General features: G+C 70.0%; 57 protein-coding genes and 1 riboswitch (1 of these 58 cut by a window edge). Of the genes, 29 read left to right on the top strand and 28 right to left on the bottom strand.

The features are described 5' to 3' along the window. Positions 1-661 carry the 5' portion of a S1C family serine protease gene (locus TFC3_RS17510; RefSeq protein ID WP_067500970.1) on the bottom strand. It extends 194 nt beyond the left edge of the window, so only the first 661 of its 855 coding nucleotides appear in the window; it begins with the start codon at positions 659-661; its stop codon lies beyond the left edge, outside the window. Between the two features lie 218 nt (positions 662-879). Between TFC3_RS17510 and TFC3_RS17505 the strand changes: the two genes are divergently transcribed. The 3 genes from TFC3_RS17505 to TFC3_RS17495 all read left to right on the top strand — a co-directional run bounded on the left by TFC3_RS17505 (position 880) and on the right by TFC3_RS17495 (position 2,925). Then, entirely contained in the window at positions 880-1,164 is a 285-nt protein-coding gene (locus TFC3_RS17505) for a peptidoglycan-binding protein (protein WP_067500968.1), read from the top strand. A 293-nt stretch (positions 1,165-1,457) separates the two neighbouring features. Continuing rightward, entirely contained in the window at positions 1,458-1,703 is a 246-nt protein-coding gene (locus TFC3_RS17500; RefSeq protein ID WP_067500966.1) for a hypothetical protein, read from the top strand. 25 nt (positions 1,704-1,728) lie between these two features. Further along, complete coding sequence (locus TFC3_RS17495) at positions 1,729-2,925, top strand: cytochrome P450 (protein ID WP_067500964.1); 1,197 nt, start codon at positions 1,729-1,731, stop codon at positions 2,923-2,925. 159 nt (positions 2,926-3,084) lie between these two features. Here TFC3_RS17495 and TFC3_RS17490 read toward each other — a convergent pair whose 3' ends face one another. Beyond that, entirely contained in the window at positions 3,085-4,278 is a 1,194-nt protein-coding gene (locus TFC3_RS17490) for a hypothetical protein (RefSeq protein ID WP_067500962.1), read from the bottom strand. Further along, complete coding sequence (locus tag TFC3_RS17485; RefSeq protein WP_067500959.1) at positions 4,275-4,805, bottom strand: SigE family RNA polymerase sigma factor; 531 nt, start codon at positions 4,803-4,805, stop codon at positions 4,275-4,277. The genes TFC3_RS17490 and TFC3_RS17485 overlap by 4 nt, the downstream gene beginning before the upstream one ends. 135 nt (positions 4,806-4,940) lie before the next feature. Between TFC3_RS17485 and TFC3_RS17480 the strand changes: the two genes are divergently transcribed. From TFC3_RS17480 to TFC3_RS17465, 4 genes are all read left to right on the top strand, one after another. Then, positions 4,941-5,507 (top strand): RNA polymerase sigma factor, encoded by a 567-nt coding sequence (locus tag TFC3_RS17480; protein WP_067500957.1) that lies wholly within the window; start codon positions 4,941-4,943, stop codon positions 5,505-5,507. Beyond that, positions 5,504-6,532: a hypothetical protein gene (locus TFC3_RS17475; protein ID WP_067500955.1), complete on the top strand. Its 1,029-nt coding sequence runs from the start codon at positions 5,504-5,506 to the stop codon at positions 6,530-6,532. The genes TFC3_RS17480 and TFC3_RS17475 overlap by 4 nt, the downstream gene beginning before the upstream one ends. A 166-nt stretch (positions 6,533-6,698) precedes the next feature. Then, complete coding sequence (locus TFC3_RS17470) at positions 6,699-7,202, top strand: sigma-70 family RNA polymerase sigma factor (RefSeq protein ID WP_067500953.1); 504 nt, start codon at positions 6,699-6,701, stop codon at positions 7,200-7,202. Next, a complete protein-coding gene (locus TFC3_RS17465; protein WP_067500952.1) occupies positions 7,189-7,860 on the top strand; it encodes a hypothetical protein in 672 nt (223 codons plus the stop codon). The genes TFC3_RS17470 and TFC3_RS17465 overlap by 14 nt, the downstream gene beginning before the upstream one ends. On the opposite strand, the gene TFC3_RS17460 is transcribed toward TFC3_RS17465, so the two are convergent. Next, on the bottom strand, positions 7,857-8,933 hold the full coding sequence (locus tag TFC3_RS17460) for an alkene reductase (protein ID WP_067500950.1): 1,077 nt from the start codon (positions 8,931-8,933) through the stop codon (positions 7,857-7,859). The two genes, TFC3_RS17465 and TFC3_RS17460, sit on opposite strands and share 4 nt — an antisense overlap. Positions 8,934-9,056: 123 nt before the next feature. On the opposite strand from TFC3_RS17460, the gene TFC3_RS17455 reads away from it, so the two are divergent. Further along, positions 9,057-9,509: a MarR family winged helix-turn-helix transcriptional regulator gene (locus TFC3_RS17455; protein WP_067500948.1), complete on the top strand. Its 453-nt coding sequence runs from the start codon at positions 9,057-9,059 to the stop codon at positions 9,507-9,509. A 48-nt stretch (positions 9,510-9,557) separates the two neighbouring features. On the opposite strand, the gene TFC3_RS17450 is transcribed toward TFC3_RS17455, so the two are convergent. Then, positions 9,558-10,982 (bottom strand): pentapeptide repeat-containing protein, encoded by a 1,425-nt coding sequence (locus tag TFC3_RS17450; RefSeq protein WP_161952616.1) that lies wholly within the window; start codon positions 10,980-10,982, stop codon positions 9,558-9,560. Between the two features lie 9 nt (positions 10,983-10,991). On the opposite strand from TFC3_RS17450, the gene TFC3_RS38055 reads away from it, so the two are divergent. Continuing rightward, positions 10,992-11,174, top strand: a complete 183-nt coding sequence (locus TFC3_RS38055) for a hypothetical protein (RefSeq protein WP_161952615.1) — start codon at positions 10,992-10,994, stop codon at positions 11,172-11,174. 86 nt (positions 11,175-11,260) lie between these two features. Here the strand turns inward: TFC3_RS38055 and TFC3_RS17445 are convergent, their stop codons facing one another. After that, positions 11,261-11,833, bottom strand: coding sequence for a TetR/AcrR family transcriptional regulator (locus TFC3_RS17445; protein WP_067500943.1), 573 nt, complete (start codon positions 11,831-11,833; stop codon positions 11,261-11,263). A gap of 88 nt (positions 11,834-11,921) precedes the next feature. Between TFC3_RS17445 and TFC3_RS17440 the strand changes: the two genes are divergently transcribed. Then, positions 11,922-12,293: a DUF4267 domain-containing protein gene (locus tag TFC3_RS17440; protein ID WP_067500941.1), complete on the top strand. Its 372-nt coding sequence runs from the start codon at positions 11,922-11,924 to the stop codon at positions 12,291-12,293. 14 nt (positions 12,294-12,307) lie between these two features. Here TFC3_RS17440 and TFC3_RS17435 read toward each other — a convergent pair whose 3' ends face one another. The 5 genes from TFC3_RS17435 to TFC3_RS17420 form a co-directional block, all read right to left on the bottom strand. Beyond that, on the bottom strand, positions 12,308-13,489 hold the full coding sequence (locus TFC3_RS17435; protein ID WP_067500939.1) for a metallophosphoesterase: 1,182 nt from the start codon (positions 13,487-13,489) through the stop codon (positions 12,308-12,310). Between the two features lie 43 nt (positions 13,490-13,532). Continuing rightward, on the bottom strand, positions 13,533-14,201 hold the full coding sequence (locus TFC3_RS17430; RefSeq protein ID WP_067500936.1) for a nucleoside/nucleotide kinase family protein: 669 nt from the start codon (positions 14,199-14,201) through the stop codon (positions 13,533-13,535). Beyond that, complete coding sequence (locus tag TFC3_RS38050; RefSeq protein WP_161952614.1) at positions 14,202-14,348, bottom strand: hypothetical protein; 147 nt, start codon at positions 14,346-14,348, stop codon at positions 14,202-14,204. 116 nt (positions 14,349-14,464) lie between these two features. Next, positions 14,465-15,106 carry a hypothetical protein gene (locus TFC3_RS17425; RefSeq protein WP_067500934.1) on the bottom strand — a complete coding sequence of 214 codons (642 nt, stop codon included), beginning with the start codon at positions 15,104-15,106 and terminating at the stop codon, positions 14,465-14,467. 67 nt (positions 15,107-15,173) lie between these two features. Continuing rightward, entirely contained in the window at positions 15,174-15,416 is a 243-nt protein-coding gene (locus TFC3_RS17420; protein ID WP_067500932.1) for a hypothetical protein, read from the bottom strand. Between the two features lie 285 nt (positions 15,417-15,701). Here TFC3_RS17420 and TFC3_RS17415 point away from each other — a divergent pair, with 285 nt between their 5' ends. Next, entirely contained in the window at positions 15,702-16,514 is an 813-nt protein-coding gene (locus tag TFC3_RS17415) for a polysaccharide deacetylase family protein (protein WP_082772121.1), read from the top strand. Positions 16,515-16,559: 45 nt separating this feature from the next. Then, positions 16,560-17,624, top strand: coding sequence for a glycoside hydrolase family 26 protein (locus TFC3_RS17410; RefSeq protein ID WP_153040269.1), 1,065 nt, complete (start codon positions 16,560-16,562; stop codon positions 17,622-17,624). A gap of 108 nt (positions 17,625-17,732) precedes the next feature. Here TFC3_RS17410 and TFC3_RS17405 read toward each other — a convergent pair whose 3' ends face one another. The 6 genes from TFC3_RS17405 to TFC3_RS17380 all read right to left on the bottom strand — a co-directional run bounded on the left by TFC3_RS17405 (position 17,733) and on the right by TFC3_RS17380 (position 25,782). Next, positions 17,733-18,602: a bifunctional 5,10-methylenetetrahydrofolate dehydrogenase/5,10-methenyltetrahydrofolate cyclohydrolase gene (locus TFC3_RS17405; protein ID WP_067500928.1), complete on the bottom strand. Its 870-nt coding sequence runs from the start codon at positions 18,600-18,602 to the stop codon at positions 17,733-17,735. Between the two features lie 17 nt (positions 18,603-18,619). Then, a riboswitch (ZMP/ZTP riboswitch) is annotated at positions 18,620-18,702 on the bottom strand. A 38-nt stretch (positions 18,703-18,740) separates the two neighbouring features. Then, on the bottom strand, positions 18,741-19,607 hold the full coding sequence (locus TFC3_RS17400; protein ID WP_067500926.1) for a hypothetical protein: 867 nt from the start codon (positions 19,605-19,607) through the stop codon (positions 18,741-18,743). Next, positions 19,604-22,348, bottom strand: a complete 2,745-nt coding sequence (locus TFC3_RS17395; protein ID WP_161952613.1) for a hypothetical protein — start codon at positions 22,346-22,348, stop codon at positions 19,604-19,606. The genes TFC3_RS17400 and TFC3_RS17395 overlap by 4 nt, the downstream gene beginning before the upstream one ends. Before the next feature lie 170 nt (positions 22,349-22,518). Further along, complete coding sequence (locus tag TFC3_RS17390) at positions 22,519-23,820, bottom strand: glycosyltransferase family 2 protein (RefSeq protein ID WP_067500923.1); 1,302 nt, start codon at positions 23,818-23,820, stop codon at positions 22,519-22,521. Next, complete coding sequence (locus TFC3_RS17385; RefSeq protein ID WP_067500921.1) at positions 23,817-24,779, bottom strand: glycosyltransferase family 2 protein; 963 nt, start codon at positions 24,777-24,779, stop codon at positions 23,817-23,819. Before TFC3_RS17385 ends, TFC3_RS17390 begins: the two co-directional genes overlap by 4 nt. 28 nt (positions 24,780-24,807) lie before the next feature. Beyond that, complete coding sequence (locus tag TFC3_RS17380; protein ID WP_067500920.1) at positions 24,808-25,782, bottom strand: glycosyltransferase family 2 protein; 975 nt, start codon at positions 25,780-25,782, stop codon at positions 24,808-24,810. A gap of 816 nt (positions 25,783-26,598) precedes the next feature. Between TFC3_RS17380 and TFC3_RS17375 the strand changes: the two genes are divergently transcribed. From TFC3_RS17375 to TFC3_RS17355, 5 genes are all read left to right on the top strand, one after another. Then, positions 26,599-27,534 (top strand): sulfotransferase, encoded by a 936-nt coding sequence (locus TFC3_RS17375; RefSeq protein WP_067500918.1) that lies wholly within the window; start codon positions 26,599-26,601, stop codon positions 27,532-27,534. 79 nt (positions 27,535-27,613) lie between these two features. Further along, on the top strand, positions 27,614-28,528 hold the full coding sequence (locus TFC3_RS17370; protein WP_201787177.1) for a hypothetical protein: 915 nt from the start codon (positions 27,614-27,616) through the stop codon (positions 28,526-28,528). A gap of 287 nt (positions 28,529-28,815) precedes the next feature. Beyond that, a complete protein-coding gene (locus TFC3_RS17365) occupies positions 28,816-29,187 on the top strand; it encodes an S-adenosylmethionine decarboxylase (RefSeq protein WP_236718174.1) in 372 nt (123 codons plus the stop codon). Positions 29,188-29,189: 2 nt separating this feature from the next. After that, entirely contained in the window at positions 29,190-29,942 is a 753-nt protein-coding gene (locus TFC3_RS17360; protein ID WP_067500914.1) for a hypothetical protein, read from the top strand. A gap of 89 nt (positions 29,943-30,031) precedes the next feature. After that, positions 30,032-31,015, top strand: a complete 984-nt coding sequence (locus tag TFC3_RS17355; RefSeq protein ID WP_067500912.1) for a serine/threonine-protein kinase — start codon at positions 30,032-30,034, stop codon at positions 31,013-31,015. An 8-nt stretch (positions 31,016-31,023) separates the two neighbouring features. On the opposite strand, the gene TFC3_RS17350 is transcribed toward TFC3_RS17355, so the two are convergent. Together TFC3_RS17350 and TFC3_RS17345 are read right to left on the bottom strand one after the other, a co-directional pair. Beyond that, positions 31,024-31,893: a universal stress protein gene (locus TFC3_RS17350; protein ID WP_067500910.1), complete on the bottom strand. Its 870-nt coding sequence runs from the start codon at positions 31,891-31,893 to the stop codon at positions 31,024-31,026. Further along, entirely contained in the window at positions 31,890-33,353 is a 1,464-nt protein-coding gene (locus tag TFC3_RS17345; protein ID WP_067500908.1) for an amino acid permease, read from the bottom strand. Before TFC3_RS17345 ends, TFC3_RS17350 begins: the two co-directional genes overlap by 4 nt. Positions 33,354-33,615: 262 nt before the next feature. On the opposite strand from TFC3_RS17345, the gene TFC3_RS17340 reads away from it, so the two are divergent. Genes TFC3_RS17340 through TFC3_RS17315 form a run of 7 tightly spaced genes read left to right on the top strand, consistent with a single transcriptional unit; the run spans position 33,616 to position 40,186 of the window. Beyond that, complete coding sequence (locus TFC3_RS17340; protein WP_082772120.1) at positions 33,616-33,966, top strand: STAS domain-containing protein; 351 nt, start codon at positions 33,616-33,618, stop codon at positions 33,964-33,966. Positions 33,967-33,970: 4 nt separating this feature from the next. Continuing rightward, a complete protein-coding gene (locus TFC3_RS17335; RefSeq protein WP_067500906.1) occupies positions 33,971-34,627 on the top strand; it encodes an esterase family protein in 657 nt (218 codons plus the stop codon). A 22-nt stretch (positions 34,628-34,649) separates the two neighbouring features. Beyond that, the gene (locus TFC3_RS17330) at positions 34,650-35,885 is read left to right on the top strand and encodes a RimK family alpha-L-glutamate ligase (protein WP_067500904.1); all 1,236 of its coding nucleotides are present in this window, start codon (positions 34,650-34,652) and stop codon (positions 35,883-35,885) included. 9 nt (positions 35,886-35,894) lie between these two features. Next, complete coding sequence (locus TFC3_RS38045; protein WP_161952612.1) at positions 35,895-36,068, top strand: hypothetical protein; 174 nt, start codon at positions 35,895-35,897, stop codon at positions 36,066-36,068. Between the two features lie 38 nt (positions 36,069-36,106). Then, entirely contained in the window at positions 36,107-36,553 is a 447-nt protein-coding gene (locus TFC3_RS17325; RefSeq protein ID WP_067500902.1) for a DUF5990 family protein, read from the top strand. After that, positions 36,550-39,453: a DEAD/DEAH box helicase gene (locus TFC3_RS17320; RefSeq protein WP_067500900.1), complete on the top strand. Its 2,904-nt coding sequence runs from the start codon at positions 36,550-36,552 to the stop codon at positions 39,451-39,453. The genes TFC3_RS17325 and TFC3_RS17320 overlap by 4 nt, the downstream gene beginning before the upstream one ends. After that, complete coding sequence (locus TFC3_RS17315) at positions 39,446-40,186, top strand: hypothetical protein (RefSeq protein WP_067500898.1); 741 nt, start codon at positions 39,446-39,448, stop codon at positions 40,184-40,186. Before TFC3_RS17320 ends, TFC3_RS17315 begins: the two co-directional genes overlap by 8 nt. A 159-nt stretch (positions 40,187-40,345) precedes the next feature. On the opposite strand, the gene TFC3_RS17310 is transcribed toward TFC3_RS17315, so the two are convergent. Then, on the bottom strand, positions 40,346-40,720 hold the full coding sequence (locus TFC3_RS17310; protein WP_067500896.1) for a YccF domain-containing protein: 375 nt from the start codon (positions 40,718-40,720) through the stop codon (positions 40,346-40,348). Positions 40,721-40,751: 31 nt separating this feature from the next. Next, positions 40,752-41,453, bottom strand: a complete 702-nt coding sequence (locus TFC3_RS17305) for an RICIN domain-containing protein (RefSeq protein WP_067500894.1) — start codon at positions 41,451-41,453, stop codon at positions 40,752-40,754. Between the two features lie 527 nt (positions 41,454-41,980). Between TFC3_RS17305 and TFC3_RS17300 the strand changes: the two genes are divergently transcribed. Continuing rightward, positions 41,981-42,973: a hypothetical protein gene (locus TFC3_RS17300; protein ID WP_067506940.1), complete on the top strand. Its 993-nt coding sequence runs from the start codon at positions 41,981-41,983 to the stop codon at positions 42,971-42,973. A 386-nt stretch (positions 42,974-43,359) separates the two neighbouring features. Here TFC3_RS17300 and TFC3_RS17295 read toward each other — a convergent pair whose 3' ends face one another. Beyond that, positions 43,360-45,780, bottom strand: a complete 2,421-nt coding sequence (locus tag TFC3_RS17295) for a VIT domain-containing protein (protein WP_067500892.1) — start codon at positions 45,778-45,780, stop codon at positions 43,360-43,362. Beyond that, entirely contained in the window at positions 45,777-46,508 is a 732-nt protein-coding gene (locus TFC3_RS17290) for a MerR family transcriptional regulator (protein ID WP_236718173.1), read from the bottom strand. The genes TFC3_RS17295 and TFC3_RS17290 overlap by 4 nt, the downstream gene beginning before the upstream one ends. An 87-nt stretch (positions 46,509-46,595) precedes the next feature. Here TFC3_RS17290 and TFC3_RS17285 point away from each other — a divergent pair, with 87 nt between their 5' ends. Further along, positions 46,596-47,354, top strand: coding sequence for a dienelactone hydrolase family protein (locus tag TFC3_RS17285; protein WP_067500890.1), 759 nt, complete (start codon positions 46,596-46,598; stop codon positions 47,352-47,354). Continuing rightward, positions 47,355-48,062, top strand: coding sequence for a cyclase family protein (locus TFC3_RS17280; RefSeq protein ID WP_067500888.1), 708 nt, complete (start codon positions 47,355-47,357; stop codon positions 48,060-48,062). Here the strand turns inward: TFC3_RS17280 and TFC3_RS17275 are convergent. The 4 genes from TFC3_RS17275 to TFC3_RS17260 form a co-directional block, all read right to left on the bottom strand. Further along, positions 48,038-49,942 (bottom strand): immune inhibitor A domain-containing protein, encoded by a 1,905-nt coding sequence (locus TFC3_RS17275; protein WP_236718172.1) that lies wholly within the window; start codon positions 49,940-49,942, stop codon positions 48,038-48,040. The two genes, TFC3_RS17280 and TFC3_RS17275, sit on opposite strands and share 25 nt — an antisense overlap. A 466-nt stretch (positions 49,943-50,408) precedes the next feature. After that, a complete protein-coding gene (locus TFC3_RS17270; protein ID WP_067500884.1) occupies positions 50,409-50,675 on the bottom strand; it encodes a hypothetical protein in 267 nt (88 codons plus the stop codon). 157 nt (positions 50,676-50,832) lie between these two features. After that, positions 50,833-51,636, bottom strand: a complete 804-nt coding sequence (locus TFC3_RS17265; RefSeq protein ID WP_067500883.1) for an ABC transporter permease — start codon at positions 51,634-51,636, stop codon at positions 50,833-50,835. Next, complete coding sequence (locus TFC3_RS17260) at positions 51,633-52,532, bottom strand: ABC transporter ATP-binding protein (RefSeq protein WP_067500881.1); 900 nt, start codon at positions 52,530-52,532, stop codon at positions 51,633-51,635. Before TFC3_RS17260 ends, TFC3_RS17265 begins: the two co-directional genes overlap by 4 nt. Before the next feature lie 132 nt (positions 52,533-52,664). Here TFC3_RS17260 and TFC3_RS17255 point away from each other — a divergent pair, with 132 nt between their 5' ends. Continuing rightward, the gene (locus TFC3_RS17255) at positions 52,665-53,924 is read left to right on the top strand and encodes a sensor histidine kinase (protein ID WP_067506933.1); all 1,260 of its coding nucleotides are present in this window, start codon (positions 52,665-52,667) and stop codon (positions 53,922-53,924) included. Positions 53,925-54,184: 260 nt separating this feature from the next. After that, a complete protein-coding gene (locus TFC3_RS17250; protein WP_082772469.1) occupies positions 54,185-54,898 on the top strand; it encodes a response regulator transcription factor in 714 nt (237 codons plus the stop codon). 169 nt (positions 54,899-55,067) lie between these two features. Here the strand turns inward: TFC3_RS17250 and TFC3_RS39380 are convergent. Beyond that, positions 55,068-55,384 (bottom strand): membrane dipeptidase (locus TFC3_RS39380; RefSeq protein ID WP_236718171.1); only part of this gene is annotated, 317 nt, incomplete at its 5' end.

Here is a 55,384-nt window from a genome sequence, read left to right as displayed (position 1 = left end):
GCAGGCCGGTCAGCTTCTCCGAGCCGGTGTTCACCTCGCGGTCCAGCGCCGACACGATGCCCGAGGTCACCGTGCCCTCCAGGCCCAGCGGGGCACCGAAGGCCAGCACCGTGTCGCCGACCGCCACCGAGTCATCGGTGCCGAACGTCGCAGGGGTCAGCCCGCTCAGCCCGGTGGCCTGCACCAGCGCCAAGTCGTGGGTGGTGTCGGTGGCAACCACCTCGGCCGGAACGGTACGACCATCCGAGAGCCGCACGCTCGCCGTGCCACCGGAGGAGATGACGTGGTTGTTGGTCAGCACCAGCCCGTCGGCGCTGAGCACCACACCCGAGCCCAGGGCCGACTCGTTGCGCCCGTCGATCAGCACGGTGACGATGCTGGGGGAGACCTTGGCGGCCACCGCGGCCAGGTTCGCGGTCTCTGTGCTGGCCGGCGTGGCGGTGGCCGTGGTCACCGTGCTCGTCGCGGCGGCGGGGGTGGCCGTGGCGTAGTGCTCGGCGATGATCGCCCCGCTGGCCCCGCCCCCGCCTATCAGGGCGAGCAGCGCGGCACCTCCGGCCACCCGGCGCGGCCAGCGGCTGCGCCGGTGGCTGACCACGTTCGGCGGCAGCGACGGCGGTACGTCGTAGGTGTACGTGGGCCGGTCCAGTAGCTCAGTCATGACGCGCCTGCCTTCGTTCAGCGGTGATGTCATGACTGTGGCCCGCGTGCTTGTGGCGTACCGGTGAGCAGTCTGTGGAATCGCTGTAAGCCCGGCCCAGCCGGCTATTGGCCGAAAGTCGTATCGGATTCACAGCGAAAGCGGCTCGCAGGCAGAGGCCGGGCACAGGGCTTTTGCGGATCCTTGAGGCAACGGTCCAGATCTGAAGGAGGTTCACGATGTCGGCACGTGGAATGCTCAGCGTGGTGGGTACGGCCGTCGGTGGCCTCATCGGCTGGAGCGACGCGGCCCCGGCCGCCGACCCGGCAGCCCTGCGCCGGCTGTTCGCCGAGCTGGGCTCGCCGCTCGGTCCCGGCGAAGCCGAGCTGACCGCCGCGGTGCGCGAGTTCCAGGCCTACGTCGGGCTCGACGCCGACGGGGTGGCCGGCCCGCGCACGGTGCACCTGCTGGCCCGTTACGCCCGCGAGGTGCAGGAACTGGAGCGCTTCGAGCAGGCAGCGTGACGGGTGGCCGGGAAACCCCGGCCACCCGTGAGGAACTCGATCAGGACAATGCCTTCGGCTCGGCGTGGAGCAGGTCGTCCGGCACGACTACGTCGCGCGTCGCCGTATCGGTGTTGGTGCTGCCGGGCCAGGCGTCACCCGTGGTGATGCGAACCTCGTGAACGCCACAGAGATTGCGCCGCCGCTGCGGGGGAGGCGCGGGGTGAGGCAGGTCGGCGGGTAGCCGACAGTCATCTTGACCCTGCGGTGCCCGCGGACCGAGGCTGGATCCGGCCGCGAAGGAGCCGCCCGAGATGACTGTCGTACCAACCCTGGCACCCCTGTCCACCGCCACCGTCGAAGGCCGGGCGCTCTCGCTCGACCGGGCTGTCGACCTGGCGGTCACCGGCACGCCGGCCGGACCGCCGCTGTCCGCGCGTGGGCCGAAGCTCACCGCACGCACCGGCGAGCCGGGTACGAGCAGCGCCTCGGCACCCGGGGTGCCGACCTGGCCCGAAACCGCCGCTTCGCCGAGCCTGCCGCCGTGTTCACCCGCCTGAGTTCCTGATCCCCCGGAGGTGCACCATGTCGCTGCCCGCGCTGCCGCTGCCCCAGGAAGCCCAGTTCCCCTTCGACCCACCGCCCGAACTCGCCGGCTGGCGCCAGGACCGGGCCGTCGTGCGGGTGGCCTGCCCGACCGGTTTCGACGCGTGGGTGGTCAGCGACTACGCCGGGGTGCGCGAGGTGCTGGGCGACGGCCACCGCTTCAGCGCCCGCCCCGGGCAGGCCGCGCACGTGCTCGCCGCGTTCGACCCCGACCAGCCCGTGAACGGCCAGTTCTCCCGCATGGACGGCCCCGGCCACGTCCGCATCCGCCGCAACTTCGCTCCTCAGGTCAGCCACCTGCGGCGCCTGGCCGAGCTGCGCCCGATGGTCGAGCAGATCACCGGCGAGGCCATCGACCACCTGCTCACCCTGCCGCAGCCCGTCGAGCTGCACGCCGAGTTCTCCCGCCGGATCACCACCGCGGTGATCGCCGAACTCATCGGCGTACCGATGGAGAATCGTCACCTGCTGCACCAGGCAGCCGCAGCCCTGTTCGATGCGAGCACGACCGTCGACGAACTGCCGAAGGCCCTGCAACCGCTGTTCGCCTACCTGTACGGCCTGGTCGCCACCCGCCGGGCCGCCCCCGGCGACGACGTCCTGAGCCGCATGATCCGCCACAGCGCCGACGACGAACGCCCGCTCACCGACGACGAGCTGGTGATGATGAACGGCGCGCTGCTGGTGGCCGGCTTCGACACCACCGCCTCGCTGCTCTCGCACGGACTGGTCGCCCTGCTCGCCTCACCCGGGCAGTGGGAGCACCTGTGCGCCGATCCGTCGCTGGCGCCCGCCGCCGCCGAGGAACTGGTGCGCTACCTGGGCGTCGGCGTCGGCCTGATGCGCGAGGCCACCCAGGACACCACCGTCAACGGTCAGCCCATCAAGGCCGGCGACTACATCATCGTGGAGATCCAGTCGGCGAACCGCGACCCCGGTGTCTGCCCGCACGCCGATCAGCTCGACGTGACCCGCAAAACCCCGCCGCACCTGGGTTTCGGGCACGGCGCGCACGCCTGCGTGGGTCAGCAGATCGCCCGGATGGAGTTGTCGACGGTGCTGCGCGAGCTGGCCACCCGGGTGCCCACGCTGCGTCTTGCGGTCCCGCTCAGCGAGATCCCGTTCAAGGACAACACAGTGGTACGAGGCCCGGCCGCCCTGCCGGTGTGCTGGTGAGCGTGAGACCGCTCACCGGACGGCGCCTTGAGGGATGTCGATTTTTACCCGGCACCCCGAGGTCCAGCGCCACCGTCACGGCCGGCGCCGGAACCGGCAGGATCTGACGCCAGGGGTGCCCGGCCCCACCCGGGACCGGGCACCTTCTTGAGCATCGGCTCAGCAGCGCCAGGTGATCGCGCCGGAGCTGCCGTCGAACGGCAAGCCCACCACGAGGCCGTTGTCGGCGACGTACATCGGGTCGCCCCGCTTGCCGTCGGCCAGGCCGAGTTCGACGTTGGCGTCGTCGCGCAGCACCGTGCCGTTCGCGGCGATCCAGCCCGAGGCGTTGATGCCGTTGGCGGGCGCGCCGATCTTCAACTCCCGCAGGTCGCCGGTCTTGAGGTTCCAGCGCGCCACCCCGGAGGGTGACACGTTACCGGCGGCCCAGTCGCCGCGGGCGCTGAACACCGAGCCGTCCTGCCCGGCCGGGGTCTGCAGGGCCTGCCCGGTGCCCTGCTGATCCCACACGTACGAGGTGACCTTGCCACCCTTGTTGGAGATGATCCGGCCCACGATCGACCCGTCGTCGAGCAGGCTCATCCCCTCGGCCTTGGCCGGCAGCGGCAGCTTCTGCGCCGCCGAGCCGGCCTTCCACAGCAGCACCGCGTCGGCGCCCAGCCCGCCGCCGGGGCGGTAGGCGTTGACCAGCACGTCTCCGGCCGCGTTGATCGAGGCCAGCCGGAATTCCCACTTGCCGGCCGGGGACGGGAACATCTCGGGCATTCCGTTGGTGTAGCGGACCACGGTGTCGGCCCCCTTGTCCTTGGGCCCGGCCACCGCCGCGACCACGCCGTCGGCGTTCACCGCGCTGGAAAGCACCCAGTCGCGGACCATGGGCAGCACCTGCGGCTGACCATCGGTCCAGAGGATCACCTGGGACGCCGCGACGCCCGAGACCTTTCCCTCCGGGGTCGACTTCATGCTGTTGCTCGCGTTGTTGCCGAGCACGTACCTGCCGCTCGGGTCCACGCCCGCGGGCTGCACCGCGCCCATCCCGTCCGGGATCGGCAGGCTCGTGCCGGGGCACCGCACCAACGGCGATGCGGGGTTCGTCGCGCCCTGCTGCGGCCCGCCCGAGGCGCTCGGCGCCGCCGCGGCCTGATCGGCCAGCGAGCTGCCGCCGCCGTCGAGCACCAGCGAGGGCACCCCGGCCAGCAGGCCGGCGGCCAGCGCCACCCCGCAGCCGGCCCGCACCATCCGGCGCCGCAGCACCCGCTTGCGCCCGCCGGCCACCAGCGCCTCCACCCGCAGGCTGCTCGCCGGGACCTGAACTGACTGCATCTGTTCGCGTACGTCCTGCTCGCCGATCATGATGCGTCCCTCATTCCTAGCGCGGTGCTGACCTGGCGGTCCGGGCCGAGTACGGCTCGCAGGGTCGCCAGTCCCCGCGCACATTGGCTCTTCACGTTGCCGACCGAGCACTTGAGCGCCTCGGCGGTGGCTTCGACGCTCAGATCGTCGAAGTAGCGCAGCACCACCACGGCCCGCTGGCCCTTGGGCAGGGCGCGCAGCGCGGTCATCAGCGCGTCGCGTTCGACGATGTCGTGATCGGCGGCGCCGGCCACCGCCGCGTGCACCGGCACCTCACCCAGGCGCACCCGGGACCACCGCAGCCGGCGTTCGTCGAGGTAGCGGCGTACGAGAATGCTGTGCACGTACCCGTCGATGTTGTCGGCCGTGGCCACCCGCTTCCAATGGGTGTACAGCGCGGTCAGCGTGGTCTGCACGATGTCGTCAGCCCGGTGTGCGTCGCCGCAGAGCATGTACGCCGTGCGGTGCAGCCGGGCCAGCCGTCCCGTCACGTACTCGATGTAATCCCGTTCTTGATCGGGCCGCATCCCGCTCCTCTCCCCGGCCGTCCTCACCCACCTGTCGGGTGGGGGGCGGCAAAAGGTTGCACCGCAAACCTGACCCGGTCGAAGGAAAGCTTTCCACGGCGTAACGTTGCGGCCCGGAGCGGACATGGGGTAGTCGTGAGCCCGGGAAACGAGCGTGAGAACCACTTCCGTAGCGCGTACGCCAGTTGCTTCGAGCCGCTGCTGGCCTACGCCCTGCGCCGGGTCGGCGACCCCGAGGACGCGGCGGACGTGGTCGCCGAGACGTTCCTGGTGGCGTGGCGGCGGGCCCGGGAGATGCCGGCCGGCGACGAGACGCGGCTCTGGCTGTACGGGGTCGCCCGGCGGGTGCTGGCCAACCAGCAGCGCGGTGATCGGCGGCGCGAGCGGCTGGGGGACCGGCTGCGTCAGCGGCTGACCTCGGCGGTGCCGGCGGACCCGGGGACCGAGGTGCCGGAGCGCCTGGCGGTGCATGCCGCCCTTAACCGGTTGGGGGAGCTGGACCGGGAGGTGCTGACGCTGACCGTGTGGGAGGAACTGCAACCGCGGGAGGTGGCGCAGGTTCTCGCGTTGAGCCCGGCGGCTGTGCGTACCCGGTTGTCCCGCGCCCGCGCCCGGTTGCGCGAGCTGGTCGGTGACGATTGCGGGCCGCCCGGACATGTGCTTGACATGCTGACCAGCGCCCGGCCCGAGGAGAAGCGATGACCGACGACGAACTTGACCGGCTCGTGCGCGCCGCCGACCCCTACCGGCCCGGGGTGCTCACGCGTCTGGAGGGTGCGGAGCAGGACCTGCTGGAGGAGATCGTGCGGGTGCGGCGGGTGCGCTTCGGTCGTACCGCGGCGATTCTTTCGGCAGCCGCCGCCATCACCGCCGTGCTCGCCGTGCCCGCGGTTCTGACGACCCACCGCAGTGACACCCCCGTCCAAGCCGTCGCTTCCCCCGCTTTCGACCTGAAGTCCAAGACCAAACTTCTCGACACGGGTACGACCACAGTCCTGCTCCTGCTGCGCGCCTCGGGCTGGAAGGTCACCAGCGTCTACGGTTTCACCGGGCTCGACGGCACCATCGAGTTCGCCAAGGGCGACCTGTCGCTCGACATCAGCTGGAACGCCGCCGAGTACTACCCCAGCTTCTACGACGACCGCCTCGAGGTCAGTCCCCCCGCGCCGGGCAAGGTCGACGGCTGGGCCGGGGACGTGTTCACCTACAGCGACAGCGACTGGGAACTCATGCTGCGCCCCCGCGGCGACGTCTTCGCCATGCTGCGCACCTCCGGTCCCTGGCAGCGCGCCGAGTTCGACGCCGTGCTCGCCGGCCTGAGCCGGGTGACGCCCAGCAAGTTCGTGGCCGCGATGCCGCCCGAGGTGGTCACCCCGGACACCGTGGCCGAGGCCGCGTCCGGCGTGCTCACCGGCGTGCCGCTGCCACCCGGCGTCTCCGCGTCCACGCTCGACATTGGCGGCATCAACGACTCTTACCACTTCGCCGCGAATGTGATCGGCCGGGTGGGCTGCGGCTGGCTCGACGAGTGGACCCAGGCCAAGAAGCTGGGCGACGCACCGGCCGCGGCCCGGGTCGTGAGTGTGCTGGGCGGGAGCCGCCAGTGGCCCGCGCTGACCAGGATGGCCAGCGCGGGCGACTTCCCGCAGGTGTTCTGGGAAAAAGCTGACCGGCTGGCGGACGGCGAGCCCCCCGGCGACTACCGCCGGGAGTTCAGCTGCTCCTGACGCGGGCGCTGGGCATCGACAGAAACGGTGTGGACGACGGGTCCCGGACCGCGCTGGCAGGCTGACCTGCGCCAATCCTCCTCATGTGACCTGCGTCACTGGGCGTAACCGGGTTGGGAGGTCAGGCGTCTTTCCCTGAAGCCAGCGGGAAGAAGGACGCAGGACATTGCGGGATTTCGAGGAGTTCTACAGCGCCACCTCCGCGCGGGTGCTCGGTCAGTTGTTCGTGATGACCGGCAACCGCGCGGAGGCGGAGGACGCCGCCGCCGAGGCCTACGCCCGGGCCTGGCAGCGGTGGTCCACGGTGTCGCTGGCCGACAGCCCCGAGGCCTGGGTGCGCAGCGTCGCCGCCCGGATCGCGGTGAGCGGCTGGCGCAAGACGGTGAACCGGCTCAAGGCCCACCATCGCGCCACCGCCGACCAGGCCCTGGACGGGCTCAGCCCCGACCATGTCGCCCTGATGACCGCGCTGCGCGGCATCCCGGCCGCTCAGCGCCGCGACATCGTGCTGCACCACCTCGTCGGTCTGTCCGTTGCCGAGATCGCCGCCGAGACGGGCGCGCCCACCGGCACGGTCAAGGCCCGCCTCGCCCGCGGCCGCAAGGCCCTCGCCGCCCTGCTGACCGACGCCGGCACCGACGAAGGAAGTATGTCCCATGCCCGAGCTTGAGCTGCACGACGACCTGCAGGCCCTCGCCGCCCACGGCACCCGGGTCCTCAAGCCCCGCCCGGTCACCGCCGTCATCGACCGCGGCCGCCGGCGCCGCCGCAATCAGCGCCTCGCCGGAACCGCCGGGTTGGCGGCCGCCGTCCTCGGGATCGCCGGCGGCGCCTTCCTGGTAGCGGGCGACCACCCGCGCACCGTTGCCCCCGGCATCCCCCCGGCGGCGCAGCCCAGCGCCAGCCCCGGACCACTGCCGTCCGCCGTGCTGGCCGGACGGGAGAAGGTGACGCTGCGTTTGCTGTCCACCGGAGCGGCGATCGTGGCCGGCTATGACGACGACGACCGGGTCATCGCCGAGGCCACCGAGGGCAAGGATGCCGCGCTGCGTAACCGCTGGCTGCTGCGCCCGGCCGCCGGGGACAGCCACCAGCTCGTCCAGGTGACCAAGCGTCCCGCAGGAGAGGTGTGCGCGGCCGTCGAGGACGACCAGGTGCTGCACATCCGCATCTGCAACGCCAAGGACGAGGCCCAGCAGTTCACCCTGACCGCCACCCAGGCCGGGAACGGGCTCACGCAGGGCGCCGACCCGGTGCGCGTCGGCGCCGGCGACGGCCTCACCATCGCCGGCACCGGCGCACCCGCGGTTTTCAGCGTGGAACCCTAGTTCCCGGCCAGCGCGGGGTAGTCGGTGTAGCCGCGGTGGTCGCCGCCGAAGAACGAGCTGGGGTCCGCGGCGTTGAACGGGCCACCGGCGGCGAGCCGGGCCGGCAGATCCGGGTTGGCCAGGAACAGCGCGCCGAAGGCGATCAGGTCGGCCGTCCCGTCCTCGAGCAGCGTCAGCGATTGCGGGCCGGTCGGTTCGGGGTGGGTGAACGGGTTGAGGACAAACGTTCCCGGCCACTGTGCGCGCAGCCGCCGGGTCAGCTCCCGGTCGGGGCTTTCCAGCACGTGCAGGTACGCCAGGCCGAGCGGGGCGAGACCGGCGAGCAGGGCGTCGTACAGCTGCTCGGTGTGCTCCTCGGCCAGGTCGTTGAGCGGGGTGCCCCCGGGGGAGATCCGGTAGCCGACGCGGTTGCCGCCGATGGCCTGGGCGAGCGCCGTGGCCACCGCGACGCCGAAGCGGACCCGGCCCTCGATCGAGGCGCCCCAGCCGTCGGTGCGCAGGTTCGCATTCGACGACAGGAACTGGTGCACGAGGTAGCCGTTCGCGCCGTGGATCTCCACGCCGTCGAACCCGGCTTCGATCGCGTTGCGGCCGGCCTGCGCGAAGTCGGCGATGGTCTGCTCGATCTCGGCCTCGGTGAGTTCTTTCGGCGTTTCCATGTCCTGCAGGCCGGTGTCGGTGAACACCTGCCCGGCCGCTCGCACCGCCGAGGGCGCCACCGGGGTCAGGTCGCCGGGCAGCAGGCTCGGGTGCCCGATGCGCCCGGCGTGCATGAGCTGCGCGAAGATCACGCCGCCCTTGGCGTGCACGGCGCCGGTCACCGTTCGCCACGCGGCGATCTGCTCCGGCGAGTGCAGCCCCGGAGTGCTGGTGTAGCCCTGCCCGATCACCGACGGCTGGGTGCCCTCGGTGATGATCAGCCCGGCGCTGGCCCGCTGGGCGTAGTACTGGGCCGTCAGCTCGGTGGGACTCAAGCCCGGCCCGTGCGCCCGGCTGCGGGTCATCGGCGCCATCGCGATGCGGTTGGCCAGCTTGGTGCCGGCCAGGTCGTACGACTCGAATGCTCTGCTCATGTCCGTCGTCTCCTCGGATCTTTTCGCGCCGCGAAACTTCGTGCCGCGAAACAAACTATTTCGCGCCGCGAAGTTTCGCAAGGGTACGATCGTGGTGAACCGGGAGATGTGAGGAGTGCGACGATGGCCGGCTTGGGCACCACGATGCTCGGCCTCTCGGTGCTGATCCAGCGCCGTCATGCCCAGATCTGCGCCGAGCACGACCTCACGCCCGCGCAGGCCCTGCTGCTGTGCATGCTCAAGGAACGCCCGCGCGGCATGAAGGAACTGGCCCAGGGCATGGGTCTGGAGCGCCCCGGGCTCACCGGCCTGGTCATTCGCGCCGAGAAGCTGGGCTTGGTCCAGCGCGACACCCACGGCCTCGACCGCCGGGCCGTCACCGTCAGCACGACCCCGCTGGGGCAGAAGAGCGTCGAGTCGCTCTACGCCGCCATCGACGACTGCGTGCCGGAGGTTCTGGCGGGTCTGCCCGCTGCCGACCGCGCCACCTTCGAGCGCCTGCTGAACACCCTGGCCGGCGCCCTGGAGATGCCTTTGCTGTTCACCAAGCCGGGCGCCATGCCGGACTCCTGCTGACCCTCCCGGCGCGGGAGAGTCGGCCGGCTCCTGCCCCGTCCGGCGAGCTTACGGACCCGAGCGGAGCAGCGTCCCCACGTCATCGGTCTCCGGGGCGACCAGCCACCCCTGCGGCCACACGTCGGCCCGGTCGGCGCGCGGTACGATCCGGCACTGCCCGAACCCCGGGAACTGCGTGAACGACGCCGCGTCGAAGGTCGCGTCACCCAGGTACGTCGTCTCCTCGAACTGCGCGCGCCCACCGAACTCGGCGTTGTCGAACTGCGCGTTGCCGTAGAACAGGGCGCGCCGGAACCGGGCCGAGTGGGTGAACGCGGCGCCGCGGAACCAGGCGGCGTCGGCGAAGTGCGCGTCCTCGAAGCTGGTCTCGCCGGTGAAGGCGGCGTTGCCGAACCAGGCGGCCCCGCGAAACGTCACGCCGTACCACCAGGAATCCTTGCCGAACCGGGCGTTGTCGAAGCTGGCGTCCCGGGTGAACGTGGTGCCGCCGAACCAGGCCGCCTCGCCGAAGCTCGCCGCGCGGAAAATGGCGGCGTTGGCGAAGTGGGCGTTGTCGAGGCGGGTCACGCCGGTGAAGGTGGCGCCGTCGAAGCGGGCCGTGCCGGTGAACGAGGTGCGATCGAAGCGGGTGTCGCCGGTGAAGGTGGCGGCGCTGAACCGGACCGTGGCGACCTGGGCGCTGTGCAGATCGAAATCGGTCAGGGTGGCGCCGGTGAGGTCGAGGCTCAGGCCCGGCCAGAACGCCGGTCCGCCGCCGGGGGCCAGGTGCGTGGTGAGGATGCGCTGGGCGGTCAGCCGGACCTGGGATTCCGGGCCGGGCTCACGGCTCAAGGGCATCCGCAGGTACGCACACAGCACGTTGACGATCGTCTGGCGCTGTTGCTCCGAGCTCTGCGCCACCCGCTCCAGCGCGTACAGGCCCCCGAGCCGGACCGCGGCGTCGGCGTGCCCGAGCTGCTCGACCGCCTTGGTGTACAGGTCGGTGACGCGCCGCTCGGCCGCGTCCAACTCGGTGTACGCCTGCGCCTGCTCGGTGTGCTGCTGGCGTCGTACCCCCAAGAGGAGCGCCGCCGCCGCACCGGCCGCCGCCACGATGCCCAGCCCGTACTTGATCGCATCGATCTGCAGCGCGGGACGCTCGGCGGCTGGTGACCGGGCGGCCAGGTGCAGCATGACGATCAGCGCTGCGACGCCGTGCACCGTCACCGCGCCCGCCACGCTCAGCACCCCCGGGTACGACAGCAGCCACGGCCATGTCCCGTCCCGCGGCCGCCGCCGTCGCAGCCCGGCCCCCGTGATCAGCACGGCCAGCGCGGGAATCCCCAGCACCAGCAGCACGACATGCCCGGCCAGCACCGACCCGAGGACCGGCCAGGGCACATAGCGCCACGGCCGCAGATCCAGCACCGCGGCCACCACAAGCAGCCCGGCCCCCGCGCCGAGCAGCAACCCTGGTCTCCCCAGTCGACCCATAGTCACATGGTGACCGACAAGGACCACCGCGTGACGGGGCATTTCAGCGCAGCAGCCGCTTCAGCAGGGCCGGCGGTGACACGGTTGCCTTACCGATCAACGAATTCGGGGCTCCCGCGCTGGTCGGCACGAAGGGGGCTGGCGTCGGTGGGCTCGCTGACCCTGGTGGACTTCCCGCTCACCTTCGGCTGAAGCCTGCCGCCTGCCGCGCGGCTCAAGCCGCGAGCTGACCGAGGAGACGGCAGCTCACGCCGCGATCCGGCCAGAGAAGCGAAACCTCACGCCGCGAACCGGCCGAACAGGATGGCCAGGCGTTTGTCGTGGTCCTCGCGGCGCAGGCGGCCGTTTCTCATCAGCGTCACCAGCCCGTGCAGCCCACTCCAGAACGTCTCCGCCAGCGCCGCCACGTCATCGTCCCCCGCGAGCGGGCGCACCGTTTCCAGTAGCTCGGTGAACCCCGCCTGCAGAATCGCCGGGGTCTCGGGGGAGGCGAAGGTCAGGTCGACCGCGTGGGTGAACATCGCGTCGTACACCGCGGGACGGCGGTCGGCGAAGGCTGCGTAGGCCGCACCGACAGCGGTCAGGGCCAAGCGGGCCTCGGGCGCTGACGTGCGAGCGGTGTGCAGCTCGGCCGCCAGGTCGGTGAAGCCTTCGGTGGCGACGGCGGCCATGATGGCGTCCTTGCCCTTGAAGTGGCTGTAGAGCACCGGCTGGCTGTACTCGATCTCGGCCGCCAGGCGGCGGGTGGTGACCGCGTCCCAGCCTTCGGCCTCGGCCAGGTCGCGGGCCGCCTTGATGATCAGCTTTTCCCGGTCGGCCTGTTCGCGCCGGCGTCGTGCCTGGGTGGTCATGGCAATCATCCTAGCATCGCTAGCGATTCTTTCGATGATCTGCTAGCGTCGTTCGTATTCCTAGCGGTGCTAGAAAAGGAGATGTCTCATGCTCACTCCCGTGGCCTACGGGCTTGCCATCGTCGTTGTCGGCTTTGTCGTCTGGCTGGGCTTCCGGTTCCTGCTGGCGCCTCAGACCGCAGCAGCCGGCTATGGCGTGCCGGCCAAAGTCGACGGCGACCGGGCGTACCTGCTCGTCAAGGGCGAACGCGATCTGGCCCTCGGCCTGGTCGGCGCGGCCCTGCTCGCCTTCTCCACCGCCCACGCAGTGGGCTGGTACATGCTCGCCTGCGCGATCATCCCGCTGGGCGACACCCTCATCGTCCTGCGCCACGGGGGCTCCAAGGCCACCGCGTTCGGCATCCACTTCGCAACCGCGATCGTGGTGCTGATCAGCGCCGCCCTGCTGTTCGCCCGCTAGGGCCCGCTCCAGCCCTAGCGGGCGTGCAAGGTCAGCAGCGTGATCTCGCTGGGGGCGAACACCCGGAACGGCGGCCCCCAGAACCCGGTGCCCCGCGAGGTGTACAGCTGCGTGCGGTCGCTGTGGCGGCTCAGGCCCTGCAGCACCGGCTGATCGAGCCGGACCAGGTAGTGGAAGGGCCAGATCTGCCCGCCGTGGGTGTGCCCGGACAGCTGCAGGTCCACCCCGTGCTCCACCGCCCCGGTGATCTGCTGTGGCTGGTGGGCCAGCAGCAGCACCGGCAGGCCGGGGTCGGTGCCCGCGAGGGCGGTCTCGTGGTCCATGTGGTGCCCGGGTACCCCGGAACCGGCGGCCGTGCGGTCGTCCACGCCGGCAATGATCAGGCTGCTGTCGCCGCGGGTCACCACGACGTGGCGGTTGTGCAGCGCCTCCCAGCCCAGTGAGGCCATGTGTTCCACCCAGCGCTGGGCGCCGGAGAAGTATTCGTGGTTGCCGGTGACGTACACGCGGGCGAGTTTGGCGCGGACGTCTCCCAGCGGGGCAGCCTGCTCGCGGCGCTGGCTCACCTCGCCGTCCGCGATGTCGCCGGTGTGCGCCACCACGTCGGCCTCCAGGGAGTTGACCACGTCGATGACGCCGCGCGACCAGCGGGTCCGGTTGATGGGGCCGTAGTGGGTGTCGGTGAGCAGCACAACCTTCAACCCGTCGAGCGAGGCGCCCAACCGAGGAAGATCAACGTCGATTGTTCGTACGCGGGAAACTCGCATTGCCTCCCAGTGCCCCCACGCCAGCAGGATCAGGGCGACCACCGCGACCACAGCGGTCACGATCCGCGAGCGGGCCGGGTCGGCGACTCCGGCCAGGGCCAGCACGGCGCGCAGCACGTTGCCGATGATGGCCTGCACGAACAGCACCCAGACGATGCCCAGCAGGGTGTCGGCGATGCGGGCCGGGCCGTCGCGGTGCTGACCGCCGTGCCCGGTGGCCATCAGCGCCGGGAAGCAGGCGGCGGCCAGCGCGAACACGGCCGTGCCGATGATGAACACCGCGGTGGGCCACCGGTTACCGGACCAGATCAGCGTCCACCACGGCACCCCGAACAGCAGAACCAGCACCGCGACAACGATGACCGCGAACCGCGCAGCCCGCCCCCTGCGCCGCTGCGGCTGCGTCTCGACACCCTGACCCACTGACACGCCGCAAGTCTGCCACGCGCTTGCGTCTGCCTGTGGCGCCCGGTCAGGGGGCCGGCGCCGGGGGCGTGCCGATGCCGTGGATCAGCGCGGGTGGCACGATCAGGTCGGCGCGTCCGCGGGTGGCTGCGATCACGGCTGCGTTGCGTTCGTCGGTGCCGGTTGCCCAGGCGATCGCCGACTGCTCGTCCTTGCCGAAGCGGATGTGCCGGGCGATCAGGCGGTCCAGGCGCGACTGCTGGTCCAGCTCGGCGTACCAGATCTCGCTGAGCAGCGGTCGTACCTGCGTCCAGCGCTCGTCCTCGACCAGCAGGTAATTGCCCTCGGAGATGATCAGGCGAGCCGCGCGGGGAACCGGGATGGCCCCCGCGATCGGCTGCTCGATGACCCGCTCGAAGCCCGGCGCGTAGATCATCTCGTCGGTGTCCTCGTGCAGCCGGCGCAGCAGGGCGGCGTAGCCGAGGGCGTCGAAGGTGTCCGGGGCGCCCTTGCGGTCGCGGTTGCCGAGGCGTTCCAGCTCGGCGTCGGCGAGGTGGAAGCCGTCCATCGGCACGTGTGCCACCCAGAGCGGCGGGCTCTCCTTGGCGATGGCGGCCGCGAGTTCCTCGGCCAGGGTGGTCTTGCCCGCCGCGGGTGGTCCGGCGATGCCCAGGACCGCCCGCTGACCGTTCACGACAAGCGCGCGGGCTCGCCGTACCAAGTCTTCGAAGTGCATTCAGGACCGGGCCGTGAGCTGGTTGGCCAGGAACTCGCGGGCGTGGCGGGCCTGGGCTTCGCCGCCGGTCCACAGGGTGCGCCAGATGGCGGGGTCACGGGTGAGCCCGGCGGCCACCACCGCTGACGACAATGATTCGAAGGTCACCGGTCCTGTGTACCCGATGTCGGGCAGGGCGTGGAAGAACGAGCCGAACCTGGTCAGGATCCGCCTCTGGCTTTGCTCGGGCGGGGCCTCGGTCTCCGGGCCCCGCCGCTTCGGGCCTACAAACCCAGCCGCAGCGCCGCGACCCCCGCCGGGGACAGCGGCCGCGCGGTGGCCCGGACCAGGTCGGCGTGGATGGTCCCCGGCAGTTGGGTGCCGAGCGCGCACAACGCCGGGTACAGGTCCAGCACGTCGCGGTGGCTCAGCGCGCCGACCCCGATCAGCAGCCCGTTCACCGCGCCCGGCGTGCGGGCCAGTTCGCTGCACAACTCCATGCGCCACACCGGGTCCTCGATGTGCTGCATCAGCTCCCGGGCGATCCGGTTGGTCACCGCGCAACTTTCGTCGGGGGCCGCATGACGCCCGGAAGGAGCCAGCACCGGTGCGAGCCGCACCGCAACGCCCAGCCGCACCGACAGATCAGGAACGGTCAGCACCTCCAGGCCGAACGAGCAGGTGTCACACAACGGCTGAAAAGTCTCCGCGTGTACGACCACAGCCGGCCCGGCGCAGTCGCCGCACTCGCTGTCCATGATGATCTCGGCCAGCCGCCCGGATTCGTCGAAGCGGCCGATGCCGAAGTAGGTGGCGGGGGTTTCGCGGTAGCGGGCCAGGGCCGCGTGTTCGCTGCCGTAGCCGTCGGGATCGACGCCGATGCGGGGGACGCCGTGCTGAGCGTGGAGCTGGATGAGCCGGAACATCCTGGTCACTCCCGGGGGTGATGAAGAACAGGTGCATCCCGGGGTACGGTCCGGAGAACCGCTCGGTTCACTCCTTACGCTGGGTAAACGAAAATTTGCCCCGCCCCCGGTCACCGGTCAGCCGCAAGCAGTCGAAGGTGACGGCGTGTAACGCGTAGGTAGCGGCGGTGAGCCCGGCGAACATCACGGCGAGCACCACCACCAGGTGGGCATCCAGGGCGCGCCAGGCGACGGGGAACGCCGCGGCGCCCAGCGCTGTCCCGGCCTCAGCGCCGGCCTCGGCCAGCCGGCGCGCTCGGTCTGCAGTCATGGTCCTCACCCTGCCGTCACGCAGGGTGGGTTGGCTTCCCTCCCCGGCCGGAGGCCGCCCTATGACTTTCGGCCGATGTCCGGTTTGTCGCTGGCAACTCGCCATTGACCGCCAACGATACCGGCCTGATGGGCGCTGGACGCTGCCCGAACCGCGTCGTACCGTGGCTTTGAGCGGCGCAAACGTGCCGCGCGACGAACCCGGTAACCAGTGCGCCGAACCACGAAGCTCACCGGGATTCTGGCCGATAGTGGTCATGTCCGTGAGCAGTGGGGGAGGAGTGCGGTGACCGTCGCGGGACCGTCGGCGTGGGAAACCCTGCCGGCCCTGATGTATCACTCCGTGTCTGCCGTGGCCGGCCCGATGCGCGACTTGGCGGTCCCCCCGGCCCGCCTCAAGGAGCACTTGTCGGCCCTTACGGCCGCCGGGTACCGCCTGGTCGGGCTCACCGAAGCCCTGGACCTGCTCGACGAGGGCTGCACCGGCAAACTGGTGGCCGTCACGTTCGACGACGGCTACCGCAACTTCCTGACCGCGGGCGTGCCCGTGCTGGCCGACGCCGGTGCCACCGCCACCCTGTACGCCTCGGTCGGCCACCTGGGCGAACACGCGGACTGGCTCGGTCGCTGGGCCCCCGACTTCGGCAAACTGCTCACCTGGGACGAACTCGCCGAGGTGGCCGGCGCCGGCGTCGAGATCGCCAACCACAGCCTGATCCACCACCCGTTGGATGTCATCCCGGCCGCGCAACTACGTGCGGAAACCGTGCTGAGCAAGGACGAACTGGAGCAACGCCTGAGCCGGCGGGTGCGCGGCTTCGCCTACCCTCACGGCTACAACGGCGCCAAGGTCCGTGCCGCAGTGCTGGCCGCGGGTCACGACAACGCCACCGAGGTGGGCCGCCGCCTGCACACCCCCGGCGAGCGGCGCTTCGCCATTCCCCGGCTGCAGCCGACCCCTGATGTGACCGGCGCCGAGCTGGTGGAGCTGGTGGCCGGAGGCGGCTCGCCCCTGATCCCCAAACTCAAGCAACTGGCCCAGCCGGGCTGGCGCCTGGCCCGCCGCGCTGCCCGAGCCGCCGGCCGGAACCTGACATGAGGCGGCTACGGTCATCGCTGTCCGCGGGGGTCGAGGTGGGGTGCGGTGAGCCGCGGTAGTCACCGGGCGCCGGGACAAGCGCTCAGCCGCCGAGTGGTGCTCGGGCTCGGCGCGCTCGCTGCTGTACCCGCGGCCGTGGCCGGGGTGCAGCAGGTGCGCAGCCGCGACGGTGCTGCCGAGGCGACCACGTCGCCCGGTCGGGGTGCCACCGCACCGAGTTCGGCGTCGGCGTCGGCTGCCGCGTTGCCGGCCGCGGTGGCCAAGGGCGGCGGCACTGTGGGGTTCAGCAGGGGAAAGGCGATGCTGGGGGCGTACCTGGATCTGTCCGGGAAAACCGCAACCCAGTCGCAGGCCTTGCGGCGCACCCAGCTCGGCCGGTCCGAAAGAATTGTGCATGTGTTTTTCGGCTGGGGCGACACGTTGCCCACAACAATTGCCGGCTTGCCCGATGACGGCATTCCCATGGTCTCGTGGCGTGGCGCGACATACGACAGCATCATCAAGGGCGACAATGATGACCTCATTGCGCGGGCTGCCCGGCGCCTGAAAGCGATGAAGCGGCCGGTGCTGCTGCGCTGGGGCTGGGAGATGAACGGCGACTGGTACGCCTGGGGCGCCGCCAAGAACAGCAACGACCCGGCCGGCTACATCACCTCCTGGAAGCACCTGCATGCCATTTTCGCCGCCGAGGGCGCCGACAATGTGTCCTGGGTGTGGAGCCCGAACTGGAACAGTTCCCCGGTCGCGGACTGGAACACCTACGCCGCCTTGTATCCGGGCGACAGCTACGTCGACTGGGTGGGAGTTTCGGGCTACAACCTGCACCACGAAACCCCTGACACCCTGTTCGGCCCCATCTATCAGGCTTATGGCACCCGCAAGCCCATCATGATCACCGAGGTGGGAGCCGTCGATTATGGCGGCCGCACCAAGGCCGACTGGATCTCCCTGTTCGCACAATGGGTCGAGGCCCATCCTGCAATCGGCGGCGTGGTCTGGTTCGACACCGACACCCACCCCGGCTACGACGAGCGCTGGCGCATCGACACCAACCAGCAGTCCCTCGCCGCCTACGTAGCCATGGCCCGCAGCGCCCGCTTCAGCGGATAGCGCGTCCTTCCTGCAGGTGGCATGCCGCCCGCAGCCCCTGCTTCAGCGGATGGCGCGGCCTTCCTGCAGCCAGCATGCCGCCCGCAGGAAGGATCCCGATGGGACAGCTCAGCGGGAGGCTTTCTCCGCCGCCTCGATGGCATTGCGGAACAGCATGGCCACCGTCGTCGGTCCCACGCCGCCCACTCGCGGCGTCACCGCGCCGGCGACCGTGGCGACCTCTTCCGCGACGTCCGGCAGCAGGCGCCGGCCCGCATAGCGCACGCCCGCGCCGATGACTGTCGCTCCGGGCTTGACGTGCTCCGGCTGGATGATTCCGGGTACGCCCGCAGCTGCCACGAGCACATCGGCACGCTGGGTGTAGCGCTGCCAGTCCGGCACCCCGGTGTGCACGACGGTGACCGCAGCGTTGGCCGTCGGGCGCTTCTGCGACAGCATCATGGCCAGCGGGCGGCCGATGGTGGCGCCGCGGCCGAGGATGACCACCTCGTGGCCGGACACCGGGACCTCGTAGTGCGCCAGCAGGGCTTCGATGCCGGCCGGGGTGCACGGGCGGGGACCGGGCAGGCCCACCGACAGCCGGCCCAGGTTGAGCGGGTGCATGCCGTCGACGTCCTTGTCCGGGTCGACGGTCATCAGCGCGGCGTCATAGTCGATGTGCGCGGGCGGTGGGTACTGGATGAGCAGCGCGTGCACGTTCTTGTCGGCGTTCAACCGGTCGATCACGCGCAGCAGGTCGTCCTGCGTGGCGTCGGCGCCGAGGTGCTCGTGCGGGGAGACGAAGCCCAGCTCGGCCGCCTGGCGCTGCTTGATGCGGATGTAGCCGGCGCTGGCGTCGTCGTCGCCCACCAGGATCGTGGCAAGTGACGGCTGGACACCGCTCTCCTTGAGCTTGGCGACGCGCTGCGCCACATCGGCCAGGACGGCGTCGGCCACCGGCTTGCCGGGCAGCAGGCGGGCCTCAGAGGATTCGGGCATGCGGGCGTCCCTCCCAGCGTGGGCACCCAGGCGGACGGCCCCCACGACGAGCTCCCCGATGGTGATCCCATCCTCGATGCCGCCAGTCGCGTGTCGCCGCCCAGTATGCCGTGTGCCCGGCCGGGCCAGCGAATCGCGTCACTCGGTAGCGCTGACCGAGATTGTGCGATAAGCCGAGGTGTCGCCGCTGCGATACAGCGCAATGGTGACGCGCTCATCCCCCGGAACGGTAAGAGTCTCCGACCAGGCGCCGCTATCGGAAACGGCGACGCTGCGGCTGGCGGGCGTTTTACCGGCAACCGCGCTCACGCGTACCGTATAAGGGCCGTCCTCGGGCAGTAAGCCGGACGCCGAAACGACAACCGTGCGGTTCCCGTCGTTTCCCACCGGCCCGGCGGGAGCGGCTGACAAGGCAGTAACCGTCGTCTGGAACGTTTCCCGCGACGTGTGGTAGGAAATCCAGCTCGCACCGCCCAGAACCGCAATGACCAGCAGCAACGGCAATGACTGTCTGATCAGCCGGTTGCGTTTCGTGCGGTACTCCGCGGCCAGCTGTTCCTCCGGAGTTGGCGGCACCACCGACATCACAATGGTGTGCGCCTCGGTCATCGCCGGAGCAGCGGCAACAGCAACGGGTTCGGTTACCTCGGCAGGTTCGGCAACAGTAATGCTTCGGGGTACGGGGAAAAGTGCGGCAATCAACGCCAGAATCGTCACCCCCGCCGTCGCAGCCGTCCACGAAACCCGGTTCAAGGGCGCGCCGCACACGTACAGAACCAGCCCCGAGATCACCAGCGTGGCCAAACTCAACGCCGGCGCCAACGTGATCCGCTCGACCACCGCCAGGTCACGACCGCGCAGCAAAGCCCCGGTCAGCGCAATTCCCGGGAGAACCAATCCGAGCAGCAGCCCACCCGCAACGGTCAACGGCAAGGGGCCCAGCGCGACGGCCAGCGCCGACAATGTCGTGCCCGCCCACACCAGACGGGAAAGCAGCGCGTTCACAGATTCCCCATCCGGTAGACGCGAACCGTGCCGTTGTCGTACAGCCGGTCGACACCGGTCAGCGCATCAAACTTGCCGATCTGGGTGGAGGTCAACGGCGACGTGATCGAACCCGCGTGCGGGTCATTCTCGAAATACGCCTCGCCCTCGGGGAGTTGCTCGCTGAGCCGCTTGTCCACGACGAGATACTGAATGGCCAGCCCGTCGACGAGCTGCTGCTGCTCCAATCCCCATTCGTCTGCGTAGTAAAGGGAACCGACTTCACGGACAGGATCCTGCCGGCCGTACGTCGAAGCGAGCGACACCGACGTCACATCGCCACCCACCCGGTTGTCGTGCCCGAGCGTGTCCCGTTGCCAATCGGCCGCGGCAATGCCGGACGCATCGACCGAGCGCTCGAAGCCACCGGCCAGATACGGCCCGGGAAGAATCGACCCGATCGGCGGCCAGCCACCGGCTCGCGCCCCGATCATCAGCACCGTGATCATCAACGAACCCGCCGCGGTCCGGCTGTACAGGTTCCAGCCGCCCGGCGCGATGACGTCGATGGCCGGGGGAGACGCCCGCCAGCGGTGCCCCTCGCCATCCTTGGCCGGGATGATCTGCACGCCCCGGACCAGCGCGATGGCCGCGAGAATAGAAATGGGAACGTAGGTGAACGTGGACAACCGGGCGGCGATTTCCGGCCCGTTCTGCCCGAGGAATCGCACCGCGTTACCGGCGAAAAAAATGGTGCCCCCGGCGACAGCGGCCCAGCGCCAGGCATCGCGATCCCGGCGCTGCACCATGTCGCGCAGCAACGCGAGATAGAGGACGAACAGGGCGAGCAGGCCGGCGCCCTGGACGATGAGCTGCCCGATGCTGACTGCTGCCGTGGTCGAGGATGCTTCGGACGTACCGCTGATCAGGTTCTCAATGGTGTGAACGACCTGGTCGGCAGGCGCCTCGAGGTAGTTGACGACGTCGCGCGCCACAGTCGCCACCCACGACGCCACCATCAGCAGCGCCGCACCCGGCATGATCAGGGCGCTCCAGCGGCGCGGTTTCTGCACCACAAGCTCGACCACGGCGAGCAGGGTCAGGGTGAGCACCATGGCAAACGCCGTGACGTGGTGACTGACCGTGGTGACGCCCATCCCGGCGACGGCCAGCGCAACGAAGCGCCAGTTGCCCTCGGCGCGCCACCGTCGTACCGCCCAGACCGTGAGCATGAAGAAGGGCAGGGCCGCGGTCTGATAAAGGAACATGGAATTGAAGAAGAGATAGTGCAGTGCGGTGGCATAGGTCGCGCAGGCCACACCCGCCACGGCCGGTGAATTGCTGGCCCGCAGCACGGCCGCGAAAATCATCGCTACGAAGATGAGGTGCGCGATCCCGGCAACGATGACACCCGAAGCGGTGACCGGCAACCCCGTCATGGACGTCAGCGCGGCGCCCATCTCGGCCAGCCCCGGAAAATGCACGGCCGGCGGCAGCGCCGGATTCGGTTGGAAAAGCTCCCCGGATTGCACAATGATCGTGGTGCCGAGCCAGTGCTGCAATTCGTCGGGAAAGCGGAACTGATCCGGGCTGTACATCCATTTCAGCAGATACTGATGGAGCGCCAGCCCCATGACAAGCACAAAAGACTCGGCAACCCCGGCCATCCGCCGGCTCAGCAGCCGGACAACCACCGGCGTGAAAACCACGACCTGACCCACCCAGTACGCGAACTGGGCATTGCCCGTGCCGATCCGCCCCCCGGCATAACCGAGGGCCACCATCAGCACGCCAAGCGCAGAGATGGTCAGCACCGCAGGCGCATGCCCGAGATCCATGGGCTCCCGCCGGGGCCGGGCGGGGCGCGGCGCACGACCAGGATCCCGGGGCGGGGCGATACGCGTGCGAAGCCCATCCTTGCGCCCCGCAACGACGGGAATCAGCGTCGTGGCTGAGCCGTCTGTGCCCTTGCCTGTTTTCGGAATGACCGTGGTGGCATCGCCGGGATTCAGCTGCGCAAGGACGGTGGTCGCGTCGGCGTCGAACTTGATGACTTGCGTGGCGTCCGGTTCGGCGGTGCTGATGACCTGGGTGGCGTCCGCGTCCTTGATGATCTGCGTCTCGCCGGGATCCTTCGCGTGCGGGGCGTTGACGGTGATGATCTGGGTGGCGTCGCTGTCTGGTCGCAGGCGGATCACCTGGGTGGCGTCCGTGTCTGCGTTTGCTTTTGCCGTGCCGGGGGCCGGGCCGGCGCTCTGAGCGGGGGCGCCTTGCGGGTCAGGGTCCTCGGCGTCGGCTTGATCGGGTTCAGCGTTTACGGGGCCGGCGGCGTCGCTTTGCGTGTCCGCATGGCTTGAGCCTGCGCCGGCGTCTGCATGCTCGGCGGCGTCCGGCGTCTGATCGGATCCTTCGCTGTCAGCCGCCTCAGCCTGACGGTCCGCCTCCGATGCCTCCGCGCTCGCGGCGCTGCCGGTGGTAGCGCCGCCTTCCTGTCCGGCGCCGGAACTGGATGGCCCCGAGCCGGAAACGCCCGGTGCCGGTGTCCGGATGACCTGCGTGGCGTCCGCGTCGGCCGGTGACGGCAGGACCATGGTCTTGCCGCCCTCGTCCGCCCCGGGTTTGGCACCGTTTGCCGGCACGCCGGACGGACTCGGGTGTACCTCGCAGATCACGACATCAACAGGCGCCTCGGCCTGCTGGATGGAAGTCATGGGGGTGGCCCGCCGAACGAGCGGCCCACCATTACGCGCTGGCTCCTGCACCTCGCGTCCGCCGTCCGGAGAGGGAGAGGACGAATCCCCCGGCCCAGAAGTGCTCAGCATCCGCCGCCCGCTCCCCACATCCTTGGAGCGGCCACTCCTGGGCCGGTTGTTTGCGTCATCTGCACCGAGAATGCCGTCTTTCTCGGGTGGTTGTCCGGTGAACCGCACGATCAGCGGCTGCCCCGGGCCACGGCGCGGGCGGCGCGGCGGCCCTTGAGGTAGGCGCGGGGACCGGCGAGCATGCCGCGGCGGTTGGCTCCGAGCAGTTCGCGGGGGAAGTCGTCTTGCAGGGTGGAGACGCGCAGGCTGTCCTTGCTGGTCAGGTCGCGCAATGCCGTCGGAGCCAGCTTGAGCAGGGACCAGAGCAGGCCGGGGCGGCGCAGGAGCAGGCTCGTGTACGCGGCCGTCAAGCCGGTTCCGTACCCGATCATCTGCTTCTGCAGGCCCTCGAAGTCCGGCCGGTGGTAGTGGTGGGTGATCGCGGTCGGCTGGTAGACGATGGTGCCGCCGGACAGCAGGACCTGGGTGAACGCGAGGGTGTCCTCCGAGCCCATGGCGGGGGTGCCGGCGCCCAGCGCGGTGTCCCACCCTCCGACTTCTTCCATCACGCCGGGGCGGAAGGTCATGTTGGCGCCCGTGCCGAACGGGGGCAGCGGGTACAACGGGCTCTGCGGGTGCGCGGCGTTGAACTTGTCCGGCTTGAAGCCGCGGCCCTTGCTGTGGCCGCCGAACTGCTCGAACCAGAGCTGGGCCTGGGTGTCGATTTCGGCGGGGACGATCACGCCGGACACCACGTCGGCTTCCGGGTGGTCGGCCAGGGCGCGGGCGATCTCGGCGAGCCAGTGCGGGTCGGCGTACTCGTCGTCGTCCATCCAGGCGATGATCTCGCCGGCGGCGGCCCGCTGGGCGGCGTTGCGGGCGAACGACAGGCCCGCCTTGTCCTCGCGCAGGTAGCTGACCGGGCCGCGGCGGGCGGCCGAGTTGACCACCTCGAAGGTGGCCTGGGTCGTCGGGGCGTTGTCGACGACGAGGATCTTGAAGTCGGGGTAGTTCTGCGCGATCAAGCTGTCGAGGCAGCGGGCGAGCGCTCCGGGCCGCTCCCGCGTGCAGACGACCACAGTGATCGCTGGCGCATCGGCCAGCACCTCACGACGGCGAGCCAGGAACGCCGGTTCGTGCGCGGGCTCAAAGCCGTCCACCGGCGCCGCCGCCAAACCACGAACCTGTAGCTGCGAAGCCAGCTCGGCGTCAACGGCGGCAGCCAGATCAGCAGGGCTCAAACCATCATCGGGTACGGCCACAAGCACCGTTCCCAGCGCCTCATCGAACAACCGCACCAATACCCAGGCATTGCGCACCCGGCGCCCACCCGGACCGGTGGCCGGCACCGCGGGCAGCGGCCGGGCCAGGTCGACGTCGAGCACCACGGCAGGCAGGTCCTGCACCCCCGAACCGATCGTCGGGGCGCTCATCGGGCCACCTCCAGCGCCGGCTGAGCCGTGCGCCGTGCGGCGACCGTCTCCACCACCCCGCCCCAGCCGGCGGCGGCCACCCCGGCGAGCACGCCACCGGCCTTGAGGACGTGATCGACACCGCGTCCCCGGGCCGCCGCACCAAGGTTGCGCACCACCGCGAGCGGCAGCGACTTGAGGTAGCTGCGTTCCGAGCCCAGGCTTTGCGAGCCGTCGAGCAGCCCGGCCATCGCCACCTTGCCCCGGCCCTCGGCGTAGCAGCGGCGCAGGAAGAAGCCGAACGTCGAGTGGGTGGCGGGTACGTCATGGCGGATCACCGCGTCGGGAACGTACATCCAGTGCCCGCCTTCGACGGCGCTCATCCGCAGGCACAGCTCGGTGTCCTCGGGGCGGTTCATGCTGCCGAGTTTGCCGAAGCCGACCCGGAAGCCGCCGACAGCCAGGAACGCGTCGCGGCGCACGACCATGCCGGCCGACCACACGTTGCGGATGCGCGACACCGTGGTGGGCATCCCCGCGTACGAGCCGCCGACCGCCCACAGGAACTCCTCGGGCATCCAGCGCGGCGCCCGCTTGGCCCAGGCCGGGCTGATGCCGCCGCCCGCGCCCACCACCCGCGGGTCGGTGAACGGCGTGACCAGGCTGGCCAGCCAGTCCGGGCCCATGGTGACGTCGTCGTCGACGAAGGCGATCAGCGACGTGGAGGTGTGGAACGCCCCGGTGTTGCGGTTGCCGGAGACGCCCTGGGCGTACAGGTTCTCCAGCACCGTCACGCCGCTGAGGTCACGCCGGGCCCGCAGGTACAGGGCCGGGTTGTGATCGACCACCAGCACGATTTCGGCCGGGGTGCAGGTCTGTGACTTCGCCGCCGCGACCGTGCGGACGATCGACGACCAGCGCTTCTCGGTGTGGGTCGGGATGACGATGCTGACGGCGGGACGGGGGGTCGTGGAATCCACGGCAGGAGCTCCTAGGACGGCAGGGGGTTCAGCGAGCGGGCCGGTTCTCGTCGCGGCGCAGCGACGACTCGGGACGCGTGGCCCGGTTGAGGCTGGCCACGTGCTGGCGCGGCTCCGAGGCGGCGGCCGGTGGGCGGTTGACGACCTTGCTGAGGGTGTGGGCCGGCGGGGTGTTGCGGGCCGCCGACGGGTGCTGGTGCACGATCACGCCGCCGGTGTTCGCGCCGGTGCGGCGGGTTCGGCGCATCCGGCCGTACTCGCTGAAGATGGTCCGCAGCACCCGGAAGCCGTCGCGGAAGGTGTTCAGGTTGCTCTGGCCGTGGATGCGGGCATGCTCGATGCTGCCCACCTCGCCGACCCGCATGCCGTCGGCGGCCGCCCGAATGTTGATCATTGTCTCGATCTCGAAGCCGTCGCCCCACAGCTTGGCGCCGTCGATGGGCCGCGGCAGGGCCGGGTCGGGCAGGTCGAGCGTGGGCACCACGCGCGCCCAGAAGGCGTTGTAGCCGTAGCACAGGTCGGTGAAGCGGGTGCCGAACAGCACGTTCACCACGATGTTGAGCCCGTCGTTGCCCAGCTTGCGCAGCCGGGTGATGTCGTGGCTGTGCCCGCCCTTGGCGAACCGCGAGCCCTTGACGAAGTCGGCGCCGTCGACCAGTTCGGCCACGAACAGCGGGATCTCCGCCGGGTCGGTTGAGCCGTCGGCGTCGATCATCACGATGATGTCGCTCGTGCAGGCGGCGAACCCGCAGGCCAGCGCGTTGCCCTTGCCGGTGCGCGACTGCTGCACCACCACGACGTCCGGGCGCAGCTCGCGGGCCACCTCGACGGTGCGGTCGATCGAGCCCCCGTCCACCAGGATCACCTCGTCGATGCCCTCGGGCAGCGCGGCGAACACGTGCGGCAGGTTCCGCTCCTCGTTGAGGGTCGGAATGACGACGCTTACGGTCGGTGACGGTGAACGGTTACCCGCCGTGGTGTCGGAGGACGGTGGGAGCTGCATGTCGTTCCCTTCGCAGGCTGCAGAAGCGAGGTGGATCGGCAAATTCCGGGAGCGGAAATCCGGGTCGCCGGCTTCTGTCGACAAATGTAGCTGCACGCTACGTAGCGTCAAATAACCAAAAGTCCATGGACTCGACACCCGTGCGGCGAGATCTAACCAGTCGGTTGACCTGCGGCAATACTCTTACGTCACAAGATCACCGTTCGACCCACCCGTTACAGTCGGTAATGGACAGCGAGGGAGAGAAGGGCACAGAATGGCGGCTCGTGACAAATCGGATAGCGACCTTCGGTGTTCGCACCCGGGCAGGAAAAATTTTTGTCCGACATGTCGCCGAAAGTTTGGTCACCGACCGTCATATGACGCTGCGTATAAGCAATGGTTGCAGGACGGTTGTTTCGGCGTGGGAGCACCACGGCGGCGCATCGATGCCTACTCTTGGCAGCCGAGACGAGTCGCCGGCGCGGTGCCGGGCGCGCCCTCACCCGAGGTCGTCGGCACGGTGGGTGATGAGATGACCGGTGAAGAAGCGCTCTGTGTCTGCGGCCACGAGCGCAGCGCCCATGTCCACTACCGCCGCGGCAGCGAGTGCGCCCGCTGTGGCCCCGAGCGCTGCCCCCGCTACCGCCGGCGCACCTGGTGGCGTCGCCGCTGAGCGGGCGGGCCCCGGCAACTGCCCGGCAGCATGACCAAGGGGCGGGCGGGGCCCAGCCGTCGCCGGGCAGCACGCCTATTGGTTGGGTAGGCTATGGCTTCCTTGCGCGGGGTGCCGGACCTCGGGCACCGCCGCGCTGCGCACCTGGAGGGAGAACCTCAATGCCGCTTCCTGATTTTCTGATCGCAGGTGTGCCGAAGGCCGGAACCACCGCGTTGCACGCCGCGCTGGTCCGCCATCCCGGGCTGTTCCTGCCGACGGTCAAGGAGCCCAAGTTCTTCCTGTCCGACGGCAGGCCTCCGGCCACCGGCGGCCCCGGCGACGTGCAGACCTACCAGGAGCACGTCTGGCGCCGCGCGGACTACGAGGCGCTGTTCGCCCCCGCGCCGCCGCACACCCTCAAAGGCGAGGCAACCCCCTTCTACCTGTACGACCACGGCTCGCACGAGCGCATCCGGGCGCTGATCCCCGGCGCCAAACTGGTGGTGCTCCTGCGCGACCCCGTCGACCGGGCCCACTCCAACTGGACGCACCTGTGGAACGCCGGCCTGGAACCCGAGGCCGACTTCCTGACCGCCTGCCGCGCCGAGGATCGGCGCAAAGCCGCGGGCTGGGCCGACTTCTGGCACTACGTGAGCCTGGGGCTGTACGGCCGGCAGGTGCAGCACCTGTTCAAGGTGTTCCCGCGTGAGCAGGTGCTGCTGCTGCGCTACCGCGAACTCAAGGACGCCCCGGCCGCGACCCTGGACCGGGTCTGCTCGTTCCTCGGGGTGGAGACAGGCCTGGTCCGCGAGATCCCCCGGGAGAACGTGAACCGGCACCTGGTCGAGGACAACAACCTCAACACGGTGCTCCGCGCGCTGCTGCGCACCGGTGGGACCTACGGTCACCACTTCCCGGTGCCGCTGCGGCTGGCCGCCCGCGGGCCGCTGCTGACCCTGCTGCACCGCAAGCGGGGCAACCGGCCGGTGACCACGCCGGCCGAGCGGGAGGCGCTGCTCCCGCTGTTCGTGGACGACATCGCGTTGCTGCAGGACGTGACGGGGGAGCGTTACGACGACTGGCTGTCGGTGGATCGACACGCCAAGACGTCCTAATCCCTATCAGGCCGATAGATGTTGCACACTGATGGCGCTACTGCTCGCTGTGTCACCGCTGCCACGAAACGGAGCCGCCTTGTCCATCGGAACCCCGACAATGTCGCTGCCTGCCTGGGAAGACTCGGTAGTTGTGGTCGAGCCTCCGGGTGATGAACCGGGTGCGTGGGCCGGGGCTCCCTCGGCGATCGTCGCTGACGGTTACATCTACCTTGCGTACCGTCTCCGGCTGCCGATCGGCGAGGGCCGGGGCATCTCCAACGTGGTGGCCCGCTCCACCGACGGGGAGTCCTTCGAGATCGTCGCCCAGGTCGACAAGGACCAGTTCGGGGCCGAGTCGCTGGAGCGCCCGGCGTTGGTGCGCACCCCGCAGGGCCGCTGGCGGCTCTACGTCAGCGTCGCCACCCCGGGCACCAAGCACTGGCGGGTGGACCTCATCGAGGCCGAGACGCCCGAGGGCCTGGCCACCGCGCCGGCGCGCACGGTGCTCGCCGGGGATGAGACCATCGGCGTGAAGGACCCCGTGCTGCACCACGACGAGCACGGCTGGCACCTCTGGGCCTCGGTGCACCCGCTGGAGTCCTGGGACAACGCCGACCGCATGACCACCGAGTATGCGACCAGCCCGGACGGGATCAGCTGGACCTGGCGTGGCACCGCGCTCGCCGGCCGGCCCGGCCAGTGGGACGCCCGGGGCGTGCGCGTCTCCTCGGTCACTGTCGACGGCGGCACCGTGCTGGCCGCCTACGACGGGCGCGCCACCGCGGGGGAGAACTGGGAGGAGCGCACCGGTGTGGCCCGCGGCGAGCGCCGCAGCGACGGAAGCTTCGGCCCGCTGACCGCCGAGGACGGCGAACCGCTGGGCAGCCCGCATGCCCCGAACGGCCTGCGCTACGTCAGCGTGGTCGCGTTGCCGGACGGTCGCAACCGCATCTATTACGAGGCGACCCGCGAGGACGGCGCCCACGACCTGCGCACGGAGATCACCTACTGAGATGACCGGCGATGTTAGCCGGGTCACGTGCGGGCCCCCCGGATGACGGTCCGTGACCGCTGACGCCTAGCTTGATCGTCAGAAGTGAATCGGCTGTCCGGCTCCCGCCACCATAAAAGGCGGATTTGACGGTACAGCCACCATGGCGGAGCCCGTTCCACAAGGACGAGCTTCGCCATGTTTGCTTTGTGCAGGTTCACCGTGCGTGACTGGGTCGCGCCGGAGCCTGTTTGAAGCCGGCGCCGCGGGATGACAAGCTGCCCGGCGTCGATTGTTCACTGTGCAAGGTGCAGGAAAAGGTTGAGCCGATGCTGGACTTCAAGGATCTCGCCCCGGCCATCACGCGTCAGCGGCTGGTCGTCGAGGGATATCCGGCTTATCCGATCACCGACGCCCACATCCGCGACTATCTGAGCCGCCTGTCCGAGGTTACCGGCATGGTCACGCTGATCGATCCGGTCACCCACGTCAGCGACCGCTACGGCTGGGCCGGCTGGATCCACTGGGAGACCTCGGGAGCGCACTTCTACTCCTGGGAACGGCCGATCGCGTTCTTCAGCGTCGACGTCTACACGTGCAAGGCGTTCGACCCGGGCGCGGTCATCGATTTCACCCGCGACTATTTCCAGGCCACCGAGATCGTGGGCAAGGACTTCTGACCATGGCCCGCTTCGTCTGCGTGGTCACCGGTCCCGCTTCCGAGCTGGCTGACGCCGGGCGTGAGCTGGAACGGCGCATCTTCGACAGCACGTTCGGCAACGACGAGCAGGTCATGCAGGCCGAGTACAGCCCGTACGAGCTGAACAGCCTTTTCTTCGTGGTGCTGGACCGCCGCCGCGGCGTACCGGCCGGGGTGGCCCGGATGATCGAGAGCACCGGCGCGGGCAACAAGACCATCGACGACGCCCCCGCGCACATCGGCGTGCCGCTGCAGGAGATCCTGGCCCGCCACGGCATGGATGGCGGCCTGATCTGGGACTGCGCCACCCTCGCGGTGCAGCCGGAGTATCGCGGGCGGCGCACCGGGCTGCTGGTCAGCTCGCTGCTGTACCGCACGTTCCTGGTGATGGGGGCGCGCCGCGGCGTACGCCACGCCGTCTCGATGCTCGACCGCCGGGCGTACCGGGGCATCGCCCTGCTCGGCACGCCCCTGCAGCCGCTGGCCGGGTCCGGGCCGTTCGAATATCTCGGCTCGGCCGAGAACCGGGCGGTCTACATGGACTTCCCGGCGATCGCCCCCGCGGTCACGGCGCACGCCCGTGAGCTGCGCGCCGCCGCGCGCCCCTCGCTGGCGCTGCTGCGCCCCGGCGGCTGGCGCCGATGGGTGAGCGCCCGGCTGGCCGCCACCGCGTCGCTGCGCGTGGGCACCGGGCGCGACCTGGACCACCTCATCGTGGACACCACCCGGGCGTGACGTTTGTGCCCGCTGGGCCGCGGGTACCGATCTCGAACCGGGCCGGGGGGCGGCAAGGCCCGGGTCAGCCGCGACAGGGGGTTCCGAGGATGCGCACGCTGGGCGGGAGGTATCAGCTCGAGCAGCGGATCGGCATCGGCGGCATGGCCGAGGTGTGGCGCGGCCACGACCAGGTCCTCGACCGCCCGGTGGCCGTCAAGATCATGGCCCCGGCGGTGGAGGGCACGCTGGGCGATGTGGACAGCGTCGACCTGGTCCGCACCGAGGCCCGCTCGGCAGCCCGGCTGGCCCATCCCAACGTGGCCGGCGTGCACGATTTCGGCACCTCACCGGCGCACGACCGCGACGTGCCCTACATCGTGATGGAACTCATCGACGGCCAGACGCTCAGCGAGCACCTCGCCGCGGGCGGGCTGGACTGGCGCATCGCCGTGCGCATCTGCGCCGAGGTGGCCGCCGCGCTGGCCGCCGCGCACGCCCAGGACGTGGTGCACCGCGACATCAAGCCGTCGAACATCATGCTCACGCCCTCGGGCGCCAAGGTGCTCGACTTCGGCATCGCCGCCGCCGCGGGCAGCCAGGACCCCGATCCCGACGGGCCGGTGATGGGCACCCCGGCGTATGTGGCCCCCGAGCGCTTCCAGGGCCTGCCCGCCAGCCCGGCGTCGGACATGTACGCCCTCGGCGTGCTGCTCTACCACTGCCTGTCCGGGCGCCTGCCGTGGCAGGTCGAATCCGGCACCGCGCTGGTGTACGCCCAGCGCTATCGCCACCCCGACCCGCTGCCGCCGATCGAGGGCCTGGCCACCGAGGTGCTCGACCTGTGCTCGCGCTGCCTCGACAAGGACCCCGCGGAACGCCCTACCGCGCTGGTCGCCGCGCTGCTGCTGGCCGAGGCCGTGGACGCCCGCGTGTACGTGCCACTTGTCGATTTCGGTGAGCGCACGCCGCGCCCCTCGGCCGTGTCACCGTGGGACGAGCGGGCGGCCGAGGCCCCGACCGACGTGGCGATGCCGCCCTTCGAGGACGACATCGACACCGAGGATGAAAGGCCCGGCCGCCACCGGGCCTGAGCACCCGCTCAGCCGCTGCGCGGCACCACGACGACCGGGCGCCGGGCGCGGCGCACCAGCCGGGTCGACACCCCGCCGAGCAGCACCCGCCGGGCGGGTCCGTACCCGCGTGAGCCGGTGATCAGCACGTCCACCTCGTCCAGCTCGGCGAGCTGGTCGACCACGTCGCCGGTGCGGATCTCCCAGTCCACAGGGGTTCCGCTGACCGACTCGGCGGCCCGGCTCAACGCCAGCTCGTAGGTTTCGCGCGCGGTGTCCAGAAAAGCGTGCTCGGCGTCCTGCCCGACCAGCCACGGCAGCGTCGCGTCAGCATCTGCCACCACCGTGTACAGCCGGATCGGGGTCTTGGTGAGCGCCGCCAGCCGGGCGGCCCGCTCAAGTGCCGCGCGCCCGTCCATCGTGTCCACGTAGGCCACCCCGATGCGCCCCACCGAGCCGGGCGCCCGTTCCAGGCCGGACGGGGCCACCGCCACCGGGCAGACGCTGCCGGCCAGCAGCCGGTCGGCGGTGCTGCCGGCGAACAGCCGGTGCCGGGGGCCGGCGCGGCCCGAGCCCACCACGATCGTCTCGGCCCCGAGTTCCTCGGCCAGGTCGTTGAGCCCGTGCGCGGCCGAGGTCGAAGCGACCATCCGGTACTCGGCCGCAGCGTCGAGTTCGGCGGCCACCGCCCGGGCCCCGTCGAGCACGGACTGCGCGGCGCGGTGCCGCTCGGCGACCCACTCGGCGTCGACCCGGCCCGAGCCCAGCGCGGCCGGGGCCGGGTGCACGACGGCCACCACCAGGGGGGCCTCCAGCGCGGAGGCCGCCCAGGCTCCCAGCACGACGGCGTCGCGCCCGGATTCCCCGCCGTCCACGCCGACCACCACGGGGGCGGTCACGGCTGCTCACCGTCCTTCTGGGCCCAGCCCGGGGTGCCCGAGGCGTGCTCGCGGCGCAGCCGGGAGTTGCGGTAGCCGTACAGGAAGTAGATCGCCAGCCCGATGACCAGCCACACCACGAACCGGATCCAGGTGGACAGCGGCAGGTCGCTCATCAGGTAGATGGCGAAGGCCACGCCGATGACCGGCAGCACCGGCGACCATGGCACCCGGTACGGCCGGGGCATGTCCGGGCGGGTCCGGCGCAGGATGATCACACCGATGTTGACCAGCACGAACGCGAACAGAGTGCCGATGTTGACCAGCTTGACGATCTCGGAAAGCGGCACGAGCGCGGCGAGGATCGCGATCAGCACACCGAGGCCGATGGTCAGCCGGGCCGGGGTGCCGTAGCGCTGGTTGACGGTGGCCAGCCGCTGGGGGAGCAGGCCGTCGCGGCACATGGCGAAGAAGATGCGGGTCTGGCCGTACATGATGACCAGCACGACGCTGGTGATCGCGACCACCGCACCCAGTGCGAGCAGTCCCGCCGCCCAGCTGATGCCCGCGCCCTTGTCCAGGGCTGCCGCCAGCGGTGCGTCGCTCGATTCCAGCTCGGCCGGGGTGGCGATGCCGATCGCGCCGACCGCGGTGAGCACGTAGAAGATCGTGCAGATGATCAGCGAGCCGATGATGGCCAGCGGCAGGTCACGCGCCGGGTTCTTGGCCTCCTCGCTGCCGGTGGACACCGCGTCGAAGCCGATGTAGGCGAAGAAGATGATCGCCGCGGCCGAGGTCACCCCGTCGACGCCGGAGGGGGCGAAGTTGTGGAAGTTGCCGGTGCCGAAGTTGAACAGCGCCACCACGATGAAGAAGGTCAGCACGACCAGCTTGATCGCCACCATCACCAGGTTCACCCGGGCGCTCTCGGTGACGCCGCGCACCAGCAGCAGCGTGATCGCCAGGACGATGAACACGGCCGGCAGGTTGAAGATGCCGCCGTCCTCGGGCGACTTGGCTATCGCGTCGGGCAGGGTCCAGCCGAACGCGGCGTCGAGGAAGGCGTTGAGGTTGCCACCCCAGCCGACCGCGATGGCGGCCACGCTCACCCCGTACTCCAGGATCAGGTCCCACCCGATGATCCACGCCACGATCTCGCCCAGCGTGGCGTAGGTGTAGGTGTAGGCGCTGCCGGACACCGGGATGGAGGAGGCCAGCTCGGCGTAGGACAGCGCGGAGAACGCACAGGCCACCGCGGCAAGCACGAACGACAGGATCACCGCGGGACCGGCCACCCCGGCGCCCTCGCCGATGACCACGAAGATGCCGGTGCCGATGATCGCGCCGACGCCCATGGCGGTCAGTTGTGTCGCGCCGACGGCCTTCTTGAGCCCGTGTCCCTCCTCGGCCGTCTCGGTGAGCAAGGAACGGACGTCGCGAATGGCGAAAATTCCCGGCCGTTGACCGGAGCTGGTTGTCATGACCCACCCTCTCCCCGGAGGTATCGATGACCTCCGGTGTCAACATGTCGTTCACCTGCGCCGCCCGCAAGATGATCTGCAAGATACGAGAAACTTGCCCCGATGGCTTGCCCTCTCGCGCCTGCGGTGGGTCACGCTCACGTGACGCTGCGCCGGACTCCCGGTCCGCCGTGACCACGCAATGGTGCGGCAGCCTGCGATGAAGCAGAGGCCCGTTGTACGGTGAGCTTCTACGCAGGCGGGAAGTGGGGCGAGAGAGTTCATGGGCGAGGCCGTGATGACCACCCGGCGTCAGGCCGACGGGACCATCGTGGTCGACGTGCGCGGCATGCTCGACGCGGCAACGGTGGATGCCTTGCGCACCGCGCTGCTCACCACGCTGCACGCGCAACGACCGATGACGATGATCGTCGACCTCACGTTCGTGACGTTCATGGATTCGATGGGGGTGGGTGCGCTGGTGGCCGGCTACAACGCCGCCCGCGAGACCGGCACCCGCTTCGTGCTGCGCAACCCCAGCGAGTTCGTGCACCACCAGTTGCGCGTCACCGGTCTGACCGAGATGTTCGGCCTGCCCGCGCATCCCACCGGGCCGCAGAGCTACACCCCGTAAGACCTTGGAGATCACGGCCACGCTCTGGTCACCCCCGGTGCCCGCGGACCGCATCGTCGTGGTCCATGACGGGCCCGACTATCAGCGGTACGGCGCGATCGTCGCGTTCTCCGAGCAGGTCATCAAGGCCGGGCACGTGCGGCCGTACCATCTGGCCCTGATCTCCAGCGACGATCGCCTCGAGGACTACTCGGCCAATCCGGTCTACGCCCGCGCCCTGGCCGAGAAGTTCCTGCCCGAGCTGTTCGAGCGGCTCGGCACCGACAAGCCGGTGCTCGGGGTGGGGGCCAGCCTCGGCGCGCTGGCCATGCTGCACGCTCAGCGCCGCCATCCCGCCCGCTTCGCCGGTCTGCTGCTGCAGTCCGGCAGCTTCTTCCAGCCCCGCTTCGACCGTCAGGAGTCCGGGTTCGCCCGCTGGCTGCGCATTGTGCGCTTCACCGGCCGCGTGATCAGGTCAACCGGTGGCCCCGGCGTGCCAATCGCGCTCACATGCGGCACGGTGGAGGAGAACCTCGCCAACAACCGGGACATGGCCGCCGTGCTGGCCGGTCAGGGTTACGCGGTGGAGTTCGCCGAAGTTCGGGGCGGCCACGACTGGGAATCCTGGCGGGCTGCGTTCGACCCGCACTTCACTGACCTGCTGAAGAAGGTGTTCCGCTAGTTCCTGGGAAAGAGGGCGCGCGATGGCTGACGTCGAGCACACCATCGGACTGCTGCTGGGGACCGAAGAGGACTGGCCACGGGCCTACGAGGCGTTGCTGCGGCGGGTGGGGGCGATCACCGAGCCGTCCGGTCGTACCCATCGGATCCGCTCCGTGCGGGTGAGCATCGAGCCGTTCAACCTCCGCGACAAGCCGCAGCACGACCTGGTCATCGACCGGCTGGCGTACTGGTACTACCACCCGCGGGAATGGCTGAAGAAGGCCGCGCTGATGGACGACGTGTACCTGCTCAACAGCCCGTTCACGTTCCAGTCGATGGAGAAACACGCGGCCTACTGCGCCATGCTGCGCCTGGGTCTCAAGGTGCCCGAGACGGTGCTGGTGCCGTTCAAGAACCCGCTGGACAACTCGCGCTGGGCCTACACCTCGGCCCGCTACAACCAGCCGTTCGACCTCGATGCGCTCGCCGAGTCGGTGGGTTATCCGATGTACATGAAGCCCTACGACGGCGGCGCCTGGGTCGGCGTGTCCAAGATCCGCAACAGCGATGAGCTGCACGCCGCCTACGACGCCTCGGGTGAGCGGCTGATGCACCTGCAGGCCGCGGTCGAGGACTACGACGTGTTCGCCCGCTCGCTGACCATCGGGCCCGAGACCATGGTGATGAAGTTCCGCCCCGAGCTGCCCATGCACGAGCGGTACGCGGTCAGCCACGACTTCCTCGCCCCGGCCGTCGGCGACGAGGTGGTGACGATCTCCCGGCTGGTCAACGCGTTCTTCCGCTGGGAGTTCAACTCCTGCGAGTCGCTGATCAAGGGCACCGAGGTCCACCCCATCGACTACGCCAACGCCTGCCCCGACGTGGCCGTGACCTCGCTGCACTACTACTTCCCGTGGGCGATGACGGCGCTGCTGCGCTGGACGGTGTTCTGCGTGGTGACCAACCGCCGCCCCCGCCTCGACATGGACACCTCGGCCTACTTCAAGGTCGCGGACAACCCCGAGCTGTCGTACGAGGAGAAGCTCGCCGCCTACCGCAAGCTCGCCGACGGCTACTTCGAAACCGAGCGCTACCAGGAGTTCTGCGAGAAGCACCTGGCTCACGTCGACGAGATGGTCCACGACTGGGTCAGCTCCCCGGAGTTCCGCAGCCTGCTCACCGAAACCGTGCGAACCATGTACCCGCCCCACGAGCACGAAAAGTTCCTCGGCCACTTCGGCGGGCTGATCGACGCCTGGCTGGCCGAACGGGGTTAGATATGACGCGTGCGACGTGAACCGGCCCTCTCGCTGGAGGGTGCCCTCAAGATCCTCGGTGCCGGACCGGAGCAACGCTGGCTGAGCGTGCTGGACAAGGCGCTCGGCAGGGTCATCCTGGCCAGCGACGAGGAATGGTGGAAGGACTGCCCCCGCCACGCCGGGAAGGCCGAGGGCCCGTAGCTGCGATCTTGTCAGACCCACGGCCTACAGTTCACTGCGTGCGGATCCGGATCGTGGGCAATGACCTGCCAGGGCGGCGGGGTGGCGTGGAGGCTGATGCCCTGCGCCGCGGCAACGTGCATGTCGGCGTGCAGCGCAAGGCCGAGGTCATCGAACGCTTCCCCGCCTCCGGTGACCGCGCCCTCTGGGAGTTCGACGTCACCAGCCGGGAGGTCGATGAGCTGCTCGACGTGGGCGGGCCGTTCGTGCATGGGCGGCCCGGGGCTCGCTTCCTGTACCTGAGCTGGGGCACCCTCGACGCGGACACGTTCACCATGTTCCGGCGGGCGAAGCTGTTGTTCGGCGACATCCCGACGGCCATGCTGCGGGCGGCCCACGAGGGCTCCGGGAGCCTGACCGCCGAGCTCGGGCTGACGGACCCGGACGGGGGGCCGCGCTGTGCCCGGGTGCGGCCGCCGGACATCGCGTGGGGCCTGGAGCCATGACGGTTCTGCACGGGTTCATCGCGCGCGACGGCGAGCTGGCCCTCTGGCTGGAAAGTGAACACGGCACCGCGGCCGGGCGCGGGCATCATCCCTCGGCCGTCGCCCCCGGTGCCGGCCCGGTCCGCCCGGCCATCCTGCTGCTGCCCTCGACCACGGCCGGCCCGCTGCCGTCCCCGGCTCTCGGGCTTGCGCCGCGCCGCGGGACACCCCAGCTCAAGCCCTGGACGCTCCCGGCCGTCGTGCACCCCTTCATCACCGCGGACCTCGCCGACGAGTACGAAGCCCGGCCCGCTCCCTCGCTCACCTACCTGGCCGAGGTCTGCGCGTTCGCCGCCGACCTGGTGGCCCGGGGCCGGGTGCTGCCCACCGTCCGCCCCGACGCTCCGAGCGCATCGTGGCGCCCGGTGCTGACCGGGCCCGACGCCGCCCGGTACGACGACCTGGTCATGCAGATGCCGCCCGCCTGCCGGGCTGAGCGCGTACGACCCGGTGAGGTCGACGCCCTGCCCGCTGCCGACGCGCTGCACGTCGCGTTGCACCGGCTGGTCGACGGGCTGGTTCGTACCCGGCTGGCCGAGGCCGGTGTGACGCTGGCCGGTGCGCCCTGGCTCACCGCGTTGAGCAGCGACGACGGCACCTTCAACGGTGGGGGAGAACTCGGCACCCTGGCCGACGTGCTGGATGAGTGGCACGCCGAGGCCAGCAGGGGCACCGCCGTGCGGGTGGTGTTCCGGCTGAGTCACCTGCCGGAGGAGGAGGACAGCGAGGAATCGTGGCTGCTGGAGTTCTTGGTGCAGCCGATTGACGAGCCCAGTCTGCTCGTACCGGCTGCCGAGGTGTGGCGGGATGCGATCGCGCCGCTGCGGCGCTGGACCCAGCGGCCGGGGGAGCGGCTGATCGCCGGGCTCGGGCGGGCGGCGAAGTTGTTCCCCGGCCTGGACGCGGCGCTGCGGGAGGCTTGCCCGGCTGAGCTGGTGCTCGACACCGAGGGGGCATACCGGTTCCTCGGGCATGCCGGGCTGCTGGAACAGGCCGGCTACGGGGTGCTGCTGCCGGCCTGGTGGCGCGAGCCGCTGCGGCTGGGACTTACGATCGAGGTGCGCAGCCGGGAGGCCGCCGCGCCGGTGCTGCGTGACGAGGCCGTCAACCTCAAGGGCATGGTCTCGTACGACTGGGGGCTGGCCCTGGGCGGCAGGACACTCACCGACGACGAGCTGGCCGAGCTGGCCCGGGTCAAGGTTCCCCTGGTCCGGCTGCGGGGCCGCTGGGTCTATCTCGACGCCGACCGGCTGCGGGCCGGGTTGGAGTTCCTCAAGCGCGGCGGCGGCTCGATGACCGCCGGGGATGCGGTGCGGCTGATCCGGCTGATGCCGCCGGAAGAGCTGCCGGTGCCGGTGACCGAGGTGCGGGGCCGGGGCTGGGTGGCTGATCTGCTGTCCGGGCGGCTGGGGGAGAGCCTCGAACTCCTGGCTCCTCCAACGGAACTGGCCGGGGTGCTGCGGACGTACCAGATGAGGGGTTTTTCCTGGTTGTCGTTCCTGGACGGTCTGGGGCTGGGGGCGCTGCTCGCGGATGACATGGGGCTGGGCAAGACCGTGCAGGTGCTGGCGTTGCTGCTGGCCAAGGGTCCGGGGCCGACGCTGCTGCTGTGCCCGCTGTCGGTGCTCGGCAACTGGCAGCGGGAAGCGGCGCGGTTTGCCCCGTCGTTGCGGGTGCGGGTGTTGCACGGAGCCGATCGGCCCGACCCGGCGACGCTGGCCGAGGGGGCGGATGTGGTGCTGACCACCTACGCGACCGCGACGCTGGACGCTGAGGCGCTGACCGCTGTCGCCTGGGATCGCGTGGTGCTGGACGAGGCGCAGCACATCAAGAACAGTTCCAGCGGCGCCGCCAAGGCCGTCCGTCGCTTCCCGGCCCGATCCAGGATTGCCCTGACCGGTACGCCGGTGGAGAACCGCCTCGCCGAACTGTGGTCCATTCTGGACTTCCTGAACCCCGGGTTGCTCGGCAGCGCCCACACCTTTCGCAACAGGTACGCGGTGCCCATCGAACGCTACGGCGACGAGGACGCGGCGGCCCGTCTGCGCCAAGCCACCCGCCCGTTCCTGCTGCGCCGCGTCAAGTCGGACCCGGCCGTCATCGACGACCTGCCCGGCAAACGCCAGGTACGGCATCTGTGCGGCCTGACCACCGAGCAGGCCACCCTGTACCGCGCGGTGCTCGACGACATGACCCAGCAGTTGAAAAAGGCGAACGAAACCCGGCGCAAGGGTGTCGTGCTGGCCGCGATGACCAAGCTCAAACAGGTGTGCAACCATCCCGCCCACTTCCTCGGCGACGGCTCGGCGCTGGCCGGGCGCTCGGGCAAACTCGAACGGCTGGAGGAGATCCTCGACGCCGCGCTGGCCGAGAACGAAAGCGTGCTCTGCTTCACCCAGTTCACCCGCTTCGGATCCCTGCTGGTGCCGCATCTGAGCGCCCGCTTCGGCGTACCGGTGCGTTATCTGCACGGTGGGACGCCGCGCGGGGCCCGCGACGCCATGGTCGCCGAGTTCCAAGCCGACCGCCGCCCCGGCATCTTCGTGCTGTCGCTCAAGGCCGGCGGCACCGGGCTCAACCTGACCGCGGCCAACCATGTGGTGCACGTGGACCGCTGGTGGAACCCCGCCACCGAGGCGCAGGCCACCGACCGGGCGTACCGCATCGGCCAGCACCGCGACGTGCGGGTGCACACCTTGGTCTGCCTGGGCACCCTGGAGGAACGCATCGACCGGCTCATCGCGGAGAAAGGTGTGCTGGCCGAGCGGGTGGTCGGCACCGGCGAGGGCTGGCTGACCACCCTGTCCACCGACGAGCTGCGCGACCTGACGCGCCTGGACCCGGAGGCCGTCGGTGACTGACCCCACCCGCTTCTCAGGCCCGTTCGTCGCCATGTTCGAGGCGCTGCGCATGGCCCCGACCTTCGCCCGCGGCCGCCGCGACGCCCGAGCCGGGCACGTTCGCAGCCTGAGCATCTCCAGCAGCCTGGTCATCGCCCAGGTCCGCGGCCCCGATGACCCTCGCGCCTTCCGGTCCCGCATCGCCGTTCGGGCGTTCGGCGCCGCGGAATGGGCCGGCCTGCAGGACACGCTGGCCAGCCAGGCGCGCTACGTGGCGGACCTGCTGGCCGGTCGCATGCCCGGCAACGTCGAGGAGGTTTTCCACCGCGCCGGGCTGACCCTGCTGCCGTTGTCGCTGAACGAGGTGGCCATGGACTGCAGCTGCGAACGCTGGCCCATGCCGTGCGTGCACCTCGCTGCCACCTGCTACGCGCTGGCCGACTCGTTCGAAACCGACCCCTTCGGCGCCTTCACCTGGCGTGGCCGCACCCGCGACGAACTGCTGGGTCACCTCACCCAGCTAAGCGGCACCGCCGAAGCACCCCCAGCACCGAAGGCCGCAACCCAAACCCTGGGAGACCCGGCAAACTTCTGGTCATCCGGTACGACCACAGCACCCGCCCCGCACCCCGCGACATCCCGCCCGGACCTGCTGCTGGACCAGTTGGACGCGCCGCCTCTGCGCTACGACGGCACGCCGCTGGCGGAGTTGCTCAGGCCCGCGTACTTGGCGTTGCCGCCGGCCGCCCCTTAGCGCTTTCCCGCCGGCTGCCCCTTAGCGCTTTCCCGCCGGCTGCCCCTTGGCGCTTTCCCGCCGGCTGCCCCTTGGCGCTTTCCCGCCGGCTGCCCCTTGGCGCTTTCCCGCCGCCTTTCCCGCCGGCTTTTCTTGGGGGCCGCCGTGGGTCTCAGCTCGCTAGATTTCGGCGATCTCGCGGCCGAGGGGCCAGAAGGCGACGGGCACCAGCTTGAAGTTGGCCACGCCGAACGGAATGCCGATGATGGTGACGCACAAGGCGACCCCGGCCACGATGTGGGTCAGTGCCAGCCACCAGCCCGCCACGACCACCCAGATGATGTTGGCCAGCCCGGACGCCACCCCGGCGTCGGGCCGGCTGACCACCGTGCGTCCGAAGGGCCACAACGAGTACACCGCCAGCCGCATGGCCGCGATCCCGAACGGAATCGTGATGATGAGGGCGAAGCAGATCAGGGCAGCCAGTCCGTACCCGATGCCGAGCAGGAAACCGCTGCCGAAGATGAACCAGAGGACGTTGAGAAGGAAGCGCACTCAGCAAGCATGACTGAGCCCCGCCAGCCCGCTAGGGCAGCCGCCACCGTTGGTCGCGGGCGCCGGTGCATTGCTGTGTTCGTACCCCGGAACCGATTTGCCTTCCGCCCGAAGGGTCGGTCAGGCATTCGTTCGTCGCAACGTTGACCAGCGTGCGGCTCTGCCCCGCCCGCCACTGCGCATCGGCCTGGCCGCCGCATGTGATGATCTGCACCGCGGTGTCCTGCCCGGCCCGCGCGCACTTGCCGCTCACCCGCAGCGTGCCGTCGGTCTCCAGCGTCCACACCTGCGCGGACGTCCCATTGCAGTCGAACACCTGAATGTGATTGGTATCCACAGCCACGCCGCCGTTGAGATCCAGGCACAGCCCACTACCCCCGGTGATCAAACCGGTCCGGGCCGCCGACGGGGCCTGCGAGAGCGTGGATGTCGGCTTGATCTTCTCCGCCGGTGCCGTCGACGTGGACGGTGCGGCGCTCACCGTGGTAGTCGGCGGTGCCGTCGCTGTTGCTGGTGCCGAGGACGCCTTCGTCTTCGCCGGGGTCTGGTTCTGCGTGGTCGGAGCCGGCGCGACCGGTGCGAGCGTGGCGGTCGGTGACGTCGAGGGCAGCGCGGGAGCTTCGGACGCCGCGGTCGACCAGGGCGGCAAGCTGACATCGGTGATGGCTTGCGGCGTACGACCCGGGTCAGAGCGCAGGACATTGGCCAACCCAACACCGCCGAGCGCGACCACGAGCGCCCCTGCTCCGGCAACGGTCAGAAGGAGTCGTCGCGACCTCCGTGGCGGAGCGTCGGTGACCGCCGGCAACACCACTGTCGGATCAGCGCTGTCCTTGGGAGCCGGCGAAACAGGCTGGGCCGGCCAGGTAGCGGCGAGCCCAGGAGCCTCGCTGTCCCGCCGAACATATGGCCTGACCAGCAGAGGATCCCCATCACCGTCGCGCTGTTGTGCCATTCCCGCCCTGCCCTGTCTTGCCGTGCCTGCGCCTTGCCCGCTTTGCCGTGCCCGTTTTACCTTGCCCGTTTGTCGCTTACCCGCGCCGCGCTTGCCTCGTTCCTTGCCCGGCTGTCCTTCGGTTCATCCTGCCCTGCCTTGTCGCGCGTCGGTCTTTCCCTCAGCGCGCCGCCGGCTACTCCGGACGTTATCGGCTCGCGCCCGTTTCCGCGCAGCGGCCGATCGGCCAAGATCAGCACCGCCTTATCGTTGCTTTAACCGTTGACTAACTCGCTGTTAGCGCCAGGCCCGCGAGAGTGACCGCCATGTCGACTCTCCGCACGAAGAGCCTTGCGGCCCTGGCCGCTGCCTTCGCCGCCGAACCGGCTCAGGCGGCCAGCTCCAAGTTCTGCGACGGCGGCAGCTACACTGTCCTGGGCAAAACCGGCACAAAGGACCGTTTCCGGGGTACGGTCCCAGCCCCCGCCGGCCGCTTCGTGGTCCAGGGCCGCTACACCCAGTTCACCATCGACCCGGCCACGTTCGCCATCTACGACTACGCCTTCACCGGTGCCCCCAACCCCGGCGACATGACCGGCGGCCGGTTCACCCCGGTGTACGCCGGCAAGGTCCCCGACCACCGGGGTCTGAGCCTCACCAGTGCCATCAGCCTGGAACTGCGTGACGACAGCCTGACAATCACCCGCACCGGCGCCAGCGGCCTCAGCGTGAAAATCCAAGCCAAGGACTGCGCCCAGGGCGGCGTTTTCCAAATGGAACCCTCCCGCGGCGACGGCACCCGTACCCGCATCGTCCACACCCTCGCCGGCTCGGCCTTCTACTACGACAACCCCCGTTTCCGCGCCCAACTCGGCAACTGGCTCGGCTCCGGCTGCACCGACGTGCAAACCGGCCCGGCTGGCCAGTTCTGCGTCCGCGTGAGCCCCCGCGTCAACATCGCCAGCGGCACCGCCCCGGCCCTGGTCCTCCGCGACAGCGCCCAGGTGGCGACCCGCATCCCCCAGGCGTCGTGCGGCCCGGACTTCACCAACACGCTCGGACTGTCCGAAACCAAGGACCACTGCGGCGCCACCAGCATCTGGGACGTAGCCAGCGGAGGCCGCATGGGCATGGTCACCGGTGAGGATGCCACCGAGGTAGCGAACCCGCCGACCACCTGCACCGAGGACTGCCAAGCCCAGAACCAGGTGAAGGGCCGCCTAGCCACGCTGGGCTTCCCCGCCCCGGTTCCCCCGTCCAGCCGCCTCACCCCCCGCACCTCGCCCGACGGTCTCACCGCACCGCTGACCGCTCCCTGACCAAGCGTCAACGCACCCCAACCGCCGGGCGGCATCCGAGGTTTCGTCCGATGGCGGGAAGCGTTTCGTGGATCGGCCCGCAGCGAGTAGAGCCGGGGCCGACTGTGGCTTGGGGTGCTGCTTGGCGGGACGGACGCGGCTCGTTGAAAGAGGTGCCGGAAGCGGCGGCTTGTGGAACCAGTCGGGACCGGCCCGCCGAGGGGGTAGGCCGGTCCCGGCAGAAAACGGCTGATAGACCGACTCCTGCGGCCCCGAACGACTGGATCCGGCCAGCCTCGGTCCAGGGCAGGCCCCGTTCCGCCGCGCGTCCTGGTGGAGCGGGGCCTGCCCTGGACCGTCTACGTGCTAAGCACCCACTCTCAGACCGCACCGCCGCCGGAATGGTGTCAGCGCCTCCAGAAGGCCTTTCGTCCGGACGAGCCCTCTGGCCGGAAGCTCTCGAGCACCTTCGTCGCCTCCGCCCACTTCGACGCCAGGCCGGTGTCGACCGTGAGGTAGGTGATCAGGGCTTGCAGCGGCGCCACCTCGGGGTCGGTTCTTCCTTCGAGCAGTGCGGCCAGCCGGCTTGCCAGGTCGTCGAGCAGGTCGCGGCGTTCGTAGGCGGGGCGGCCGTCGGCATCGTGCAGGCGCTTGGCTTCGACCTCGACGAGGGCGGTCAAGTCCTTCAGGGACAGGGCTGTGTTGCCCATCGAGGCGAGCTTGGCCTGGCGCCCGGATCCTGATGCCCGGCCCGCCGCCGCGATGGAGGCGGGGACGGCCGCAAACGGCTGGGGTCCGCCGGGGGTGCCGGGTGCTCCGGTGGGACCGGGGGCACCGGTGGCACCGCGGGCGGAGCGAGCACGCACAGGGGCGAAGCCGGGTGTGCTCGGGCTGCCGAACGGCGGCGGGGTCGGAGCGGGGGCAGCCGAGGCGATCGGAGACGGTGCGGGGGCAGGGTCCCCGGCGATGAGGAACGACGTGTTCGCTGATTCGTAAGGCTGCCAGCCGGACGGCGACTCGACCGGTTGGGTGACGCGACGATTGTCACCGCCCTCGTTGACGACCTGGCTGTCGACGGCCACGAAGGCGGTGAAGCGGCACAGCACACCGAAGCGCAGGGAGGTGGCGACGATTTCCTGCTCGATGCTGTGGTCGCCGGCCGCGTAGCGGTCCTCCATGTCGCGCAGATGGCTGCGCGCCCACTGTGCGGTGACGGCGGGCTCGTCGCGGCGTTCCAGCGCAATCTCGGACGTGAAGTCCTCATCCTCGCGGGTGCGTCCCCGAACAGTCACCGTGGCCGGTGGTTCTCCTTGGTGGCGGCCGAACAGGACGAGCGGGACGCCGGGGAACAGAGACTGCGCCCGGCCGGTGTCCACACCGGACACCGTTACGTCGGTGACCAGTGGTGCGCCGATCCGGCGGTGGATCTGCTCCATCGCCTCGTCCAGCCGGTCCTCGCTCTCCACGAGTTCGCAGCGCCCGGCTCCGATGGCAGCCAGACGTCCGAGGAAGCCGGCGTTGACCGCGCGGTCGATGCCAACGGTGTGGATGCGGGTGCTGCCGACCAGCGTGCTGACCTCGGCCAGGATCTGGTCCTCGTTGCCCACCTGCCCATCGGTCACGAGCACCAGCACCCGGTCACGATCCTTGACGTCGGAGAGCAGCGCCAGACCGTCGCGCAACGGTGTGAGAAGTTCGGTCCCCCCGCGGGCCTCGGCTCGGGCGAGGTGCTCGACAGCCCGGAAACGGTGCCGGTCCGTCGCGTCGGACAGCCCGGAACCCAGGTCGTCGGGGTGGCCCACCTGGTGGTCGAAGGTGAGCACGGCGAACCGGTCGCCGTTGGTCAGCGTGTCGACGACGCGCGCGGCGGCTCGGCGCGCAGCGACCATCTTCCAGCCGCCCATGCTGCCCGAGCGGTCGAGCAGCAGCACAACGTCCTTGGGCCGGGGCGCGGTTGACGGAGATGCCGGTGGCAGCACCACGAGCTGCACCGTGCCCTCGGCGGTGCCGGCGTCCGGTACGACCACAGCACTGGAGCCGTCAGCGGCATACGGCAAACGCAGGATGAAGTCGCGGTCCGCGCGCTCGCCCGGCGCGATCTCCACGCGGGTGCCGGAGGTCGTCACGGTGTGCAGGCTGGACCGGATCTCGCCCAGCGGCAGCCCGGCGGGGTCGATGTCGACCCCCACGGACAGGCGCAGCGGATTCGGGAACCCTGGAAGCAGAACCGGCGGTGTGATCCGCGACGCGTCGGGCACCGCGTCGGTGTCGCGTAGCTGGCCATCGCCGACCGGCTCGCCAGGCAGCGGCGTGCCGGGCACGTAGCGCGGTGCCACCACGAGCGGGAAGCGGAACGTCGCCGCGTCGTCCTCCCAGGGCAGCGGACCGACCAGCGACAGCTCAACCACCACGCGCTCGCCGGGTTGGATGTTGCCGACGCGCATGGTGAACACGTCGGGCCGTTCCTCCTCGGCGATGGACGCCCGCTTACCGGCCTGGATGGCCTGGTCGTACGCCTCCCGGGCGGCGGCGCGCTCCTGCAGCTCGGCCTGCACCGTGCGGCCGTCGGCGGTCATCGTCATGCCCGTCACCGCGGCACGGTCGGGCAACGGAAAGATATAGGTCGCTTCCAGCGCGGTGTCGTAGGCGTTGACGAACTCGGTCGTGACCTGCGTCCGGGCGACCAGGCCGCTGATGTGCGCCTGCACGTCGAGGCGATCGAGGGGCAAGTTGCCACGCTCGGTGTGCAACGCCCCAAGCCCGGCGTCGGGCAGGATCCGGATCCGGCCGATTTCCGCCGGCTCCATCGGCGTGACGGACAGGGTCATGACGCGCTCCGATCATCGGTTGTCAGCAGGTCTGCGTCGTGCGGTGCGCCTGGGGAAGACGGCTGGGCGGCCGGATGCGGCTCGGCGGGGGAGTGGTGCAGCAGGCCGCGCTCGACCAGGACGGTGAGAAGCGGCCGCGCTGCGGAGCTGAGCTCGACAATGTCCATCATGGTCGGGCGCACCGGGAGCACCAGGAAGGCACCGCCGCCCAGAGCGACGCCGCCGATCTCCGTGAGGCTCGACAGCACATCCGAGGGCGATCGAGCGGCCGCAGGAGACGGAGCGGCCGTGGGGGACGGTTCAGCCGCCGGCGGTCCAGCCGCGGTATTGGCAGCGCGCGCCGGTGACTGGGTCCAGAAGTGCGGGCGTGCAGGCCCGGCATCAAGCTGTCGGTTGCCGCCGGCGAGCAGGTCGGCGGGCAGCCGCGCGACCGTCGCGAGGTCTTCATCGGACACGCCGGTCAGCTCGGCTTGAATGGCCGCCAGCGCGTGTCCCTGAGCCTGACGCCGCTTGACGGCCACGATCTGCAGCAGGTGCCGCGGCCCGTAGATCGCGGTGCGCCCTTGCATGCCCAAAGGCCGATCCACCAGCCCGGTCGAGGTGTACCAGCGGATCGCTCGCCGGTCGGGTACGTCACGGACCCGGCCGTTGGGCGCGCCGGAGTACTCGGCCGCCAGCGCTTGGCGTACCCGATCCACAAGCTCGTCCATCGTCCACACGCCGACCATCCTGACACTGTCACCGTGACAGTGTCAACAGGTGAATTCCGCAGCACGTCCGGATAGCGGGCATGACTTCCGCGCTAGCCTTTCGTCGTGACTTTTTCCGCAGCGCATCAGGCTCTCCTCGACTCCGTTCCCGCCGGTGCGGGGGCGCGGATAGAGGGCGAGACCGTCGGGTACACGCATGAAGGCACCGCCCTGGAGGGCTACTTCGCGCACGACACCGCCATCACCGAACGCCGCCCAGCGGTGCTGGTGGTGCACGACTGGACCGGTCTGCGCGACTATCCCAAGGTGCGCGCTCAGATGCTGGCCCGGCTGGGCTATGCGGCCTTTGCCATCGACGTCTACGGCGCCGGCATCCGCCCCGAGGGTTTCGAGGCTGCCTCCGCTGAGGCAAACAAGTTCTACGGCGACACCAAGCTGTTCCGCGCGCGTGTGCAGGCCGGTTACGAGCAGCTGATCGCGGACCCGCGAGTCGACCCCGACCGCGTCGTGATCATCGGTTACTGCTTCGGTGGTTCGGCGGCGCTCGAATTCGCCCGCACGGGTGCGCCCCTGCGCGGAGCCGTGTCCTTCCATGGCGCGCTCACGGTGCACGAGCCCAGCGACGCCGATCAGATCAAGGCACCGCTGCTCATCCTGACGGGTGCGGCGGACCCGGTGGTCCCTGACGAGGCCGTCGTGGCGTACGAGAACGAGCTGCGGGCCGCGGACGTCGACTTCGAGGTCGTCAGCTACTCGGGTGCCCCGCACGCGTTCACGCTGCCCGAGGTCGACGCGTACCGGCCCAAGGCCGATGCCCGCAGCTGGCAGCGTCTGACCGGCTTCCTCGACGAGGTCTTCGCGTAAGTGAGGCCGCGCCTGGCCGCGCTGTCGCACGTCAACGATCCGGCCACCGTCTGCGTTTACCCGGGCGACCCGGCGCCGCGGTTACGCACGGTGGCCACGATCGAGGACGACGGCTTCTACCTGCGCGAGGTCAGCGGCGGCGAGCACACCGGCACGCATTGGGGCGCGCCCGGGCACTTCACGCCGGGCGCCGCGCTCGCTGACGACCTCGATGTCGATGATCTGTGCCGCCCGGCGGTCAAGATCGACGTCCGCGACCGGTGCGCGGCGGATCCGGATCATGCCGTGTCCGCCGCTGACCTGCAGGAGTGGGAGAGCCGCCACGGCCGCATCCCGGACGAGTCGTTCGTCATCCTCTGGACCGGCTGGGACGCCAAGTGGGGCACCGGGCAGTTCTACGCCTACGACGAGCGCGGCGTCATGCATCAGCCCGGCTTCGCCGTGAGCGCGGTGCGGTGGCTGATCGATACCGGTCGGCTGGGCCGGCGCGGCGGCACCGGCACGGACACCTTCGGCCCCGACCGCGGCATCGACACCACATATGAGGTCTCGAAGCTGGTCTACCGCGAGCGCCGGATCAGTTTGGAAGTGCTCGCGAACCTCGCCGCGCTGCCCGAAACCGGAGCCCACGTGCTGTGCGGCGGTCAGCTCAACCGCGCGGGCTCCGGATCCCCGGCACTGATCTACGCCTTGCTGCCGCCCGGCTGAACAACCCCGTTCACCGTCAGAACATAAGGCGCGTACTGCTCCAGCTTGCCGGTTGGCTCGTCATAGGCAACGACAGCAACGATTTTCCCGTACGACCGCAGCGCGCTGACCTGCGTCAACGGAACCTGACGAGCACGTCGCCCGGCGTCATCGAGCCCGATCAGCCACACGTTCCACGCGTGCACGGCCACCGGGACGATCTGCGACGGCGACTTGAACCCCTTCACCGTCGAGCCGTCGCTGATCGTCCGCCCGCCCAGCGTCACGTCGTCGATCAACCAGCCGCCCTCGTGCACCACGGCATCGCTGACGTAGCGCAACCCCAGAAGAACACGCTTGCCCGCGTACGCCGAGAGGTCGTAACTGTGCGCTTCAAAGCCCGCCGTACGCCCCGTGACACCCGGTCCGAGCGGCCCCGGCACCGTACGGTCACCGGCCACCGCGGTGTACGTCTTCCCGCCGTCGGCCGACACCGTTACGTACCCGTAGTCGTAGCCTTCCTCGGCACCGTACTGGGCGCGGAACGCCAGGGTGGGGTTCTTCTTCGGCACCTGGACGGACAGCACCGCAGCGGCGTCCACCGAGTTGCCGTCGCCGGACCACAGTGCCCCGTCACGCACCGTCCACGTCATTGGCAGCGGCGGTAGCGTACGGGCGCCCTGGAACCGTACGGATTTCACTTGCGCTCCGGTCAGTGACTGCCCGTCCGCGCCCCGCAGCCGCACATAGTCAGCGCCGTTCGGTGCGGCCCCCGGATAGTCGTACGACGCGGGGTTGGCCAGGTTGACGGTCGCTCGCAGGTTCGAGGCGGTCACCCGCGCCTTGGGCACGCCGGCCATGGGGCCGGCCGGGTCGTCGCCGACAAGCTTGTCGACCAGGTTCATGGTCTGGTAATCGTGCAGCACTCCGTACAGCCGCTCGCCGTCGCCCAGAGCCGCCTGCACTCCTGCTAGACCTTGATGCGCCCCGTCGCGGTGCAGACGTGACAGCGCTGCCGCACCGAAGCGATCACGCAGATAGAGCATGAACTGGTACGCGTTGCCGTAGTCGGCAAGCACCTCGACCGGCGCGCCCTCGTTCCACAGGTTCAGCGAGTTCTGCGCACCGCCGCAGTCGCGCGGGTTGCTGTTGAAGCCTGTCTTCACCACCGCGAAGCCCTGGAAACACGCCAGGTGCGTGTCGGCTCCGGGATGGAACACCGTGGTGCTGCCGTCGACATAACCGACAAGGGTCTGCGCGTAGTCCGACAGTCCCTCGTTGACCCAGAGATCCTCGCCGGGGTCGGTGTAGTACTGCAGGAGATGCTGCCACTCGTGCGCGAAGGTGCCCTCGTACATGCGGGGCCGGGCGGCGCGGCTGGTGCACACGTCGGTGGTGGGCTCGTCGGGCGGGTTGGCGCCGGTGCGATGCTGCCAGTCGTACGCGTCGATGGTCATGACATTGCGATCGACCAGCTCGTTGAGCTGCGCGGAGAAGAAGCCCGCGATGTACGTGGCCGCCTGCGGAAAGGTGTAGAAGTTGTCGTCGCGCACGTTGTCGACCAGCGTGACGGTCTTGCCGCCGTCGCCGGTGTAGTCGCCGGACAGCAGTGGGTCGGTGCCGTTGCGGTCCTTCGGCGTGCTGAACGCGGCAGTCTCGCGCGGCCAGATGGTGGTGTCGAATTCCTGCACCAGGCTGCCGACCTGGGCGTCGGTGACGGTCACGGAGTTGGCCGGGCGGCAGTCGCCGGCCGGGAACGCGAGATCGTTGGCCACCCACACCTCGATGTGTTCGCCGACGGCGCGCAGCGTGTAGTCCTTGCGGTAGAGGCTGCCCGCCGCGTCGTCGAGCCCGAGCCATTGCCGGACCGTGCCGGTAGGCGGCGTCGGGGAGGGGTCCATGGTCCGGCGCCCGAGGGCAGGCTGGCGACGGCCAAGGCTCTTCGTCGAGTACGTCCGGCGCGACGGCTCACGGGTGTCGTTTACGACGGCCCGCGACGACTTGGCGGCGGCAGTCTGTAAAAGCCTTGCGTCGTTAGCTCGTGACGAACCGGCGCTTGCGGCCCGTGGTGGCTTCGCGTCAGCGGACCGGGAAGGATCAGTGTCAGCGGACCGGGAAGGATCAGCGCCGGCGGTCTGCGGTGGCTTGGCAGCGGGGCTCGCCGCGGCGGCGGTGACGGGCTGGGTCAGGGGCGCCAGCAGCAAAAACGCGGCGGCGAGGCTGGGGCGGACGTAGGCGCGCACAGCACGAGACGCTACAGGGATATACCGGTCAAAAGGGTCAGGACGCCGCTACTTGTCCCCGTGTGGCGACCTGCTGTGGCGCCCCCGTGTCCAGCCTGCCTGTGCGGCCCTGCTTGCACAGCCGCTATTCGAACAGTGAGTGATCGCCGCCGTGTTCGTCGCGCCGGCGTGCCCGCCGCCGCATCTGGATCACCGCAATGTCGATGACAGCCACCGCCGCCCACGCCGCGAGCAGCCAGCCCGGCACCGTCCAACCCATCCGGAACAGCACCACGGACAACACCGTGCAGATGACAAACCCGAACAGGGCAAGGACAAGGCGGAGGTTCAAGGGGCTGTACGGCTCACCGACCGTTCCCCGGCGGCCGGACGGCTGGGCTCCGATCGGCATACCGTCAGCGTAGCCCCAGCGAGGCGATCGCAGCGACCGCGATCGCCGTCGCCGCCCGGTCGTCTCGGCAAGCACTCCGGCTGCCGTGGTGCGACTGCCTGGCCGGTGAGCACCCCGCTGTACCGCCTGGGCGGCGTCCGACCGCGCACCCGTCAGATCAGGACACCTCCCGGCGCAGCACCCGGACCGTCCCCAGCACCAGCGGTACCACGACCCAGAGTGCGACCGAAGCCGCTAACCGGGCCCACTCGCCGCCGCTCATCGTCGCCTCGCTCAGCGGCGTCGACGTCATGTTGATGTCGATCCACCCGGCTGCCGTGCGCAGCGGCTTCACCATCTCACCGAGCACCGACCACGCCGTCGGGATGGCGAAGAACAGCACGATCGCCAGCGGCGAATTCATCAGCAGAGCACCGAAGCCGGCGCCCATCAGCACGTAGACCACCTCGTTGACCAGCATCCGGCCGACCTGATCCGCGGTGATGTGCCAGCTTCCGTCGCCCCCGATGCCCATGGCGATCAGGTTCGCGACGGCGGACAGCGCAGCGGCAGCCACCGTTGCCGCCACGGCGATGAGCACGCACGCCAGCAGCTTCGCCGCGATCACCCGACCGCGCTCCGGCACGAGCGTGAACGTCGTCAGCGCCGTGCGTTGGGACCACTCGCTGGTCATCGACAAAATGCCCAGCACGGGTAGTAGCACGCTGGCGGGCAGCATGCCGAACGAGAAGAGCTCGCGGAAGTTCTGCTCCTGCGCCGGCGCGGCGCTGAGCAGGATCGCGGCAGTGCCGGCGGCGGCCACCCCGATCACCAGCAGCAACCACAGGCCCGAACGGGTGTCGGCGAGCTTGCGCAGCTCCACCCGCGTCAACGTGATCATCGAGGTCCTGCCCATGGGCACGGCCGGGCCGCTCGGTGCGATACCGGGACGGCTGACAGGCGGGTTCTGCACCGTGGTCATCGAACGGACTCCTTCACCGAGTCGCCGGCGGTCAACGTCAAGAACATCTGTTCCAGCCCGCCGCTGCCGGCCGGGCGCAGCTCCAGCAGAACAAGGCCGGCATCGGCGGCGGCTCGCCCGATGGCCTCGGCATCGGCCTGAACGACGACGCCCCCGTCGGTCGTCTTCGTCGCGGTCAGGCCGATGCGTGAGAGCACCGTGTGCAGCGCCGGCATGTCCAACGCGCGGACAACCGTGCCCGAGGCCGCAAGCAGCTCGGCCTTGGCGCCCTGCGCCACGATGCGGCCGCCACCGATGACGACCAGCCGGTCCGCCACCGCCTCCACCTCGCGCAGCAGGTGGGAGGAGAGCAGAACGGTCCCGCCCGCGTCCGCGAAGTCGCGCAGCAGCCCGCGCATCCAGAAGATGCCCTCGGGATCCAGGCCGTTCGCCGGCTCGTCGAGGATGAGGATGCCCGGATCGCCGAGCAGCGCGTAGGCCAGCCCGAGCCGTTGACGCATGCCGAGCGAATACGCCTTGACCCGCCGTTTGGCTGCGGTCCTGTTCAACCCCACGCGCTCGAGGCTCTCGTCGACCTTGCGCCGGTCGATGCCCAGCGTCATGGCGGCAACCGTCAGGACCTCTTTTCCTGTACGTCCCGAGTGCTGAGCGGACGCGTCGAGCAGCACCCCGATTCGTCGTCCCGGGTTCCCCATCCGCCGGTAAGGCCGCCCGTCAACGGTGGCGGTGCCCGACGTGGGCGCAGTCAGCCCGCAGATCATGCGCATCGTGGTGCTCTTACCGGCGCCGTTGGGACCCAGGAAGCCGGTCACCGTGCCGGGCTCGCAGGTGAAGGAGACATCGTTGACGGCCGGATGGGCTCCGTACCGTTTGCTCAGGTGGTCAACGGAAATCATGCGTCACAGCCTGGCCGGGCCGAGACGCCCGCCGCGACGGCCAGAAGTCTTTCCCGGCTGAACCTTGGTCTATGAAAACCATCGACTTTGGTTTCTACCGGCTCGGCGCCGCACCGACCTACCATGGCCGCCATGGGGGAAACAGCACAAGATTCGGCGGAGCTGTCCAGATACAGCTTCCTTCTCCCTGCCGTGCTGCAGGAGGAATCGGACAACCTCGGCCGGCCGCGCACCCTGCGCGACTGGATGATCGACGTGCTCTGCTTCATGGTGGGCATCGGCTGGGTTGTGGCCTTCACCGACGATCTACTGCGTGCACAGCCCACCATCGTCAGTCAGTTCGCCGATATACCGCGGTGGCTGTCGTGGGCCGATGTCGCCGCCGGTACGCTGCTGTGCATCGCGCTGTGGTGGCGCCGGCGATGGCCGGTACATCTTGCGATCGCGGCCATGGTTGTGGGCATCGGATCCCTCGCCAGCTCGGCCGCAGCGCTGATCATCCTGTTCACGGTTGCCGTGCACCGCCGGTTCGCGACGGTCATGTGGGTGATGGCCGGCAACGCGGTGTCCACAGCGGTGTTCGGCCTCTTGCGACCGGAAACCGAATCGGGCTACTTCGAGTCGTGGTCCTTGAGCATGGGCATAGCGATCATGGTGCAGCTGGGGGGCATGACGGTCCGCTCCCGGCGCGAGCTGGTCCTGTCCCTGCGCGATCGCGCCGAGCGTGCCGAATCCGAGCAGCAGCTCCGCGTGGCACAGGCGCGAACCGTCGAACGTAACCGCATCGCCCGCGAGATGCACGACGTGCTCGCTCACCGCATCTCCCTGCTGAGCCTGCACGCCGGCGCGCTGGAGATCAAACCGAATGCGCCTCCCAGCGACGTGGCCAGTGCCGCAGCAGTGATCAGGGCAAGCGCCCACCTGGCGCTGCAGGATCTACGGGAGGTGATCAGCGTACTGCGGGAGCCGACCGGCGACGGCGCACCCGAGAGACCCCAGCCCACGCTGCGGGAACTGCCCTCACTGGCGGCGGAGTCCCAGGCGGCCGGCGTGAAGGTCCGCCTCGACCTTGAGGTGAACGACGACGAGGCGATGCCGGAAGGCACCGGCCGCACGGCCTACCGCATCGTCCAGGAAGGTCTGACCAACGCTCGCAAACACGCGCCCGGCACTACGGTGAAGGTCGCCGTGGGCGGAGCAGCGGGCGACGGCCTGACCATCACCGTACGCAATCCTGCTCCGATCGGAGGTCCAGGCATCACCATTCCGGGTACGGGAACCGGGCTCATCGGTCTCGCCGAACGCGCCACCCTCGCGGGCGGCCGCCTCAGGCATGGCCGCGACCCCCACGGAAATTTCGTCCTCGCAGCCTGGCTGCCATGGCCCGAGTAGCCGCTCGGCTGCTCTTGCCTGAACGGGTGGCCTGACTGCCACGGCCCGCGTAAAGGCCGGCTATTCCTACCTCAACGGGCGGCCGGGCTGCCACGTTCACCTCCGCTGGCGGATCCTCGCGGCGGGGTTAGCGGCGAGGTCAGCGGTGAAATAGGTGGTGGGGGTAAGCGGTCAAGGGCGTCGGATGAGTGCGCACAGGATGGGACGAGGACGGCGGTGAGCACGTGGTTGTCGGAGGTGTGGGGGACGAGTCCGCCGAGATGGGTGGCCGGGGAGCCGGAGACGGCGCGTTGAGCGGGACGATCAAGGTGCTGATTGTGGATGACGATGCGCTGGTGCGGGCCGGGCTTGCCATGATTCTGTCGGGAGCCGACGACATCGCGGTGGTCGGTGAGGCCGCGGATGGTTCCGGGGTGCCTGCGGCGGTGGCGGCTCACGGGCCGGACGTCGTGCTCATGGACATCCGGATGCCGCGCGTCGACGGTTTGGCGGCGACGGAAGCGCTGCGGAGCCGGGCTCATGCTCCCGAGATCATCGTGCTGACCACGTTCGACGCCGACGAGTTCGTGCTGCGGGCCCTGCGGGCCGGGGCGAGCGGGTTCCTGCTCAAGGACACCCCGCCAAGGGAGATCCTGCATGCCGTACGCAAGGTGGCGGCCGGGGAAGCAATTCTCTCGCCGACGGTGACACGCCGGCTCATCGCCCACGTGGCTGCACCCGTCGGCCCGAACGCGCCCGCCGCCGATCGCACCCCCGGCAGGCGGGAAGCCCTCGCCCGGCTGGGCGTGCTCAGCGAGCGAGAACGCGACGTGGCCCTGGCAGTCGCCCAAGGCAAGTCCAACGCAGAGGTATCCGCCGACCTCTACATGAGCGTGGCCACGGTCAAGGCCCACGTCTCCCGCCTGCTGGTGAAACTCGACCTAAACAACCGCGTCCAGATCGCCCTCCTCGTTCACGACGCGGGCCTCGCCTGAGCCGCGCACCCGGCCTGCAACGCGGGGAAGGTAGCGGAAGGAGCTGAACCTGCTTCACCAAGCGAAAGATGCGCGGGAGAGGAATCGCGGGCGCGGGGCGCTCAAGGCGGCGGTGCGAGTAGAGACGCGCGGTAGAAGAACTGAGGGCGCAGGCGCTGAAGCGAACTGCCTAGAACGCTTCCCCCGCATGCTCCTCGGCAGCCCGCAAAACCCGTAGCACGTTACGACCCGTCAACTTGGCCAATTCCTCGACCGACCAGCCACGCGTTGCCAATTCCGCCAACAGGCGCGGGTACCCCGACACGTCCTCAAGCCCGACAGGCAGCCGCTCGCAGCCGTCGTAGTCGCCGCCGAGGCCGACACAGTCAACACCTGCTACCTTGCGGATGTGGTCGATGTGGTCGGCCACTTGGGCGATGGTCGCTTCGGGGCGGGGGTTCGCCTGCAGCCAGCCGGCGAAGGAGGGCGGGGGGTTGTCGCTCCAGA

Origin of the sequence: Actinoplanes sp. TFC3 (assembly GCF_001553785.1) — a bacterium.
Taxonomy (GTDB): domain Bacteria; phylum Actinomycetota; class Actinomycetes; order Mycobacteriales; family Micromonosporaceae; genus Actinoplanes.
Note: the sequence above shows the minus strand (reverse complement) of the source record. Positions and strands in the feature narration are given on the sequence as shown.

What these genes read in the sequence shown, in the direction of transcription:
- TFC3_RS17485 (WP_067500959.1), bottom strand. Translation starts at nt 4,805, where the DNA reads ATGCGGCCCGATCAAGAACGGGATTACATCGAGTACGTGACGGGACGG.
- TFC3_RS17250 (WP_082772469.1), top strand. Translation starts at nt 54,185, where the DNA reads ATGGGTGGCCGGGGAGCCGGAGACGGCGCGTTGAGCGGGACGATCAAG.
- TFC3_RS17265 (WP_067500883.1), bottom strand. Translation starts at nt 51,636, where the DNA reads ATGACCACGGTGCAGAACCCGCCTGTCAGCCGTCCCGGTATCGCACCG.
- TFC3_RS17275 (WP_236718172.1), bottom strand. Translation starts at nt 49,942, where the DNA reads ATGGACCCCTCCCCGACGCCGCCTACCGGCACGGTCCGGCAATGGCTC.
- TFC3_RS17295 (WP_067500892.1), bottom strand. Translation starts at nt 45,780, where the DNA reads ATGACCCTGTCCGTCACGCCGATGGAGCCGGCGGAAATCGGCCGGATC.
- TFC3_RS17300 (WP_067506940.1), top strand. Translation starts at nt 41,981, where the DNA reads ATGTCGACTCTCCGCACGAAGAGCCTTGCGGCCCTGGCCGCTGCCTTC.
- TFC3_RS17390 (WP_067500923.1), bottom strand. Translation starts at nt 23,820, where the DNA reads ATGAGCGCCCCGACGATCGGTTCGGGGGTGCAGGACCTGCCTGCCGTG.
- TFC3_RS17320 (WP_067500900.1), top strand. Translation starts at nt 36,550, where the DNA reads ATGACGGTTCTGCACGGGTTCATCGCGCGCGACGGCGAGCTGGCCCTC.
- TFC3_RS17290 (WP_236718173.1), bottom strand. Translation starts at nt 46,508, where the DNA reads ATGGTCGGCGTGTGGACGATGGACGAGCTTGTGGATCGGGTACGCCAA.
- TFC3_RS17405 (WP_067500928.1), bottom strand. Translation starts at nt 18,602, where the DNA reads ATGCCCGAATCCTCTGAGGCCCGCCTGCTGCCCGGCAAGCCGGTGGCC.
- TFC3_RS17500 (WP_067500966.1), top strand. Translation starts at nt 1,458, where the DNA reads ATGACTGTCGTACCAACCCTGGCACCCCTGTCCACCGCCACCGTCGAA.
- TFC3_RS17425 (WP_067500934.1), bottom strand. Translation starts at nt 15,106, where the DNA reads ATGTTCCGGCTCATCCAGCTCCACGCTCAGCACGGCGTCCCCCGCATC.
- TFC3_RS17455 (WP_067500948.1), top strand. Translation starts at nt 9,057, where the DNA reads ATGGCCGGCTTGGGCACCACGATGCTCGGCCTCTCGGTGCTGATCCAG.
- TFC3_RS17440 (WP_067500941.1), top strand. Translation starts at nt 11,922, where the DNA reads ATGCTCACTCCCGTGGCCTACGGGCTTGCCATCGTCGTTGTCGGCTTT.
- TFC3_RS17345 (WP_067500908.1), bottom strand. Translation starts at nt 33,353, where the DNA reads ATGACAACCAGCTCCGGTCAACGGCCGGGAATTTTCGCCATTCGCGAC.
- TFC3_RS17330 (WP_067500904.1), top strand. Translation starts at nt 34,650, where the DNA reads ATGGCTGACGTCGAGCACACCATCGGACTGCTGCTGGGGACCGAAGAG.
- TFC3_RS17375 (WP_067500918.1), top strand. Translation starts at nt 26,599, where the DNA reads ATGCCGCTTCCTGATTTTCTGATCGCAGGTGTGCCGAAGGCCGGAACC.
- TFC3_RS17380 (WP_067500920.1), bottom strand. Translation starts at nt 25,782, where the DNA reads ATGCAGCTCCCACCGTCCTCCGACACCACGGCGGGTAACCGTTCACCG.
- TFC3_RS17505 (WP_067500968.1), top strand. Translation starts at nt 880, where the DNA reads ATGTCGGCACGTGGAATGCTCAGCGTGGTGGGTACGGCCGTCGGTGGC.
- TFC3_RS17355 (WP_067500912.1), top strand. Translation starts at nt 30,032, where the DNA reads ATGCGCACGCTGGGCGGGAGGTATCAGCTCGAGCAGCGGATCGGCATC.
- TFC3_RS17460 (WP_067500950.1), bottom strand. Translation starts at nt 8,933, where the DNA reads ATGAGCAGAGCATTCGAGTCGTACGACCTGGCCGGCACCAAGCTGGCC.
- TFC3_RS17490 (WP_067500962.1), bottom strand. Translation starts at nt 4,278, where the DNA reads ATGATCGGCGAGCAGGACGTACGCGAACAGATGCAGTCAGTTCAGGTC.
- TFC3_RS17465 (WP_067500952.1), top strand. Translation starts at nt 7,189, where the DNA reads ATGCCCGAGCTTGAGCTGCACGACGACCTGCAGGCCCTCGCCGCCCAC.
- TFC3_RS17475 (WP_067500955.1), top strand. Translation starts at nt 5,504, where the DNA reads ATGACCGACGACGAACTTGACCGGCTCGTGCGCGCCGCCGACCCCTAC.
- TFC3_RS17340 (WP_082772120.1), top strand. Translation starts at nt 33,616, where the DNA reads ATGGGCGAGGCCGTGATGACCACCCGGCGTCAGGCCGACGGGACCATC.
- TFC3_RS17450 (WP_161952616.1), bottom strand. Translation starts at nt 10,982, where the DNA reads ATGGGTCGACTGGGGAGACCAGGGTTGCTGCTCGGCGCGGGGGCCGGG.
- TFC3_RS17420 (WP_067500932.1), bottom strand. Translation starts at nt 15,416, where the DNA reads ATGACTGCAGACCGAGCGCGCCGGCTGGCCGAGGCCGGCGCTGAGGCC.
- TFC3_RS17445 (WP_067500943.1), bottom strand. Translation starts at nt 11,833, where the DNA reads ATGACCACCCAGGCACGACGCCGGCGCGAACAGGCCGACCGGGAAAAG.
- TFC3_RS17260 (WP_067500881.1), bottom strand. Translation starts at nt 52,532, where the DNA reads ATGATTTCCGTTGACCACCTGAGCAAACGGTACGGAGCCCATCCGGCC.
- TFC3_RS17360 (WP_067500914.1), top strand. Translation starts at nt 29,190, where the DNA reads ATGGCCCGCTTCGTCTGCGTGGTCACCGGTCCCGCTTCCGAGCTGGCT.
- TFC3_RS17495 (WP_067500964.1), top strand. Translation starts at nt 1,729, where the DNA reads ATGTCGCTGCCCGCGCTGCCGCTGCCCCAGGAAGCCCAGTTCCCCTTC.
- TFC3_RS17430 (WP_067500936.1), bottom strand. Translation starts at nt 14,201, where the DNA reads ATGCACTTCGAAGACTTGGTACGGCGAGCCCGCGCGCTTGTCGTGAAC.
- TFC3_RS17255 (WP_067506933.1), top strand. Translation starts at nt 52,665, where the DNA reads ATGGGGGAAACAGCACAAGATTCGGCGGAGCTGTCCAGATACAGCTTC.
- TFC3_RS17270 (WP_067500884.1), bottom strand. Translation starts at nt 50,675, where the DNA reads ATGCCGATCGGAGCCCAGCCGTCCGGCCGCCGGGGAACGGTCGGTGAG.